Raw genomic sequence first — 56,520 nt, forward strand, 5'->3', positions numbered from 1 at the left:
TGTCGCCCCGACCAGCGCTCAGCACTACGAAGGCCGCTTCCGATCGTCGGAGGCGGCCTTGTCCATCCCTTGGGTGACCGACTGAGTGACCACGCTCCGCCAGTCAGCAGTACGGCAGCGGCCCGGCGCGTTTCTATAACCTGTTCTCGCCGTACCCCCGGAACCCTGAGGAGCATCATGGGCGACCTGGTCCTCGTCGACCGGCCCTCCGAGGCCGTCGCGGTCGTGACGCTGAACCGTCCGCGCAAGTACAACGCGATCTCCAAGGCGCTGCTCGAAGAGTTCCATGACACGCTCGAGCGGCTCGCGGAGGAGCCGGACCTGCGCGCGACGGTCCTCACCGGGGCCGACCCCGCCTTCTGCGCCGGCCTGGACCTCGGCGAGCTGGAAGCGGGGGTGAAGATCGGCCATCCCGACTCCATCCTCCCGCTGCGGAACTTCCCGGTGCCCGTCATCGGGGCGGTCAACGGCGTGGCGGTGACGGGCGGCCTGGAGTTCGCGCTCGCCTGCGACTTCAGGATCGCCAGCGATCGGGCGCGGTTCGCCGACACCCACACCCGTGTCGGCATCGTGCCCTCCTGGGGCATGACGGCACGGCTCAGCCAGGCCGTCGGGCAGGCCTGGGCCCGGCAGATGACGTTCACCGGGGATTTCGTCGACGCTCCCCTGGCGCTGCGCATCGGCCTGGTGAACGAGGTCGTCGCGCACGACCGGCTGCTGCCCCGGGCCGTGGAGCTCGCGCAGAGCATCGCGACGACGACGCCGGAGACGCTGGGCAGGATCCGGGAGATCTACGACCTCCTGCGCGACGGCACCGGCGCAGACGGCCTCCGGGCCGAACTGGAGACCGGCCGGGACGGGCTCGCCATCGCCGGCCCCGAGGACTTCGCCGCCCGCAGGCGCGCCGTGTTCGACCGGGGCCGGGCGCAGGCCCGCTGAAAGTCACTCCTCCTCGACGTACGGATGGGTGAGGAACTCGATGGCGTGGCCGTCGGGGTCGTCCACGTACACCCCGCGGCCGTGGTGACGGTGGTTGATCTGCTGCGGCTCCTGGTGGCCGGGACCGCCCCAGTACGGCAGGCCCCGCTCGGCGATGCGGGCGCAGATGTCGTCGAACTCCTCCTCCGAGACGAGGAACGCCAGGTGCTGCATGACGATCCGGTCCCGGTCGACGATCGAGTCGGCGTAGTCGATCGTCACCCCGTTGCCGACCCGGACCGTGGCGAACGGCCCGAACGCGCCGGGCTCGGGCTCGCCGAGCAGCCCGGTCAGGAAGCGGGCGGACTCGAAGCGGTCGCTGCTGTGCACGATCGTGTGGTCCAGTTGAGCGGTCACGTCGCCCTCCAGGTTTCCTACGGTCCTCATCGAGCCAATACCGTGGACAGGTGATCGACAAGCACATCTCCCGCGTGCTCGGGCTGCTCGGGCAGGACGACACGCTCCGCGTCCTCGCCGGGCTGGTCCTGCGTCCCGGTGAGCCGCTCGACAAGGTCACCGGGCTCGACCAGGAAGCGGTGGCCAAGGCACTGGACCGGCTGGCCAGGGGCGGCCTCGCCGTACGGGACGAGGACAGCTGGCGGGCTCGGCCCGAGACCTTCCGCGAACTGCTGCGTACGATCCCCTCGACGCCGGCGGACCCGATGGACGCGTTCCTGGTCGACGGGCGACTCGTCTCGATACCGGCGAAGAGGGCCAAACGGCTGATGGTGCTCGACTACATCGCGCAGGTGTTCGAGGTGGGCGTGCGCTACCCGGAGAAGGAGGTCGACGTGGCGCTGCGGGCGTTCCACGACGACTACGCCGCCCTACGCCGCTACCTGGTGGACGAGGGGTTCCTCACCCGGGAGGCCAACGTCTACTGGCGCTCGGGGGGAACCGCCTGACGCAGCCGTCTGACCGGGTCCGGCCACATCGGCGGACGCCCTTTCCCGATGGGCCCCCGGCGCGGACACTGGGAGATATGGGCGAGCCGACCAGGGTCCTTCTCGACGAGTCCCGGATCCCCCGGAACTGGTACAACGTCGTCCCTGATCTGCCCACGCCTCCCCCGCCGGTGCTCCACCCGGCGACGCTGCAACCGGTCGGCCCCGACGACCTCGCCCCGCTCTTCCCTGCGGCGCTGATCGAGCAGGAGGTGTCAGGTGAGCGGTTCGTCCCGGTCCCTGACGGCGTCCTCGACGTCTACCGCCTCTGGCGGCCCACGCCGCTCATCCGCGCCCGGCGCCTCGAGCGCGTCCTCGGCACGCCCGCACGGATCTACTACAAGTACGAGGGCGGCAGCCCGTCGGGCTCGCACAAGCCCAACACGGCGGTCCCCCAGGCGTACTACAACGCGCGGGAGGGCGTGCGGAGGCTGACCACCGAGACCGGTGCGGGCCAGTGGGGCTCCGCCCTGGCGTTCGCGTGCGCCCAATACGGCCTGGCCTGCGAGGTCTGGATGGTCAGGGCGTCGTACGAGCAGAAGCCGTACCGCCGCACGCTGATGAAGGTCTACGGCGCGACCCTGCACGCGAGCCCGTCGGCGGTGACCACGGCGGGCAGCAGGATCCTGGCGGAGGACCCCCACTGCACGGGGTCGCTGGGCATCGCGATCAGCGAGGCGGTCGAGGTGGCCGGACAGCACGACGACACGCGGTACGCCCTCGGCTCGGTGCTCAACCACGTCCTGCTGCACCAGACCGTGATCGGCGAGGAGGCGCTGGAGCAGCTGGCCGCCCTCGGCGAGACCCCGGACGTGGTGATCGGCTGCACCGGCGGCGGCTCCAACTTCGCGGGGCTGGCCTTCCCGTTCCTGCGCGAGAAGCTGGCGGGGCGGATGAACCCGGTGTTGCGGAGCGTCGAGCCCGCCGCCTGCCCGTCCCTGACCCGGGGCGCCTACGCGTACGACTTCGGCGACACGGCGGGGTTCACGCCGCTGATGAAGATGCACACGCTGGGGCACACGTTCGTGCCCGACCCGATCCACGCGGGCGGGCTGCGCTACCACGGCATGTCGCCGCTGCTCTCGCACGTGTACGAGCTGGGCCTGGTGGAGGCCGTGGCCGTCACGCAGACCGAGTGCTTCGACGCGGGGATCCGCTTCGCCAGGGCCGAGGGGATCGTGCCGGCTCCCGAGCCCTCCCACGCGGTGGCCGCGACGATCGCGGAGGCGCTGCGGTGCGCCGAGTCGGGCGAGGAGAAGGTCATCGTGATGTCCCTGTGCGGGCACGGCCACTTCGACCTGCCCGCCTACGAGAGCCGCCTCGCCGGCCGCCTGGAGGATTTCACTCTCCCGCAGGAGCGGATCGACGCGGCCCTCGCGCACCTGCCGGCCGTCTGATGCGACGCATGCCCACCGTTACCCGTTTCGTCCCTTGACCGGCGGGTACGGCTGCGCCATCGCACCGTAATACCGACCGGAGCACTCATGTCAAACGGCTGAAATGCGCGGTATCAGCTCCATACGATTCTGGAACACCATCCGCTCTCTCCGGAGAATTCGTTGAACCGGAACTGCGTTATCAAGGACCCCGCCCCGGGCAACCGGGCGCAGTGGCGCCGCAGCAGCGCCGCGTCCGCGCACGAGCGGCTGGCTTTCCTGAACGAGGCGAGCCGGCGGATCGGCAGCACGCTCGACTTATCCGAGACGAGCCGGGAGCTCGTCGATGTGGCGGTCCCCCGCTTCGCCGACGCCGCGGCCGTGATGGTGCAGGACCGCCTCATGGCGGACGGCGAGTTGTCCTCCCGGCCGGTGGACGGGACCACCCTCGTACGCCGGGTCGCCCTGGGCGTGGCCGGCGCCGATCCGGACTCCTGGGTGAAGGCGTTCCCCGTCGGCGAGGCGACGGTCTATCCGGCGATCCTTCCGCAGGCCCAGTGCATGGCCGGGGGCAAGCCGCTGATGTACCCGGCACTCGACAAGGAGAGCGCCCGGCTGATCGGCGCGAGCCTGGACCGGGAGGAGGCGGTCGCCTCGCTCCTGACCGACTCCTCGTTCCTCGCGGTCCCCCTGCGGGCGCGGGGACGGGTCCTCGGCTGCGTGATCTTCACAAGGCGCCCGGACAGCCTGCCGTTCGAGGAGCAGGACGTGGTGGTGGCCGAGGACCTGGCCGCCCGCACCGCCCTGTGCATCGACAACGCGCGGCTCTATACCAGGGAGCGCAGGACCGCGCTCACCCTGCAGAGCAGCCTGCTGCCCGTCGAACTGCCGCAGGCGCTCGGCATGGACATCGCCTCGCGCTACCTGCCGGCCAGCGACCTGATGGGCGTCGGGGGCGACTGGTACGACGTGATCGCCCTGCCCGGATGCCGTACGGCCCTGGTGGTGGGCGACGTCATGGGCCACGGGACCAGGGCCGCGGCGACCATGGGCCAGCTCCGCACGGCCGCGCGTACGCTCGCGAGCCTCGACCTGCCGCCCGACGAGGTGCTGTTCCGGCTCAACCTGATGAGCCAGGACCTCGACCCCAGCCAGATCGCGACGTGCATCTACGCCGTCTACGACCCGGTGACGCGCACGTGCGCGCTCGCCCGCGCCGGGCACGTGCCGCCGATCCTGCTGCACCCCGACCGGTCGACCGAGATCATCGAGCTGCCGTCGGGCCTGCCTCTCGGCATCGGCAGCGACCCGCTGGAGTCGCGCGAGCTGGTCCTGCCGGCCGGGAGCGTGCTCGCCTTCTACACTGACGGCCTCGTGGAGAGCCGGGAGCGCGACCTGGACGCCGGGATCATGGGGCTGCGCCGCCTGCTCGCCGGTCCTGTCGAGGACCTGGAGGACATGTGCGACGTGATCATCAGCAGCCAGCGGTCGGGCCACGAACGTGACGACATCGCCCTGATGGTGGCCAGGGTGCGCGATCTCGACCCGGACGAGGTGGCGACCTGCCCGTTGCCCTCCGACCCGCGGTTCGTCTCGCACGCCCGCCGGTTCGTCCGCGGCACCTTGCAGAGGTGGGGGCTGGGCGGCCTGGTGGACAGCACCCAGCTCATCGTGAGCGAACTGGTCACCAACGCGCTCAAGCACGGCTGGCCGCCGATCGAGTTGCGCCTGCTGCGCGGCCGCACGCTGGTGGTCGAGGTCGTCGACGGCTCCCCCGCCACTCCCGCCCCGCGCACGGCCACCCCCGACGAGGACACCGGCCGCGGTCTCCAGCTGATCAAGCGGTTCGCCTACCGCTGGGGCACCCGGCCCACGCCGTACGGAAAGATCGTCTGGGTCGAGCAGCACGTCCCTTGACCCGGGCGTTCCCTCCCCGGCGAGCGTGTATGACTGATCGTTGAGAAGAGTTACGTTCGAATGGGGAGTTCGTGGCGAGGAGGGGACATGATCGACATCCGTGACGCGTACCGCAGGGCGCTGGACGGTTTCGGGGACCGCCTCCATCTCGTCCGCCGCGGGCAGTGGGAGCTGCCGACCCCCTGCGTCGACTGGGACGTCCGGGGGCTCGTCAACCACGTCGTCGCCGAGAACCTGTGGGCCCCCGAACTGCTGTCCGGCCGTACGGTCGCCGAGGTGGGGGACGCCTTCGAGGGCGACGTGCTCGGCGACGACCCGCTCAAGGCGTTCGAGGCGTCCGCGCAGGGCGCCGTCCAGGCGGTGTACGCCGAGGGCGCCCTGACCAGCGTGACCCACCTGTCCTTCGGCGACGTGCCGGGCGAGGAGTACATCACCGAGCTGTTCGCGGACGCGCTGATCCACACCTGGGATCTGGCACGTGCCATCGGCGGGCCGGAACGGCTCGACCCCGAACTCGTCGCCTCCTGCTCCGAATGGTTCGAGAAGGCGCGGGAGGACTACCGCGAGGCGGGGGTCATCGGGGACGAGCGCGACGTTCCGGCCGGCGCCGACCAGCAGACTCACCTGCTCGCCGCCTGGGGCAGGAACCCCTGAGCCCTACCTTCCTGTGGGCCGCCTGCCGTGGTTGGCCTTCTTCTTCTTGCGTGCCTTCGACTTGCGTGCGCGCCTGCCCATCACGACCGCCTTCCGTCGAGTACGGCTTTCGCTCACTGTCCTCCCCCGGACCGCCGGCGGCAAGTACCCCGACCCCAACTCAACATGTCTCCACGTACGTGAGGCATAATTTGTTTGAATCTGTTGACAGGAGTGGTGGATGCTGGCCCAGCAACGGCAGCAGGCGATCCTGGAGAGGGTACGCAGAACCGGCGGGGTGCGCGTCGCGCAGCTCGTACGCGACCTCGGGGTCTCGGACATGACGATCCGCCGCGACCTGGAGGTCCTCGCGGAGCGCGGCCTGATCGTCAAGGTGCACGGCGGGGCGACCGCCACCGGCACCGGCTCGACGGAGGAGCCGGGCTTCGCCGCCAAGTCGGTGCGGCAGCAGGCCGAGAAGGAGGCCATCGCCCGCCGGGCCGCCATGCTCGTACGGCCGGGCAGCTCCGTCGCCCTGTCGGCCGGGACCACGACCTGGACGCTGGCCCACCACCTGGTGGACGTGCCCGAGCTTACCGTGATCACCAACTCCGTCCAGGTGGCCGACGTCTTCCACCGGGCGGGACGGCCCGACCAGACCGTGGTGCTGGTGGGAGGCGTGCGTACGCCCTCCGACGCGCTGGTCGGCCCGGTGGCCGTGGCGGCCGTCCGCTCCCTGAACGTCGACACGCTCATGCTCGGCGTGCACGGCATGAGCGTCCGTGCCGGTTACACCACGCCCAACCTGCTGGAGGCGGAGACCGACCGCGCCCTCATCGCGGCCGCCCAGCAGCTCGTGGTCCTGGCCGACCACACCAAGTGGGGGACGATCGGCATCAGCACGATCGCCGCCCTGGGCGAGGCCGGTGTGGTCGTGAGCGACGTCGGCCTGCCGGAGGAGGCGCGCGCCGCGCTGTCGGAGCACGCCGGCGAGCTCCTCCTCGCCGATCCGTCCGGGGAGACCGAGCTGGAGACCGCACTGTGACGCCGGACCTCTGGAAGCCCCCCGTGACCCGGGACACCGCACCGTGAAGCTGGAGACCGCTCTGTGAAGCGCACCATCACCCATCTCGCCGACGGCCGTGAGCTGATCTACTTCGACCGGCGTGACGACGCCGACCACAGCGCCACCGACAAAAGGGACCTGCCGCCGCGCCCGCTCGCCTCCGAGCTGCGCTACGACCCCCTGATGGACGAGTGGGTGGCCGTCGCCCGGCACCGCCAGACGCGCACCCACCTGCCGTCCGCCGAGGAGTGCCCGCTCTGCCCGGGCCATCCCGGCTCGGAGATCCCCTCGCCGTACGAGGTGGCGGTGTTCGAGAACCGCTTTCCGTCGTTCAGCTTCAACACCGGAGCGTACGAGCAGGTGGGCGGGCTCAGCGAGGTACGGCCGGGGATCGGGCGCTGTGAGGTCGTCTGCTTCACCTCCGACCACGACGCGTCGTTCAGCTCGCTGAGCGACGAGCAGGCCGAACTGGTCGTCGAGGCCTGGGCCGACCGTACGGCCGAGCTGTCCTCGCTGCCCGGCGTGGAGCAGGTCTTCTACTTCGAGAACCGCGGCGCCGAGATCGGGATCACGCTGCCGCACCCCCACGGGCAGATCTACGCCTATCCGTACGTCACGCCGCGTACCCGGCAGATGCTGGACGCCGCCGCCCGCCATCGGGGCGGCAACCTGTTCGCGGACGTCCTGGCCGCCGAGCGGAGGGGCCCCCGGGTGGTGGCCGCCAACGAGCACTGGACGGCCTTCGTCCCGGCCGCCGCGCGTTATCCGTTCGAGGTGCACGTCTACCCGCACCGTCAGGTGCCCGACATCCCCGCGCTGTCGCCCGAGGAACGGGCCGCGTTCGCGCCGCTCTACATCGAGGTGCTCCGCCGTCTGGACGGGCTGTTCGGCGTCGTCATGCCGTACGTCGCGGCCTGGCACCAGGCCCCGGTCACCTATCGGCGCGACCTCGCCTACCTCCACCTGCAGCTCTTCACGATCCGGCGGGCGCCGAACAAGCTGAAGTATCTCGCCGGATCGGAGTCGGCCATGGGCGCGTTCGTCAACGACGTGCTCCCGGAGGAGGCCGCCCGGATGCTACGCGAGGCGGTAACGGCTTGATCTCCGAATGGTTGCGACTTAGGTGGCAGCCACGGTTTCTTTACCACTAGTATCCCTGACACCGGACGTCACAACCGGTACGCCTAATCCCGGGCGCCCCGCCCGGGAGCCGGGGACCCAACCACGCACCTGGGGTCAAGGCAGTCGCCTGCCCAGGCTTCTCCAGCCCGAACCCGTCAGCTAACCCGGTCGGCAGATGGAGAGGAGTGGGCTCTGCCCCGCGCGTTCCCCCTGGCTCTCGGCGCGCTCGCCTCCGCCGTCCTCGTGTTCGGCGCGGCCACCCCTGGCGCCGCCGACCCCAAACCGACGGAGAAGCAGCTCAAGAAGGAGCTGTCGGACCTGCGCAAGAAGGTCGACCGGCTGATCGGCGACTACAACGCCAAACGCGTCGCCCTCGCCAAGGCCCGCGTCGAGGAGAAGGCGGCCCGCGGCCGGCTGGCCAAGGCCGAGGCCGACTACGAGGCCGCCAGCGACGCCGTACGGCGGATGGCCGGGCTGCGCTACCAGACCGAGAGGGCGATGGCGCTGCCCGACATGAACACCGCCGCGCTGAACTACCAGCTCAAGGAAGAGCAGGCCGCCAGGCTCGCCCGCTTCGACCAGGTCCGCGCCGAACGACAGCAGGCCGCGGACGCCGCCAAGACGCTGACCGAACAGCTCAAGGCGCAGGCCGCCGAGGTCGCCGGACAGCGCGAGGACGCCGAGGATCTCATCGACGAGATCAAGGACAAGCTCGACGCGCTGATCCCGATCGCGCCGGGCAAACGCGCGGGCGGGTCGTGGGCGCCGGAGCTGCCCAGCGGCTCCGACAACATCACCCCCCGGATGCGGCTCATGCGCACGGAGGTCGAAAAGCACTTCGACCTGCGGTTTCCGGTCGGCTGCTACCGGGCCGAGAACAGCGGCGAGCACCCCCTCGGGCGCGCCTGCGACTTCATGATGAGCTCGGGCGGCGCCATGCCCTCCCCGGAGATGAAGGCGTTCGGCGACAGCCTGGCCGCCTGGGCCATCAAGAACGGGCCGAAGCTGGGCGTGATGTACGTGATCTGGCAGCAGCGCATCTACAACCTCGGCCATCCGGGCTGGCGGACCATGTCCGACCGCGGCGGCATCACCGCCAACCACTACGACCACGTGCACATCTCGATGTACTAGGCACACAAGCCGTCTACCTGCATGTTCGATCCCGGCAGGACGCGTCAGGGCACATCGAGGGCACTTGAGCCGTCTGCCGGCTAAGAGCACGCCGGACGACTGGCGCGGACGAGTCGAGGCGGGCCGCCGCGCGACAGTACAGGTCTAATCACGAGCGGTGGGCTGAGCTGGAACAGCCGCAACGTGCCGCGCCACGCATGGGGGCGCCTCTGGCGGGGGGCGCTCCGGCTCCGGGATGGCCTCGAACACACGTGCGGGTTGTGGGGTGGCTGGGGTGGGAGCCAGCACGCGTGTCCGCGATTGTCCCCGAAGGCTCCGATTGGGGAAGTGGTCAGGGCGTCAGACCGGGCCGCCATAGTTGAAGGCGGTAGAGCTGGACTTGGTAAACGTCGCGCGGGAAGTCCGGCTCCTCGGTATTGGTCATGACTTTGGTCAGCACGCGAACCGACCAGGAAAGGCCAGTCTCCCCGAGGTCGAACGGCTCGAGTTCTTTCCACGCACCGTCGGAGGAGTACTCCGAGAGGGCGATCGTCCCCGAATCGATCCGCAGTTCGCCGTTCCATAGCTCCGCCCAGGACTCCAGCGGCTCCGGGGGGCCGTCGCACAGCTCATACCGGACGAAGTGGTCGTTCTTTTCAACCATCCGACTGGTCTGAAAAGGGAGCTGACTGGTCAGAATAAGGCCGCTCGGGCCCGCATGGATGCCGGGACCGACGAGGGGAGCCCCATCCCCGGGACCGGGGTCGCCCGTGATTTCCCCGTCCGTCACCTCGGTGATGACGAAATCGTCGCCAGGTGTGAGGCTGATCATGTCCACCATACTGGCGAGCAGATTCACCATGGTCGATTCTCTCCTAAGGTGCCGGACAACGTCGGCCGCGTTCCGCGTGTCCCGCGCGGCATGACCGTAACCTATTCTCAAGCTGATAACGCGGGTCGAGAACGATACTGCTGGCCGGAACATAGACGAGCCACCCCGGGTTACTGTCGGCTACTTCCCAGCCAACTGGACGTGCCTGAACGCGCAGGATCAGCTGAGCCGGCCCAGGTTCCTCGGTAAGAAGCCTAAGGGCCACATCTCGGGGTCGAACGTTAGGCACGTCACCAGACGTTGTCCATTCCACCTGAAGGCCGTTGAGCTGCGAAAACGCCTACTCCCAGGTCCTGGGGTCAAGTGCGGTTCACGCAGATAGGCGCGGTCGAAGCGGAGGGCACAGCAAGGGCACATGACATCGTGACTAGCCGCGAAATGGTGAGAACCACCGAGACGATCAACGCCAGATCATCCTGGTGGTTCGGGAGTTGTGCCAGGTCACGATCACGGGCTTATCAGATCTCGATGTACTGACGCCGGGGCTCTCGTCGGCAGGCGAACGAGAAGGGCGGATCGGGTTATCGTCCTGCCATGAAGGACGAGCCTCCCCCGCCCCTGCTGGCCAATCGATGGGCCGACGCTGTCGGCGAAGGCGGGCCCGGGGCCGGCAGGGAGATATGCAGGTGTTTCGATCAAGACAGGGTTCGTCCGCCGCACCCTGTGCGCTTCCATCCTGAGCGTCAGGACACTGCATCCCCTGGCTGGCGACATCTGCTCGAGCTCGTAGAAGAAGCGGCGGCAGACGGCCGCGAGGTGTTCCGTCCTCTTGTCGAACTCAGCCCGGCCGAGCAGCGTCAGATCGTCACGTTGCCTCCGACCATCGCCAAACTCACCGAGGTCAAGCACTTGGTGCTCTACGGCAGTAACCTCGTGCGAATCCCCCCGGAGATCGGCTCGATGACCAATCTGCGGGAGTTCAGCCCTTACACGTCGCATCGCCTCCACTGGTTCCCGTACGAGCTGACCAGGTGCCGGCGGCTGAAGGCCAGCACGGTCAGCACCCGCTCGCTTTACGGCAACCTCAAGGTGCGAGCACCGTTTCCTCCGCTCCAGCCCGGCAGAGCATCGACCCGGGACCTCGATCTCCTCGGCCTCGACCCTGGAGTGTGGGGCACCGACGTGATCCGCGCGTGCAGCGTCTGTGACCGGCCTATCGCCGAAGGCGGGCTCCACCAGGTGTGGATCTCTTTACGGGTCGGCACCGACACCGTGCCGCTGCTGGTGAACGCCTGCTCACCGGCCTGCATCGACGCCCTTCCTGCTCCTCCAGATGGCTACCTGCCCACGCCGCACACCGGCGGGCCGGGCATACGGCGAAAGCGGGGTGACCACCGTGCCTGACCTCACGGCGGACCTGTTCGTGTCGCTGGACGGCTTCGCCGCCGGCGTGGACGTGGGCGCCTTCTTCGGCTATCCGGGGCCCGGCCTCGACGCCTGGATACGCGAGGCGACCGAGCAGCCGCAACTGATGCTCATGGGTCGCGTCACCTATGAGGCGCTCGCGGCGATCTCGTCCGCGGCCGCCGACGAGGCGAGCACCCGGATGAACGACCTGCCGAAGGCCGTCTTCTCCAACACCCTGCGGGAGCCGCTCGCCTGGAAGAACACCCGGCTCGTACGCGGCGACCTCGCCGAGCGGGTCAGGGCGCTCAAGCGGGAGTCGGCCGTGCCGCTGCGCTCGATCGGCAGCCTCACGCTGGTCAGAAGCCTGATGGAGCTCGGGCTGGTCGACCGGCTGCGGGTGATGGTCTTTCCCCTCACGCTGGGCGGCGACGGTCGGGAGCCCGCCTACGCCGGCTACCCCCGGACGGGGCTGGAGCTGGCCGGCACCAGGGTCCTCGACTCGCGCATCGTCCTGCTCGAATACCGGCCGGCGGGCCCAAAATGATGTGACTCCGCGTCGCGGCTCGGGGCAGGATGCCGGAATGACCGACACACGTATCGATCCCCCTGTCGCCGCGGACGAGCGCGCGATGCTGCGCGCCTGGCTGGACTGGCACCGTGAGACTCTCGCGGTGAAGTGCCAGGGACTCACGGAGGAGCAGCTGCGGCTGCGCTCCGTGCCTCCCTCCAGCATGTCGCTGCTCGGCCTCGTACGGCACCTGGCCGACGTCGAGCGGGCCTGGTTCCGGCGGCGGCTCAACGGCGAGGACCTCGGCGGCATCTACTACAGCGACGATGACCCGGACGGCGAGTTCGACAACGTGGACACCGCGTCCGGAGAGGAGGCCTTCGCGACCTGGCGCGCGGAGATCGAGCACGCGCGTGCGGCCGAGGAGGCCTGCGCCGACCTGGACGCGCTAGCGAAGGCGGACCGCCAGGGAGTCCGCCACTCGCTGCGCTGGATCATGTGCCACATGATCGAGGAGTACGCCCGCCACAACGGCCACGCCGATCTGCTGCGTGAGCGCATCGACGGGGCGACGGGCGAGTAGGCTCCCGCCCGGCGGGGCTCAGCCGGACAGGCGGACCGGGTTGACGAGGTCGGCGTAGATGAGAAGGCCGCCCATGACGACCAGCAGGGCCGCCATGACGTACGTCAGTGGGAGCGCCTTGGCCACGTCCACGTACCCGGGGACCGGCCGGCGGCGCACCCGCGCCAAGGCCCGCTTGACGCCCTCCCACAGGCCGCCGGCGATGTGACCGCCGTCCAGCGGCAGCAGCGGGATCAGGTTGAACATGCCCACCGCGAGGTTCAACCCGGCCAGCAGGTTGATGAAGATCTCGATCTTGTTTTCGACCGACAGGTCCGAGGCGGCGATCTCACCGCCGATGCGGCCCGCCCCCACGATGCCGATCGGCCCGTTCGGGTCGCGCTTCTCGCCCGAGAAGGCGGCGTTCCACACGCCGACCATCTTCTTAGGGATGTTGACCATCGCGACGGCGGTGCGCTCGGTCAGGTCCCACATCTGCCCGACGACGTAGCCGGGGCCCTTCTTCTCGACGACGGTCGTCGGGCTCACACCCAGGAAGCCGGCGTTCTTCTCCACCTTGCCGGGGTCGGTCAGCGAGGGCAGGTCCTGCGCGATCAGGTCGACCTTCACCTCGGCCCGCTGCCCGCCCCGCTGGATGCCCAGCGTCGTGACCCCCGCGCCGTGCTCACGGATGAGTCGCCGGGCCGTCTCCCAGTCGGTGACCGGCGCGCCGCCGATGGCGACGATGCGGTCGCCGGGGCGCAGGCCCGCCTTGGCGGCGGGCGTCAGGGGGTCGCTGTCCCGGCAGTCGCGGTGGTCCGCCTCCGCGGCGGGGATGGCGCACTTGGACACCGAGGACACGACCGGCGTCTGCTCTGCGACGCCGAAGCCCATCATCACGACCGCGAACAGCACGAACGCGAGCACGAAGTTCATCGCCGGGCCGCCGGTCATGATGATGACCTTCTGCCACCAGGGCTTGCGGTAGAAGACCCGGTTCTCGTCTCCTGGCCGGATCTCCTCGGACGCGACCGCCCGCGCGTTCTCGATGAGGCCCTGCCAGGGACCGGTGGAGACGCTGCGCAGCTTGCCGGGCTCGTCCGAGGGGCGCGGCGGGAGCATGCCGATCATGCGGATGTAGCCGCCGAGCGGGACCCACTTCACGCCGTACTCGGTCTCGCCCCGCCTGCGCGACCACATCGTGGGCCCGAAGCCGACCATGTATTGGGTCACCCGGACGCCGAAGAGCTTGGCGGGCACGAGGTGCCCGATCTCGTGAAGCGCGATCGAGACGAGCAGACCGACGAAGAGGATCACGAATCCGGCCACGAAGAGCCAGCTCATCAGCGCGTACCCCCGAATCGGAGAAGGTGCCCTGGCAGACGAAGCACCCTTCGAGCGTAGCCCACCCGCACGAAGGTGAAGACTTTTCCGGCACGGGTTCGGCTTGCCCGTGTGTGACCGATTGGGGACACTTCGTTGACAGTATGGAGTTGGTCGATCACCCTTTGAGAGACGTCCAGAGGGGAGAACCTTGATCCGGATCCTGGTGGCCGAACACCTTCCGTTGGTACGGCGAGGCCTGGTCGCGTCCCTTGACGGAGAGGACGATCTGCGGGTGGTCGCGGACGTCGGGTCGGGCGAGGACATCCTGCCCGCGGCCCTGGACGTGCGGCCGGACGCCGCCGTCATCGACGCGGACCTGCCCGGAGTGGACGGGCTCAACGCGGCCGCGCGGCTGGGAGAGAAGGCGCCACGCTGCCGCGTGATGCTGCTGTCGGCGCAGCCCAGCCCGGGTCACGTCAAGCGGGCCTTCGCGGCGGGCGTCCTGGGCTACCTGAGCATCGAGGTGGCCCCCGAGCAGCTCGCCGACGGCATCCGCCGGATGGTCGCCGGACGCCGGGTCGTCGACTCCGAGCTGGCGGTCGCCGCACTGGAGGCCGCCGACTGCCCGCTGACGCCGAGGGAGCACGAGGTGCTGCGGCTCGCGGCGGGGGGCGCGCGGTCGAAGGACATCGCCGCCGAGCTGGGCCTGTCCGTCGGCACCGTGCGAAATCACCTGTCGCGCATCCTCGTCAAGACCGGAGCGCGCAACCGCGTCGACGCCGTCAGGATCGCCACCGACTCCGGCTGGCTGTAGGAGCTCAGGGGCGCCAGATCAGGACGAGCGCGCAGTCGTCGTTGTGGCCGGAGGACATCGACTGGACGAGCTGCCGGGCCTTGTCGCGGAATCCCGACGGCAGCAGCCGCTCGGCCTCGCCCAGCAACCGGTCGAGCCCGGCGTCGATGTCCCGGCCGGGCTGCTCGATCAGCCCGTCGGTGAACAGCATGAGCGCGTCGCCCTTGCGCAACACCCCGCTGTCGGTCTCGCAGGCCAGGTCGGGCACCACGCCGAGCACGACGCCCTTCGCCGTGGAGACCCGCCACGTGCCCGAGCCGGAGTCGAACCGGACGACGGGCGGATGCCCGGCCGAGGTGATGGTGTACTCCCCCGTGGACAGGTCGAGCTCCAGGTGGACGGCGGTCACGAACCCCTCGTCGCCGAGCTGGCGGTGCAGGTAGGAGTTGCACGCGACGAGGAAGTCGTCCACCGAGCCGAGCAGGCCGCCGAAGGTGCCCGACAGCATGAGCGCGCGGGTTCCCGCGTCCACGCCCTTGCCGGACACGTCGACGACCGCCACCTGGACCCGGTCGCCCTCCCGCATCGAGACGACGAAGTCGCCGCCGAACGACGATCCTCCCGCCTGCTTCAGCACCACCTTGCCGCCCCAGTCCTTGGGCAGCGGCGGCAGCTCGCTCTGCCGCTTCAGCCGGTCACGCAGCTCCAGCAGCATCGCGTCGCCGCGCAGCCCCTGGACGCCGAGCTTGCCCCGCGTACGCGCCATCATCCAGGCCAGCGCGGCGGTGAAGGCCATAGTGATCAGCAGGCCGGGGCCGACGCTGAGCACTCCCCTGACCGGTCCCATGTACGCCAGGGACGCCACGACCACGCACAGCAGGATCGCGAGGCTGCGCAGCCGGAGCTGGAGCCCGCCGATCAGCGTGAAGAGGATCAGCAGCGAGGGCGAGAACCAGTACGGCGACACCTCCGCGTCGAGCACGCCGATCACGACGGTGAGCACGACGAGAGCGATGAGGAGGTACCGGTCCTTCGACCAAACTTTCCTGACAAAACGGACCAACGGCACCAGGAGCGGCACGCGCGCCAGGAGCGCGCGGAGCCGAGGAGGGATCAGCGGCGCCGGACGGGAAGTCATGATGGCCTCGACTGTATCCGGACATCCCAGGTGGCGGCACCTGCTTGACCAACGTCTAGATCATCCGGCACGGATATTGGGTCGCCTCGCGCGGCGGCCCGCTTCTACGGTGTCTCGATGAGCATCACCGTGCGCCCCATCGAGGAATCCGAGTGGCCGGCCTTCGTCGCCGTCGATTACGAGGCGTTCAGCGCCACCTATCCCGTGGAGATCGCCGACCGGTGGCGCGAGGTCCTGGAGATCGACCGGCTGCTGTCCGCCTTCGACGGCGACCTGATGGTCGGCTGCGCCGCCGCGTTGTCCTTCGAGATGACGGTCCCCGGCGGGCCGATCCCCGTGGCCGGCGTCACGTCGGTGGGTGTGCTCCCCTCGCATCGCCGCCGCGGCGTGCTGACCGCGCTCATGACCCGGCAGCTGCACGGCCTGCACGAGGAGGGACGTGAGGCCGTCGCCGCGCTCTACGCCAGCCAGGCGGCCATCTACGGGCGTTTCGGGTATGGCAGGGCCGCCGACACCCTGAACTTCCGCATCCCCACCCACGGCTCGGTCTTCACGCGCTCGGCCCCCGCCGACCCGGCGCTGCGCCTGCGCGTGGCCGGCCCCGCCGACGCGCTTGCCGATCTCCGGCGGATCTACGACGCCGTACGACCCGGCCGTCCCGGCATGTACGCGAGGTCCGACGGATACTGGCGGACCGAGATCCTCCCGGACACCGAGCACGACCGGGGCGGGATGGGCCCGCTGCGCTGCCTGATCGCGGAGGACGCGACGGGAGCGCGCGGCTACGCGCTGTTCCGAGCGAAGGCCGGCTGGGACGAGCACGGCGTGCCGGACGGGGAGGTCCGGCTCCTGGAGTTGTTCGCCTCCGACCCCGCGGCGTACGCGCTGGTCTGGCGCGGCGTCCTCGACCGGGACCTGTGCACGGTCGTCCACGCCGAGCGGCGGCCGGTGGACGACCCGATCACACACCTGCTGGCCGAACCCCGCCAGCTGCACGCGGGCTGGTTCGACGACCTGTGGATCCGCCTGGTGGACGTGGACCGGGCCCTGGCCTCCCGCGCGTACGCGGCCCCGGCCGACCTGGTGCTGGACGTCCAGGACGAGTTCTGCCCGTGGAACGCCGGCCGCCGGCGCCTCGTCACCGACAAGGCGTCCTGCGAACCGACCGGCGCGCCCGCCGACCTCACGCTGCCGGTCGACGTGCTGGGCGCGGCGTACCTCGGCGGGCGGTCCCTGCGGGCGGCGGCGGACGCCGGGCTGGTGCGGGAGCACCGGCCGGGGGCCCTGCGCGAGCTGTCGGCCGCGATGGCGTGGGACCCGGCCCCCTGGGGCTGCCGGGTGTTCTGAGGCGCGCCGCCGACAGCCGGGACGTAGGCTTCAGAGCATGGCGCTGCAGAGTTTGCAGATCACCGCGATCACGGCCATGCGGGCCCGCGACGTCTCCCGGCCTACGCAGGAGCAGCAGGAGGCCGCCGACGAGCGGCCACTGCGCGACGAGACGCCCCGGCGGGAGCCCCGCCGGGGACGCGACAGGGACACCCGCCAGGCGCAGGGCTAGACGGGATTCAGGCGGAGTCAGGCGGGCAGCGGCGGCAGTTCGCCGGTGGCCTCGTAGCCGGCGAGCTGGCGGATCCGCCGGGCGTGCCGCTCGGCCCCCGAGAACGGCGTGGCCAGGAAGAGCCCGACGAACCTGACGGCCTCCTCCGGCGTGTGCTGCCGGGCGCCCAGGCTGATCACGTTGGCGTCGTTGTGCTCGCGGGCCAGCTTCGCCGTGTCCTCGTTCCAGGCGAGGGCCGCGCGCACCCCCCGCACCTTGTTGGCGGCGATCTGCTCGCCGTTCCCCGAGCCGCCGATCACCACCCCGAGGCTGCCCGCGTCGCCGGCCACGCCCTGCGCGGCGCGCAGCACGAACGGCGGGTAGTCGTCCTCCGCGTCGTAGACGTGGGGACCGCAGTCCTCCACCTCGTGGCCCTGCTCCTTCAGCCAGGAGACAAGGTGATTCTTCAGCTCGTAGCCGGCATGGTCGGCACCGATGTAGACACGCACGACAGAAGTTTCCCAGAAGGCCTCTGGCGGAGACGACCCCGGGCTCCACTAAAGTAATAGCCGAGATGGGCCTCCGTCCCTTACACCCTCCGGCCTGACAGGAGTGTCATGCGCGAGCTTCGCTATGTCGGCGACCCGGTCCTGCGTACCCCCGCAGAACCGGTGACGGACTTCGACCGCGAGCTGCGCCGGCTGATCGACGAGATGTTCTCGATCATGTACCAGGCCGACGGCGTCGGGCTCGCCGGGCCGCAGATCGGCGTGGGCCGGCGGCTGTTCGTCTACGACATCAGCAACCGCAAGGGCCACGTGATCAACCCGGAGCTGACGATCGACGACCCCGAGCAGGTCGTCGAGGAGGAGGGCTGCCTGTCGGTGCCCGGCAAGGAGACCGGCAAGCCGCTGTACGCCCCGACCCCCCGCGCCGCCGGGGTCACGCTGCGCGGGGTCGACAAGCTCGGCCGGCCCGTCGCCGTCAAGGCCCGCGGCATGCTCGCCCGGTGCTTCCAGCACGAGTTCGACCACCTCGAGGGCACGCTGTACGTCGACCGGCTGGGCAAGGACGAGCGCCGCAAGATCCTCCTGCAGGCGCCCTGACCTCCTACAGCTGGATGGCCTTGACCTCCAGGAACTCCTCCAGGCCGAACTCGCCGAGCTCACGGCCGACCCCGGAGTGCTTGTAGCCGCCGAACGGCGCCATCATGTTGAACCGGCCGCCGTTGACCGCCACCTGCCCGGTGCGCAGGCGGCGCGCGACCGCGAGCGCCTTGTCCTCGGTGCCCGCCCACACCGCCCCCGACAGCCCGTACGGCGTGCCGTTGGCGATCTCGACGGCCTCGTTCTCCGACGCGAACGGGATGATCGACAGCACCGGGCCGAAGATCTCCTCCTGCTCGATCGACATGCCGGGCGACACGCCCGCGAAGATCGCGGGCTCGACGTAGTAACCCCGTTCCATCGGGTTGTCGGTCCCGCCGAGCACGAGCCGGGCGCCCTCCTCCTGGCCGCGGTTGATGTACCTGACGACCCGGTCGCGCTGCGCGGCGGACACCAGCGGCCCGAGGCGCGTGCCCTCGGCGAACGGATCGCCGGGGACGTAGGCGCCGGCCGCCTCCACGGCGAGCCGCACGGCCTCGTCGTACTGGTCCCAGTGGACGAGCATCCGGGTCAGCGCCGAGCAGGTCTGGCCCGAGTTGAGGTAGGCGCCCGCGACCCCGTTCTTCACCGCCTTCTCCAGGTCGGCGTCGGGGAGGATGATGTTCGCCGACTTGCCGCCCAGCTCCAGGGCCACCCGCTTGACCGTCTCGGCCGCGAGGGCCGCGACCCGGCGGCCGGCCCTGGTGGACCCGGTGAACGACACCATGTCCACGTCCGGGTGGGCGGCGATGGCCTCGCCGACCACCGGACCGTAACCGCTGACCATGTTGAACACGCCGGGCGGCAGGCCGACCTCGTGGAAGATGTCGGCCAGCGCGTACGCCGCGAGCGGCGCGACCTCGCTCGGCTTGAGCACGACGGTGCAGCCGGCCGCGAGGGCCGGGGCCACCTTGCACACGACCTGGTGGAGCGGGTAGTTCCACGGCGTGATCGCGCCGACCACGCCGACGGGCTCCCGTACGACGAGCGAGTTGCCCACGCGGCCGCCGTCGAACTCGTACCGCTTGGCGAGGTCGGCGTAGGAGGCCAGCACCTCGGCGGGCATCAGCGTCTGCACCTTCAGCGCGAGCGTGAGCGGGGCGCCCATGTCGGTGGCGATCGTCGCCGCGATCTCCTTGGCGCGCTCCTGTAGCAGCCCGGCCGCCGCCCCCAGGAACGCGGCGCGTTCGGCCGGTTCCAGGGCCGACCAGGACGGGAAGGCGGCGCGGGCGGCGGCGACGGCGGACTCGACGTCGGCGGGCGCCCCGGCGGGCACCCGGTCCACGACCTCCTCGGTCGCGGGGTTGACGACGTCGACGGCCTCGCGGGAGGAGGACGGGACCCAGGCTCCGTTCACGTAGAGGTGACGCATGTCACTCATCCTTGCGCCTCCGCTGTCAGATGGCGAGCCTTCCAGCGGAAACCTTTCCGGTCGGTTCGCGCGAGGGTGAAGGAGCCTGTGAAGTCTCAGGTGAAGATCGGGTCGCGGGTCCTCGACCTCTTCAGCTCGAAGAAGCCGTCGGTGCCGGCGACGAGCAGGACGCCGTCCCACAGGCGCGCGGCGGCCTCGCCCCTGGGGATGGGCGAGACGACGGGGCCGAAGAACGCCGCGCCCTCGACGGCGATGACCGGCGTGCCGACCTCCTGGCCGACCAGGTCGATGCCCTCGTTGTGCGAGCGCCGGATCGCCTCGTCGTACTCGTCCGAGTCATGCGCGGCCACCAGCGCGGGGTCGAGCCCGGCGGCCGTGAGGGCCTCGGCGATCGTGTCCCGGTCGCGCTCGCGCCCCTCGTCGTGGAAGCGCCGGCCGATCTCGGTGTAGAGGCCGCCGAGGACCTCCTCGCCGTACTTGTCCGCGGCGGCGGCCACCACCCGTACGGCGCCGAGCGTCTGCTTGACCCGCTCGCGGTAGTCGTCGGGGATGTCCTTGTCCTCGTTGAGCACCGCCAGGCTCATGATGTGCCAGCGCACGTCGATGGGACGGAGCGCGGCCACCTCGTGGATCCAGCGTGACGTGATCCACGCCCAGGGGCAGGCGGGGTCGAACCAGAAATCGACAAGCTTTCGGTCGGACACTGTGACACCCTCTCGAACGGACTATGGTTCCCTCGGTCGTCAACCCGGGCAGGAAATCTCCTATTCCAGGTAGGAGCGATCTCGAATCCGCCTTGTCGCCGCGACGTGGCAGGATTCATGCAATCCCTGACGCGACGGGGCGGCGGGGATCGGGGGCGTTGATCATGTGATGAGGAGCGGGTGTGGCAGGGAATCTGACACGGGACGAGGCCCGGGAGCGTGCTCGGCTGCTCTCCGTCCAGTCCTACCAGGTCGAACTCGACCTGACGGAGGGCGAGGAGCGGTTCGAGAGCATCACGACGGTCCACTTCACGTCGGACCGCGAGGGGGCGGACACGTTCATCGACCTGCACGGCGCGCACGTGCGGAAGGTCGTACTCAACGGCAGGGAGCTGGACGTCAGCACCTACGACGCCGAGAAGGGCCGCATCCCGCTGCCGGGGCTGGCCGGGCACAACGAGCTGCGCGTGGACGCCGACTGCTCCTACATGCGCACCGGTGAGGGCCTGCACCGCTTCGTCGACCCCGTGGACCAGCAGGTCTACCTGCACAGCCAGTTCGAGACGGCCGACGCGCACCGGATGTACGCCTGCTTCGACCAGCCGGACCTCAAGGCGACCTTCGAGCTGACCGTCCTCGCCCCCGGCGACTGGGAGGTGGTGTCCAACGCCGCTCCCGACGCGGTCGAGCCGCTGGAGGAGCACCGCGGGCGGCACGGCACGCTGCAGGCGGCCAAGCGCTGGCACTTCCCGCCGACCCCCGTCATGTCGACGTACATCACGGCCCTCATCGCCGGGCCGTACGCGGTGGTGCGGGACGAGCACGACGGGATCCCGCTCGGGATCTACGTGCGGCGCTCGCTCGCGCAGTACCTCGACCCCGAGAACATCTTCGAGGTCACCAAGCAGGGCTTCGACTTCTTCCACCGCGTCTTCGGCCTGCGCTACCCCTTCGGCAAGTACGACCAGCTGTTCGTGCCGGAGTTCAACGCCGGCGCCATGGAGAACGCGGGCGCGGTGACGTTCCTTGAGGACTACGTCTTCCGCTCGCGCGTGACCGACGCGATCATCGAGCGCCGCGCGGAGACGATCCTGCACGAGATGGCGCACATGTGGTTCGGCGACCTCGTCACCATGCGCTGGTGGGACGACCTGTGGCTGAACGAGTCGTTCGCCACCTACATGTCCGTGCTGTGCCAGGCCGAGGCCACCCGGTGGGGCCAGGGCGCGTGGACGACGTTCGCCAACGTCGAGAAGGCCTGGGCCTACCGGCAGGACCAGCTGCCCTCCACCCACCCCATCGCCGCCGACATCCCGGACATGCAGGCCGTCGAGGTCAACTTCGACGGCATCACGTACGCCAAGGGCGCCTCGGTGCTCAAGCAGCTCGTCGCGTACGTGGGGCTCGACAACTTCCTCGCCGGGGTGCGCGACTACTTCAACGAGCACGCCTGGAAGAACACCACCCTGCAGGACCTGCTGTCGGCGCTGGAGCGCACCTCCGGGCGCGACCTGTCGTCCTGGTCCAAGGAGTGGCTGGAGACCTCGGGCGTCAACACGCTGCGGCCGTCGTTCACGACCGACGACGAGGGCCGGTTCCTGAGCTTCGACGTGCTGCAGGAGGCCACGCAGGAGCACCCGACGCTGCGCTCGCACCGGGTGGCCATCGGCCTCTACTCGCTGCGCGAGGGCGTCCTGACCAGGACCAAGCGGGTCGAGCTCGACATCGTCGGCGCGCGTACGGCCGTGCCCGAGCTGGTCGGCGAGGTCCAGCCCGACCTGGTGCTGGTGAACGACGACGACCTCACCTACGCCAAGATCCGGCTCGACGAGAGGTCGTTGCGCACCCTCGTCGGCGGCGGGATCACCGCGTTCACCGAGTCGCTGCCCCGCGCGTTGTGCTGGTCGGCCGCCTGGGACATGACGCGGGACGCCGAGATGGCCACCCGCGACTACGTCAAGCTGGTCGTCTCCGGCATCGACTCGGTGCGCGACATGACCGTCCTGCAGACCGTGCTGCGCCAGGCCCGCCAGGCCGTGCAGCAGTACGCCGACCCGGCGTGGCGGGCCACCGGCCTGGCCGAGCTGGCCGGCGCGCTGCGCCGCCTCGTCGCGGCGGCCGAGCCGGGCTCGGACCACCAGCTCGCCTACGTCAACGCCCTCGCCGCGACCGCCACCTCGTCCGAGGACCTGGCGTTCCTCAAGGGCGTGCTCGACGGCACCGAGGTGCCCGAGGGCCTGACCGTCGACGCCGACCTGCGCTGGACGCTCATCCAGTCGCTCGTGTCGGGCGGCGTCCTCGGCGCCGGGGACATCGACGCGGAGCTGGCCAGGGACGCCACGGCGACCGGCGAGCGCTCGGCCGCCACCAGCCGGGCCTCGATCCCGACCCCGGAGGCCAAGGCCGAGACCTGGGCGACGATCGTGGGCGGCAAGCTGAGCGGCGCGCTGCTGCGCGCCACGATCCTCGGCTTCGTCGACCCGCAGCACCCCGAGCTGCTGGAGCCGTACGCCGACCGGTACTTCGAGGAGGTCGGGCGGATCTGGAGCGAGTGGACCTCCGACATGGCGCAGAACTTCGCCATCGGCTGCTACCCCGCGCTGCTGATCCGTCCGGAGACCGTGGCCCGCACGCAGGACCACATCAGCGCCAAGCAGCCGCCGCACGCGCTGCGGCGCCTGCTGCTGGAGGGCGCGGACGGCGTCAGCCGGGCGCTGCGCGCCCGGGCGCGGGACGCCTCCGCCTGATCCGCAGCCTGATCCGCGTCCTGATCCGCGGCCGGCCGCACGATCACGACCCCGAGGGCCCCGGCACACCGCCGGGGCCCTCGGGCGTGTCAGGGGACCACGTGGCATGGAAGACGGCGGGAGCATGAAAGCGCGGCGCAAGCCCGGTGCAAGGCACCGGCGGTGCCATGGGCGCGCCGGGCCGTTTACAAGGCGAACGGGCCGGGACTACCGTCCGTGCAGGAGGCCTCCGTGATCACCATGATCGTCGTCCTCGCCGTCGTGGCCGTCCTCGTCGCGACGCTCGTCTCCGTCTACAACCGCCTCGTACGCGCCCGCAACACCGCCGACAACGCCTGGGCGCAGATCGACGTGCAGCTCAAGCGCCGCTACGACCTGATCCCCAACCTCGTGGAGACCGTCAAGGGCTACGCCGCGCACGAGCGGGCCACGCTGGAGGCCGTCGTCGCGGCCCGCGCCCAGGCCATCGGCGCCCGGGGCCCCGAGGAGCAGGCGGCGGCCGAGAACATGCTGTCCGGCGCGCTGAAGAGCCTGTTCGCGGTGGCCGAGGCCTACCCCGACCTCAAGGCGAGCGCCAACTTCGCCGAGCTCCAGGAGGAGCTGGCCGCCACGGAGAACCGGATCGCCTACTCCCGGCAGTACTACAACGACGCCGTCCTGACCTACAACAACGCCATCCAGACGGTGCCCGCCAACATCGTGGCCGGCATGACCGGATTCACGCCCCGCGAGTACTTCCGGGCGCCCGGCGAGGAGCGCGGGCCCGTGCAGGTCGGGTTCTGACCATGGGCGCCTGGATTGCCGCCGCGGCGGCGACCGGTCTGTGGCTGCTGCTCCTGCTCGCGCTCGCCGTGGCGACGAGGAACCCGGACGTCGAGCCGGGGCCGGCCACCGGGGAGCTCGCCGGGCAGTCCCCCGCGGTGGTCGACCTGATCACGGGCGACTGGCGGCTGTGCGACGAGGCGCCCTCGGCCACCCTGCTCGACCTGGCCGCCAGGGGCGTCGTGGCCGTCGAGGAGATCGGCCCGGAACTGTCCCTCGTACGGCTGCGTGGAGAGCCCGGCGACCTGCGGCCGTACGAGCGGCTGGTCTACGACCACGTACGCTCGCTGTCCGTCGACGGCGTGGTGGCGACGGGGGCGCTGGCCGAGGGCTCGCGCGACCTCGGCCGGTGGTGGAAGAGCTTCCGCAAGAAGGTGATCGTCGAGGCGCGGGCGCAGGGCCTGTCGCGACCGCGCTGGAGCAGGGCCCACGCGCTGCTCCTCGGCGTGGCGGCGGTCGTCCCCGCCGCGGCGATCGGCATCGCGGTCGCGGCCGACGACGCCCGCCACGACGGCGGGCCCGGCGCGGCGATCGTCTCCTTCGCCCTGCTCGTGACCCTCATGGGCAGGCTGAACGGGGAGCGCGGCACGGCCGAGGGGGCCAGGGCCGCCGCCCACTGGCTCGGCGTCCGCGAGCATCTGCGGGCGACCGGGCGGTTCGCCGAGCAGCCCGCCGCCTCGGTCACGATCTGGGGCCGCCACCTCGCGTACGCCGCCGCGCTCGGGCTCGCGCCGCGGGCCGTCAGGAGCCTTCCGGTCAGCACCCCGGCCGACGACAACCGGGCGTGGTCCGACTACGGCGGGATGTGGCACGTCGTGAACGTCCGCTACCCCTCACGCCTGCTGTGGGGGCGGCCGCCTGGGGCGACGATCCTGCGGGGCCTGGCGGCCGGCTGGTTCACCGGGTTCCCCACCTGGATCCTCCTGGTGGTCGCCGCCGCCTTCGGCGTGTGGCCGGACGGGCTGGTCCTGCCCGCCGCCCTCGCCGTGGGCCTGGCGGTCGCCGGCCTGCCGGTCGTCCGCGCGATCTCCGACCTCGGCGGCGCGGCGACCGTTGAGGGCCAGGTCGTCCGGCTGCGCCGTTTCCCGGACGGCGGCAAGGCGAACGACACCTCCAAGTGGACGTACTGGTGCGCGATCGACGAAGGGGCCTCCCGCGAGGTCAGGGCCATGTGCCTGAGCGAGGAGATGTGGCTCCCCCTGCGGGAGGGCGACAGGGTACGGGCCGTGGCGGGGCGCAGGCTCGGCTGGATCAGGCGGGTCGACGTGATCGAGGGCTCGCGCCTGCGGGACGCCGCCACCTACGACGACACCGGCGAATACGCGGTGGACGCGCCGGAGAACCTCGGCGAGGTGCGCGTCCTGCCCGACCGCCCGCCGGGCGCGTGGGATGGCCCGGCGGACGGCCGTCGCCGCCCTGAGTAGGGTCGTCGGGTGCACTCAGCCCACGACCTGTTGATCGCCCTGGCCGGGAGGTACTCGTTCGGCGACGTCGGCGCGCTCGCGCCGGCCGTGCTCGGGGAGGGAGAGCGGGCGGCCCTGGTGGCGTCGGTCTGCGAGTTCGGCCAGCGGCTGCTCACCCTCGACGCCGAGGACTTCCACACCGAGATCGACGCCCAGACGGTGCCGGCCGACCTGCGCAGGCGCGCCCGCGCGTGCCACATGCCGCAGACGCCGAGGGAGCAGCCGCGCGGCGCGCTCGACTCGCTGCGGCCGGCGTACGCGCTGCTCCTCGAGGTCGTCGAGGCCCGCTGGCGGCGGCGCGAACTCAGCTCGATGATCGCGGCGGTGCACATCTGCAGCGAGTACCTCCCGCTGCTCGCCTTCGAGCCCGCGCTCGGCCACGCGGGCGACCCGGCTCGCTGGCCGGAGGGCCTGCGCGCCCCCGGCAGCCGGTTCGGGGTCATGCCCGACCGGGACTGCGACCACACGAGGGCGGAGCGGTCGGCGGCCGAGCGGACGCTGCGGGTGGCCGCGGAGCCGCCCGCGGGGTGGCGGGCCTACTTCGACCGGCAGCACAGCCAGGTGGCGGGGGCCCTCGCCACCTGCGCGGGCCGGTGCCGCACCCCCTGCCCCGCGCTCGACTGGGTGCCGGACCTCGACGGCCTGTCCGCCCGCTGCCGGATCGCGCTCGCGTTCGCCGAGACCCCGCTCGTACGGCTGCGCCACGCCGCCCCGGTCGGGCACGGCTTCGGCGTGCCGTCGCCGGAGGAGGTGCTGGAGGCGTGGGAGCGCAGCCGCGCCGCGCTGGCCAAGCACGAGGCGGCCGCCGCGGTCACCGCCGACGACGGCTTCCCGTTGCCGGGACTGCCCGCCCTGTTCTCCGCCGTGGCGGCGGCGCCGGTGCGGCCGGCCACGCTGCTCGCCGACGTCTCGGCGCACATCGTGGAGTTGCTGGGCTGACGGTCACCACATGGGTGGCCTGCGGTCCCCCCAGAAGCCGCCGACCGACGCCTCCACCTGGGACGACAGCGAGATGAGCGTCCCCTCGTCGCCGTACCTGCCCGCCAGCATGACGCCGATGGGCAGGCCGTCCGGCGTCCAGTAGAGCGGGAGGTTCACGGCGGGCTGGCCGCTCACGTTGTAGATGGCCGCGAAGGGCGCGAAGCGCATCATCCGCTCGAACGTCTCCTCGGGCGACTCGACGTCCTCGAACCAGCCCACCGGCACGGGCGGCTGGGTGACGGTCGGCGAGAGCACCGCGTCGTAGGCGTCGGTCACGAGCAGCGCGAACCGGGTGGCGAGCTGGAGCGTCGACTGCGCCTGGAGGAACTCGGGGGCCGAGACGGCGTGGCCGCGCTCGCGCAGCCACGCGGTGAGCGGGCGCAGCTTCGGCTCCAGTTCCTCCGCCACCGGGTGCATGCAGGAGAAGCTGAACCACATCTTGACGAACTCGGGCACGACGTCGGGGCCGAACGGCGGCGCGATCTCCTCGACCTCGTGGCCGAGCGACTCCAGCACCGCCGAGGCGCTCTCGTACGCCGCGAGCACGTCGGGGTGGACCTCCGCGCCGGGCACGGCGGGCGTGGCGAACCTGGCGATCCGCAGGCGGCCCGGGTCCCGCCCGGCGTAGGCCGAGAACGACCCGAGCGTCGGCGCCGGGGCGTGGTAGAGGTCGCCGGGGTTGTTGTGGGCCATCACGTCCAGCAGCGCCGCGGCGTCGGCGACGTTCCTGGCCAGCGGCCCGTTGGTCGACAGCCCCGCGAGGTCGGGCATGATGGGCGCCGCGGAGATGCGGCCGCGGCTGGGCTTGATGCCGTACAGACCGCAGACGGAGGCGGGGATGCGGATCGAACCCGCGCCGTCGCTGCCCTGCGCCGCGGGCGCGAGACCGGCCGCGACGGCGGCCCCCGCTCCCCCGCTCGACCCCCCGGCCGAGCGCGTGGTGTCCCACGGCGTGCGGGTGGGCTCGTGCAGGTAGGTCTCCGTGTAGCACGGCATGCCGAACTCGGGGGTGCTGGTCTTGCCCAGCATGATCGTGCCGGCGTCCCGCAGGCGCTCGACCACGCTGTCGTCCGCGGGCGCGACGAATCCCTCGTACGTGGCCGAGCCGAAGTGCACCGGCACGTCCTTGACGAAGTTGAGGTCCTTGATCGGGATCGGCACGCCCAGCAGCGGGGGCAGGTCCTCCGTATCGCCGGCGGCGAGCCGGGCCTCCTGCTCGCGCGCCTGGGCCAGGGCCCGCTCGGCGGTCACCGTGACGAACGCCCCCAGGCCGGGGTCGAGCCGCTCGATGCGCTCCAGGTAGTGCTCGGTGATCTGGACAGGAGAAAGTTCACCCGTACGTACGGCTGCCGCCTGCTCAAGGGCGGTAAGATCGTGAATGTGCGCCACGCTACCGAACGGTAGGCCTCCGGGCCGCGGATATCTAGAGAAGATACCCGCACTTCCGCGCAACGAATCGGCTCAAGCAGGCCACAAAAGTATGAACCATCCAACACTAGGCAAGCCGCTGACGGCTCAACTACCGTGAGTGATGTGGATACCGGTCTAGCGCCAGAAGACGGTCACGATACGTCACCTATATGGGTGGGTGACCAATCGTCAGAGCAGGCGGAACGCCCTTCGGCGCCACCTGAGGCGCCGGCGTCTCCCACGTACGCTCCGGTCGAGCGCACGTCGCTGAGCAGCCTGTGGCAGGACACGCGATACCGCCACCTGCGCCGCCGGGCCGTGATCGCGGTCGCGGCGGGTGTGGTGTTCGGCGTGCTCTTCGCCAGCTGGCGGCTCGGGCTCACCGCGGCCATCCTCGCGTGCGTCGCCGACGCCGTCTACCGGGCGAGGACGGTCTCCTCCATCCCCGCGTGGCGGCGTGCCTCGGCGGCCGAGCGCCAGACGGAGGCCCAGCTCAAGAAGCTGGAGCGCAACGGCTACAAGACGCTGCACGCCAGGGCCATCCCCGGCAGCGAGGCGCAGATCGACCATCTGGTGGTCGGGCCCACCGGCGTCTACGCGGTGGACTCGGAGAAGTGGGACAAGCGGCTGCCCGTACGGGTCCAGTCGCACCGCAAGCTCTTCCACGGCCCGTTCAACCAGAAGCCGCGCCTCGACGAGGCCCGGTGGGAGGCGGCGCAGGCCAGCGACCTGATCAGCAAGGCGCTCGGCCGGGAGATCACCGTGGTGCCGTCCCTGGCCATCTACGGGCCGCCGATCCCGTGGCGCATCCTCAACATCCGTGAGGTGGACGTCTTCTCCGGCGGGCTGGTGCGCAAGTGGATCACCAAGCGGGAGAGGTCGCTCACCACCGCGGAGATCGACGCGATCTACCGGGCCGCCGAACGCGTGCTGCCCTCGCGGTATCCCGAGTAGACACGTTCCGAGTCGTGGACAGCGGGTCTCGGCAGCCGGGCAGTGGTCGTACCATTTGAAGACTCAGTAGTCTCCGGATGGGGGTCCCTCGATGCCCGCTCTCAGGTCCCGCACTGTCACCCACGGCAGGAACATGGCCGGCGCCCGTGCGCTGCTCAGGGCCACGGGCGTAGCGGGCAGCGACCTCGGCAAGCCGATCGTCGCGGTGGCCAACAGCTTCACCCAGTTCGTGCCCGGCCACGTGCACCTGCGCGAGGTCGCCGAGGTGGTGGCCGGCGCGGTCCGCGAGGCGGGGGCCATCCCGCGCGAGTTCAACACGATCGCCGTGGACGACGGCATCGCGATGGGCCACGGCGGCATGCTCTACTCGCTGCCGTCCCGTGAGCTGATCGCCGACGCGGTCGAGTACATGGTCAACGCCCACTGCGCCGACGCGCTGGTCTGCGTGTCCAACTGCGACAAGATCACGCCGGGCATGCTGCTCGCCGCGATGCGGCTGAACATTCCCACGATCTTCGTGTCGGGCGGCCCGATGGAGGCCGGCAAGGTCCCCGGCCGCAAGCTCGACCTGATCGACCCGATGATCGCCTCCGCCGACGAGAGCGTGTCGGACGCCGACCTCCTGGAGATGGAGGAGAACGCCTGCCCGACGTGCGGGTCCTGCAGCGGCATGTTCACGGCCAACTCCATGAACTGTCTCACCGAGGCGATCGGCCTGGCCCTGCCGGGCAACGGCACCACGCTCGCCACCCACACCGCCCGCAAGGCCCTGTTCGAGGACGCGGGACGGCGGATCGTCGACCTCGCCCGGCGCTACTACGAGGAGGACGACGAGTCGGTCCTGCCGAGGAGCATCGCCACCCGCGAGGCGTTCGAGAACGCGATGGCGCTCGACGTCGCCATGGGCGGTTCGACCAACACGATCCTCCACATCCTGGCCGCCGCCCGCGAGGCGGGCGTGGACTTCGGGCTCAAGGAGATCAACGAGCTGTCGCTGCGGGTGCCGTGCCTGTGCAAGGTCGCCCCCGCGACGATGAAGTACCACGTCGAGGACGTGCACCGGGCGGGCGGCATCCCCGGCATCCTCGGCGAGCTGGACCGGGCCGGCCTGCTCCACCGCGACCTGCCGACCGTCCACTCCGCCTCCATCGCGGAGTACATCGCCAAGTGGGACCCCAAGTCGCCCGAGGTCACCGACGAGGCCGTGGAACTGTGGCACGCTGCGCCGGGCAACGTGCGGACCGTCAAGGCGTACTCGCAGGACGCCCGCTGGGAGTCGCTCGACCTCGACCGCGCCGAGGGCTGCATCCGCGACCTCGACCACGCGTACACCAGAGACGGCGGCCTCGCCGTGCTGTACGGCAACCTCGCCCAGGACGGCTGCGTGGTCAAGACGGCCGGCGTGGACGAGTCGATCTGGCGCTTCTCCGGCCCCGCCGTGGTGTTCGAGTCGCAGGAGGACGCCGTCGCGGGCATCCTCGGCGACCGGGTCAAGCCCGGTGACGTGGTCGTCATCCGCTACGAGGGCCCCAAGGGCGGCCCGGGCATGCAGGAGATGCTCTACCCGACGAGCTTCCTCAAGGGCCGGGGCCTGGGCAAGGTGTGCGCGCTGGTCACCGACGGCCGCTTCTCCGGCGGCACGTCCGGCCTGTCCATCGGCCACGCCTCCCCCGAGGCGGCCGAGGGCGGCACGATGGCCCTGGTGGAAGACGGCGACATCATCGACATCGACATCCCGGCCCGCTCGATCGAGCTCAAGGTGGCCGAGGACGTGCTGGCCGCCCGCCGCGAGCGGCTGCTGGCCGACCTCGGCGGCTACCGGCCGCGCGACCGGAACCGCCCGGTGTCGGCCGCCCTGCAGGCGTACGCCGCGCTGACCACCTCGGCCTCGACCGGCGCGTCCCGCGACCTGTCCCAGCTCTCCCGCTAGGTCGTGTGGGGCCGCCTCCCCGGAGGCGGCCCCACGTGTTCCTACCGGTCAGCTGTAGGAGACCGACTGCACGCTGCAGTTCGTCATCCACGGACCGGGATAGACCGGAGCCGTCGTGCAGCCCCAGGTGGCGGTCACGGTTGTGGTTCCCGCGGGGATGCTGACGCCGGCCGTGGAGCCGGTGAGGTCGTACGAATGGCCCTCGCTGCACCTGGCGGAGACGCTGACGGACGTCGTCCCGCTGGGGAGCGTCTGCGCGAACTGCCAGGCGTGCGTGGCCGGGACCGCGACCATGCTGGAGTAGGGCACCGCCCCCCCTCCGCCGTACGGTGAGGCGCCGACGGACGGGGAGATGGGGTACCAGTCCCTGGTGTCCCCGAAACTGTTGTAGTTGAGGCAGTCCACCGTGGCCTGCAGCGTGACGGTGCCGGCCATGGCAGGGCTGGGCGCGAGCGCCAGGCTCAGCACGCCGGTCGTGACGAGCGCCGCACCAAGGGCCAGCAGCCGCCGGGCTGATTTCACAGCAAACATGAGTAACGTTCTCCCCTCTGACATCGAGCACAGCGAATTCACCACCTCCCCGGGGCACCGTCAATCACCGGCGATTTCGGCAGGGCCGGAACATCGGGCCCGCAGGCATGCGAAAGCGTGCCCAGCCGAGCGCCCGAAACCCGGCGCCGGCCGATCCCGCGGCCGAAATCCGATATGCAGCGGCGACCAGAGAATTCGTACGGATGATTCGGCGAAATGTTTCGAATACCGGGACCGCCGTGATTTCCGGGCCGAGCCCGGCCGGTGAAAGTTTCAGCGCGTCATCCGTCCGCGGTGCCCGCGAGGCCGTCCGGTGCCACCCCGATCTCCACATGGCCTCGCCGCCGGTGTGGTCAGGAAAAGATGGCCGGAAGGGTAGGCCATACTGCCTCTTCTTGCGAGCACGCGTTCGGAAAAATGTCAGTCCTCGTCGTTATTGTCGAGGTATGGCCAACGTCATTCGGCACTCGCTGACCGCCGAGGAACTCGCCGCCCTCGCCCTGTCGCTCGCTCACCTCGGTGCCGGCCCGCAGTCGGTCACCGCCCGGCGCGGACTGCGCCACGCCTTCGAGCACCTCGATCTGGACGACGACGTCATCGCCACGACCCTGACCACCCTGACCACTCCGCTGCCCACCGACGTCGCCCGGCGGGCGCGGGCGGTGGCCAACGCGATCACCGCGCGCCTGGTGATCCGCATCCAGTATCACGACGCCGCGGGCCGGATGACGGTCCGCGACGTCGAGCCGGTGACCTGCCTGGTCCACGGCGAGTTCTGGTATCTGGTGGGCTGGTGCCGGATGCGCCGGTCGATCAGGGCCTTCCGCTTCGACCGCATCCTGGCGGTCGAGCCGACCGACCTGCCGGCCCGCGCCCACCTGCCGCAGCGCTACCTGCCGTTCCAACGGCGTTCGCGCACCAGGCGGCCGTCCGCGGCCTGACTCCGCCGGCCCGCGGGCGTGGGCGCCACGCCCACACCCGCGGGCCGCACGGCCTTACAGGCTTACACGTGCCGCACGGCCGGACACAGCACCGTTCAGCCGCCGCAGCAGCCACCGCCGCAGCAGCCGCCACCCCCGCCACCCGCAGGACGGGGAGCGGAGGCCCCGGACGCCCTGCCCGTGACGGCCACGGTGGACAGCAGCTTCACGGTGTCGTCATGGCCGGAGGGGCAGACCGCCCGGTCGGCGGCCTCCGCCATGGGACGGTTGAGCTCGAACGTCGATCCGCACGCGCGGCAACGGTAGTCATAGCGAGGCATGCGTCCAGATTACGGCCCGGCGCGGCGACCGCGAGCGCCATGGGGGAAGCACGGAGAAGCAGCAACTCAGGCGAAGTGGATGGTGGCGTAGTCGGCGATGGGCCGGTAGCCGAGCCGCTGGTAGATGGAGTTCGAGGTGGGGTTGCTCAGATCGGTGAACAGCAGCACCTCGGTGGCACCGTCGTCGAGCGCCTTCCTGCTGGCCGCGTGGGTGACGGCGCTGCCGTACCCACGTCCGCGCAGGCCGGGCGGGGTGTAGACGGGGCCGATCCGCGACATGCCGGCGATCGGCGCGGAGACACCGGCGACGGACACGGGCCGGTCGTCGTCCTCCCACAGGACGAGTTCCTCGCGGTTGACCCGCGCGGCGACGACCGGGGTGGGATCGGCCGTGCGCTCGACGTGCGCCTCCTCCTGGAACTCCCGGAAGAAGCGCACGGCGGTCGGCAGGTCGTCGGGGCCGGCGACCCGGGGCTTCCCGGGCGCGGAGGGAGCCCGCAGCGCGCCGAGACGGTAGAGGCGCTCGGCCCGGCGGCGCGTCTCCGGCCGCCACCAGGCGCGGGCGAACGCCTCGGCGACGGCCACCGGACCGCCGACCGCGGGCACGTCGTGGTCCATCTCGATGAGGTCGCGCGCCAGCAGGGGAAGCGCCGCGAGCGGGACGTCGCCCAGCGCGAGCGGGTAGGGCGGTGTCTGGCAGGCCGCCCCCGCCACGGCGTCGCCGTCCTCCAGCCAGGCCAGCAAAGGCTCGGCCGTGAACTGGCCGCCGCGGATCCCGCGCAGCACGGTCAGCATGACCGTGTTGCGGACGGGATCGCGCAGCAGCCAGGGCTCGGCCGCCGCGGCGTACTCCTCCACGTCGGCGGTGAACGTCCAGTTCATGACGTCACCGGTCAGGCCGCCGTCTCCGACAGGTAGGGCGCCCACTGCGGATCGCCGTCGAGTTGCGCGCCGATGAGCCGCCAGTGCGCGCCGTGCGGCACCACGGGGGCCACGCGCAGCGCCCACCCGAGTTCCTCCAGCAGCCTGTCGGCCTTCCGGTGGTTGCACGGCATGCACGAGGCGACGCAGTTCTCCCAGGTGTGGGGGCCTCCCCGGGATCGCGGGATGACGTGGTCGATGGTCTCGGCCCGCTGGCCGCAGTAGGCGCAGCGGAAGTTGTCCCGGCGCATCAGCGCCGCCCGGGTGAGCGGGATGCGCGTCCGGTAGGGGATGCGGACGTAACGCCGGAGCCGGATCACCGATGGAACGTCGAGCGTACGGGTGGCCGAGCGCAGAACCGCGCCCCTGCCGTCGCGGTGGACGACGTCCGCCTTCTCTCTCAGCACCAGGATGACGGCCCGGTGCAGGGAGAGCGTGGTCAGCGGTTCGTATGTGGCGTTGAGTAGCAGGACTTGGCGCATCAGCCGGCCTCCACAGCGGTCTCGGCTGTGCGCCTGGGTTGTGGCCCCGTCGGTTGGGACCCGGGTGCTTCCGTCACAGGGACCTCCGCCGGACGGCCCAGCGGATCGTCACCACGGCACCGCCCTTCACCAAAGTGTGGCCTTTTCGGCGGCCCCTTCGCCACCCCATAAAAAGGGTCCGTGAGGTGAACGACTGGGACGCCTGCTGCTTCTATGCCCAGCAGTTCACCCCTTTATTCCCGTCTTGGCCGGGTACGGACGATGTACCGTCGCAGTCGTCCGGCTGATTTAAAGTGCCAGCATGAGCCGAGTGCCGTACCCACCAGCCCGCCGTGACGACATCGTCGACGATCTCCACGGAACGCCCGTCCCCGACCCGTACCGGTGGCTGGAGGATCCGGACGATCCGGCGACGAAGGAGTGGCTGGACGCGCAGGAGACCCTGTTCCGGTCCGCCGAACTCGAGGGGCGCGACCACTTCCGCGAGCGCATCGCCGAACTGCTGCGATCCGGGTCGGTGGGGACGCCGTCCTGGCGCGGCGAGCGCCGCTTCTTCACCCGCCGGGCCCCCGACCAGGAGCACCCGGTGCTGTACGTCGCGGACGGGAACGGCGAGCGCGTGCTGCTCGACCCCACCGCCCTCGACCCCTCGGGCCTGACCACGCTCGACTCCTACCAGCCGGACAAGGAGGGCAACCGGCTGGCGTACCAGATCTCGGTCGGCGGCGACGAGGAGTCGCGCCTGTACGTCGTCGACGTGACGACCGGAGAGGTCGTCGAGGGGCCGATCGACCGCTGCCGCTACTCCCCCGTGGCCTGGCTGCCCGGCGGGGAGGCGTTCTACTACGTGCGCAGGCTGGCGCCCTCGCTGGTCCCGGCCGGCGAGGAGCAGTACCACCGCCGCGTCTACCTGCACCGCGTCGGCACCTCCCCCGACGACGACGTGCTGATCTTCGGCGAGGGCCTGGAGAAGACCAACTACTACGGAGTCTCGGTCTCCCTCGACGGCAGATGGCTGTCGATCTCCGCCTCACGGGGGACGGCCCCGCGCAACGACCTGTGGGTGGCCGACCTGGTCGCCTCGTCGCCCCAGGCGCCGGAACTGGTCGTGGTGCAGCAGGACGTCGACGCCCAGACCGGGCTCCACTTCGGCCGCGACGGGCGGCTCTACGTCTTCACCGACCTCGACGCCTCGCGCGGGCGGGTCTGCGTCACCTCCCCGGAGACACCGGGCCCCGAGCACTGGCGCGACCTGATCCCCGAGGACGCCGAGGCGGTGCTGTCCGACTTCGCGATCCTCGACGGCATGGCCGAGCCGGTCCTGCTCGTGGGCTGGACCCGGCACGCGATCGGCGAGATCTCCGTCCACGCCCTGGAGAGCGGCGAGCGGATCGGCGAGGTCCCGCTGCCGGGGCTCGGCTCGATCGGCGGGATCTCCGAGCGTCCGGAAGGCGGGCACGAGGCCTGGTTCAGCTACACCGACGGCATCACCCCGACCGCGGTCTACCACTACGACGCGCTCACCGGCGAGACCTCCCTCTGGGAGGCGCCTCCCGGCGCGGTGGAGGTGCCCGAGGCGACGACCGAGCAGGTCGTCTACCGGTCCAAGGACGGCACCGAGGTGCGCATGCTGATCACCTCACGCCCCGGCTCCGGGCCCCGTCCCACCATCCTGTACGGCTACGGCGGCTTCGGGGTCCCGATGAACCCGGGGTTCTCCGCCACGACGCTGGCCTGGGTCGAGGCGGGCGGCGTCTACGTGGTCGCCCAGCTTCGCGGCGGCGGCGAGGAGGGCGAGCAGTGGCACCGGGACGGCATGCTCGGCAAGAAGCAGAACGTCTTCGACGACCTGCACGCGGCGGCCGAGCATCTCATCGCCACCGGCGTCACCAGCCCGGACCGGCTCGCCATCTCCGGCGGCTCCAACGGCGGCCTGCTCGTCGGCGCGGCCCTCACCCAGCGCCCCGACCTGTACGCGGCCGTCGTCTGCCTGGCCCCGCTGCTCGACATGGTCCGCTATGAGAAGTTCGGTCTCGGGGCGACCTGGAACGTCGAGTACGGCTCGGCCGACGTGCCGGAGGAGTTCGCCTGGCTGTGGAGCTACTCGCCCTACCATCATGTGCGCGAGGGGGTGTCGTACCCGGCCACGCTGTTCGCCGTGTTCGCCTCCGACACCCGCGTCCATCCCCTGCACGCGTGGAAGATGGCGGCGGCCCTGCAGCACGCCCAGGCGGGCGACCGCCCGATCCTGCTGCGCAACGAGACCGAGGTGGGGCACGGCGCCCGGGCGGTGAGCCGATCGGTCGAGCTCTCGGCCGACCAGCTCGCGTTCATGGCCCGGCACACCGGCCTGAAGGTCGGCTGAGGCGCAGAGGTCAGCGCGGGAAGATGACGGTCTTGTGGCCGTCCAGCAGCACGCGGTGCTCTGCGTGCCAGCGGACGGCCCGGGCCAGCGCCTGGCATTCGAGGTCACGGCCGATCGCGGCGAGGTCCTCGGGCGAGTGGGTGTGGTTCACCCGCGCGACCTCCTGCTCGATGATCGGCCCCTCGTCGAGGTCGGGCGTCACGTAGTGGGCCGTGGCGCCGATCAGCTTCACGCCCCGGGAGTACGCCTGGTGGTACGGCTTGGCGCCCTTGAACGACGGCAGGAACGAGTGGTGGATGTTGATCATCCGCCCGGCGAGCTTGGCGCACATCTCCTGTGAGAGCACCTGCATGTAGCGGGCGAGCACGACCAGGTCGGCCTGGTAGTGGTCGACCAGCGTGAGGATCTCCGCCTCCTGCCGCGGCTTGGTCTCCGCGGTGACCGGCAGGTGGTGGTAGTCCACGCCGTACGACTGGGTGAGGGGGCGCAGGTCCGGGTGGTTGGACGCGACGCCCACGATCTCGATGGGCAGCAGGCCCGAGCGCACCCGGTAGAGCAGGTCGTTGAGGCAGTGGTCGAACCGGCTGACGAGCACCAGCGCCCGCGTCCGCACCGCGAGGTCGAAGAGCTGGAACTCCATGGCGAACTCCGGCGCGAGCGAGGCGAACGCGGCCCGCAGTTCGTCGGCGGCGCACCCGCTGGAGAACTGCACGCGCATGAAGAACCGCTCCTCGACCGGGTCGCCGAACTGCTGGCTCTCGATGATGTTGCAGCCCTTCCCGGCCAGCAGCCCGGAGACGGCCGCGACCACTCCGGGCCGGTCCGGACAGGACAGGGTCAGCACATATTCAGCGCTCATGCTCAGATCCTCGACGGGTGACGGTGTCGGCTTCAAGGGTAGGGCCAGCCGATCGGAGGGTGCGGGCAGGTGGAGGCGATCATGGCGGGCGGCCGGCCGCCCGCCGTCATCGTCCCCGCCTCAGCCCTCCTTCTCGTGCCGCTCCAGCGCCGCGCGCACGTCGGGGTCGCCGGGAGCAAGGGCCAGCGCCCGGCGCAGGTCGAGCAGCGCCTCCCGGCCCCGGCCGAGCGCGTCGAGCGCGGTGGCCCGGTTGAAGTACAGGGCCGCGTCCTCGCCCAGCTTGATCGCCCGGGTCAGGTCGTCGACGGCGCCTTGTGCGTCACCGGTCTCGAACCGCAGGGTCGCGCGGTTCGCCCAGGCCGACGCCAGGCGGGCGTCGGCGGCCAGCGCCGCGTCGAAGGCCAGGGCGGCCTCCGCGTAGCGGCCGGCCTCGGTCTCCAGTTGCCCGAGCACGCCGTGCAGGTGCGCGTTGCCGGGGTCCAGCGCGAGCCCCGCCTCGACGTCGCGCCTTGCGGCCTCGTGCTCGCCGAGCATCTCCAGCACGCCGGCCCGGTTGACGTACGCGTCGAGGTAGCCGGGGTCGAGGTCGAGCACGTGGTCGAGGTCGGCCCGGGCGCCGTCCAGGTCCCCGGCGGCCAGGCGCAGCTCCGCCCGGTTGTAGTACGCCTCCGGCAACGGCGGGCTCACCCGCATCGCCGTCTCGTAGTCGGCCAGCGCCTCGTCCGTACGTCCCAGCTCGAACAGCAGGTTGCCCCGGTCCAGATAGTGGTCGGGGAAGCCCGGGTCGATCGCGACGGCCCGGTCGAAGTCGGCCAGCGCCTCCTCCTTGCGGCCCAGTCGCGCGAGGAGCTGCGCCCGGTTGGCGAACAGCACCATCCGGTGCACGGGGTGGGCGTCCGGCGGAAGGTCGCGCTCGGCCAGGTCGATGGCCGACCGCACCAGGCCGAGCGCCTCGTCGACCCGCCCCTCGCGCAGCTCGATCAGCGCGCGGCCGTTCTGGTCGAACCCGAGCTTGAAGGCTCGGGTCCGCCGGTCGGGCAGCAGCGTGGAGATCGCTATCGCCTCGTTGATCCAGCCCCTGGCCCTGGCCAGGTCGCGCCGCGCCGGATCGCGGTCACGCGCGTCGAGCATCGCCGTGCCGTACGCGGCGGCGGCGTGCACGGCCGGATCGACGCTGACCCGCCGGGCCTGGTCGTACAGCTCCTGCGCATGCTCCCGCCGGCCCAGCCCCGCCAGGGCGGTCGCCGTGCGGTGGGTGAAGCGCCACCACAGGTCGGAACCCGGCTCCACCAGCCGCAGGCCGCGCGAGCCCAGCTCCACGACCGCGTGCAGGAAGCCTTCGGTGACGCAGTGGTCCACTGCCGCCCACAGGGCCTGCGCCGCCGCGTCCAGGTCGCCGCCGTGCTCCAGGTGGTAGGGCACCGCGCCCAGGGCGTGCTCCGCCGCCGCAGCGTGGCGCCTCAGCTCGGCGGCGCGCCGGTCGTGCCGGCGCGCCCGCTCCTCCGGCGGCAGCGACAGGTACGCCCGGTAGGCCCGGGGGTCGTCGGAGGTGCAGTCGGAAGCGACGTAGTCGTCGGGCGGCCCGCCCTGAGCCCGCGCCTCCACCAGCCGCGCGCCCTCCCACGAGCCCTCCCATCGGGGCTCCGCCGAGCCCACGGCCAGCGTCAGATCCGGCACCCGGCGCGCCAGGACGCGCAGCAGTTCGCGGTCGGCCGGATCCGCCTCGTGCAGGTTGTCCACCAGCAGCGTCCGCGGCCCTTCGAGGCAGTCGCGGACGAACTCGGCGATCCCGTTGGCGATCCGCAGCGTGCGTCGCGGCGCGGGCACGAGAATCCGCTCGTCCTCCGTCAGGCGGGCCTCGATGGTCTCCCGTCGCGCCGGCACCCGAGGGCGCAGGCTGGGAGCGACGGCGCGGATCTCGATGTCGTGTTCCGCCACCAGGCCCGGGGAACGCTCCAAGGCGACCGGGACGAGGGCGCGCAGGATCGCGCCACCGACCGTGTACGGACCGCGTAGCCTGCGGTGCCCGTTGACGATGGGCGCCATGGGAGGCGGAACCTCCGGAGCAAGTGCTCGGAGGGCCGCTACGCGGTCCCGGGAGAGGTCTCCCCGGACCCAGATGTGGCTCGGGTGGTCCCTCACCCCTTGTGGATGACGCTCGAGGTGCCGCTCAGCTTGGTCGTCCCCGGCTTACGGATAATGATCTTCTTCATCATGCCTCTTTCCCCACTCTTGCGGACAAGGCACAAGTATTCGCAGGGATCAGCTATCCGCCAAGGGATGGAAGCATTATCTATCGGGAGAAAAGTGGAGAGACTACGGCATTTAGCTGCTTCTCGATATAAATCACCACGTTGTCGCCACGTACCTCGCGCCGCAGCTCCCGCCACCCGGATTTGCGGTAGAGCTCCAGCGCGGCGACCTGACGCAGGGTGGTGTCTCCGCGCAACGTCCTGTAGCCGAGCCGGCGCGCCCGATCCTCGAGCTCCTGCGTGATCTGCGCGCCGTAGCCGCGCCGCTGGTGATCGGGGTGGACCCGGAGCCGGCACATCTCGGCCGTGTCGGCGTCGATGCGCCGCAGGCCACCCATCGCGACGAGCCCCGCCCCCGGCACCTCCCCCACCAGGAAGTCACCCCCGGCAGCCAGGTAGACCTCGGTGATCCGGGGGAAGTCGTCGTCGTAATAGACGCCGTCGCCCGGCACGACGCCCACCTGGGCCAGGCCGATCTGGTGGAGGGACCACACCGCGTCGAGGTCGGACCAGCGGTACCGCCGGATCCTCAGTGGCGCGGTCCCGCTCTCCCCGCCTCTCACGGGATCTCCCGGCTCGAGATCTCCCGCCAGCGCGTCTCCTGCCACACGTCCTCCTCGCTACCCACGTCACCCGGCGTCCCGGAGCAGTTCCGGCGGGATCGTGACCCGGCTCTGCTTGATCACCTCACAGAAGGCCTGCAGCGGGGCCGAGTCGCCGTACTTGGCCCTGATCGCCTTCGCCAGGTCGTACGCCGGTTTGAGCAGCAGGTCGGTCCGGTAGTCCTTGTCGACCAGCTCGATGGCCTCCTGGCCGAGCTTGAGCGCGGCCTCGACGTCGCCGTCGATGAGCCGGCACATCGCCCGGTCGAACCGGATCAGGGTCTGGTCGAGCAGGTCCTCGTCCGTGTACTTGTCGAGCGCCTGCTGCAGGATCACGTCGGCCTCCACGGTCTGCCCCAGCTTCACCAGGACGTCGCCCTGGTAGAAGTAGAGCTGCCGCTCGGTGTAGCCGAACGCCGGGTCTTCCCTGTCGCTGTCGTTCATCTGCTGGAAGGCCGCCCTGGCGCGGTGCAGGGCCCGCTTGGCCTGTTCGACCACCTCGTGCCGCGAGCCGTTGACACCGGCGATCTTCGCCAGCGCCCTCGCCTCGACGACGGGGGCCATGGTCCGCGCGGCGCAGGGGGTGTGGCCAGCCAGGTCGCGGCTCTTCTTCGCCAGCATGAGGGCCTCACGCGGGTCGCCGTAGTAGAGCGGGACCAGCGCCTCACGGGCGGTGACCCAGGCACGCAGGGCCCGGTCGCCGGTCTCGTCCGCCGCCATCCGTCCGGTGCGGAAGAACGAGCGGGCCATCCGCTGGTCCCCGAGGTCGATCATGATCATCCCCGAGAGCCCGGCGAGCTGGGCGGCCATCCGGCACAGCCGCTCCTGCACGTCGACGGGCTGCCGGCGGTCCAGTGCCTTGCGTACGGCGGTGAACTCCAGCATGACGTCGCAGAGCAGCCGTACGGGCGGGGTGTTCATGTACTGCCGCCCGAAACCGGACGTGGCCTGCTCCCACTGGTCGAGCATCGCCGGCGAGACGGTGGCCGTGACCATGGTCTCGTCCATCCGCCGGCGAAGGTTCTCCACCGCGCCGAGCACCTCTTCGTTGAGCTCCTTGAGCCCAGCCACCCCGACGGTGCCGCCGGCGAGGAGCCTCAACAGCGTCCTCCGTAGCACGTTCTCGTCCTCCTCGCCCCCGTCCACAGGAGGGGTGCCGGCGCCCGACGGGGCCGGCGCACCCCACGGAGCGGGTGAAGTGATAGGTCTGTCCTGTTCCTGATCGCCACCACCTGATTCGGCCAGGTGTCCGTGGCCGCAGATGCACGGGCTTTCGAACCCGAGGGCCAGCGGTTCCACCCGGTAGACCGAGCACAGGTAGTGGAGATACTCCGGGCCGGGCCGCTTCATGCCCGACTCGTACGCGGACAGTAGCGTCTCGCCGATGCCGGGGACGGCTTTTCCGTCTCTCTCGAAGAGAGCGCGCACCTGCTCGATCACATCGGCGAGCGCCACGCCGTGCGAAAGGCGATGTGCCTTGATCCGAGTCGTGCCGAACTGCGGTCCGCAGTCGTTGTGGATCTCCTCGGCGATCTCGGCCAGGCTCCGCCCGGCGGCCAGGCCCCGCGCCCGGATGCGGCGCGCGATCTCTGTCTCCCTGTGTTGCCGACCGGACATTCCGGCCCCTCTCTCGTGGCCGGCCGCACTCGCAGCCCGTGGTCTCGAGCGGTCCTCGCTTCGTGACGGAGAGTGACTTACTCGTCGCGCTCCGACCACACCATAATGATGGACCATAGTTGGCGCGGCCAAGCCCCCAACTTGGACGTGCCGACTAAGGATCGTCTCCCGATAGGGGTTTTCTTTCAACCAACATGGGTTTTCCTTCACCGCGGCCGCTTCTCGCCCTCGTTGACCCGAGCAGTTCCGTGAGCCATCTTTGGCGCACCAGAGTGAACAGACGGGAACGCAAAGTACACATTCCGCCCGCGAACGGAAATTAAGGAGGACCTACGGTGGGGGAGGACGATTTCCGGCGCCTGGAACATCTGGTGGCCGAACTCGACGCGCGGGGCTTACTCGCGCGAGTCGTGCGCACCCCGTCGGGCCGCGCCTACGTACGCGTGATCAATCCCGACGCGACGAGCCTCACGGAGAACGTCGTCTGCCAGGCGGCCGACTACTGGTGGTCCTGGGGTGAACGGATGCACCGGGCGGACGACCCCGCCGGAGCGGCCACGAAGGTGGCCCGCGTGCTTGCCGCGGTGAGCGAGTAGGGGAAGGCGGCGGCTCCGCGGTGAAAGCGACAGTGATGAAAGCGCAGTCGCCGTGGGCCGCCGCATCCACCGCGGCCTCAGGGGGCGGGCGGGACGCCCGGTGCGGAGCATGGCCGTCGTGCCGCCCCGGCGTGACGGCCACGCTGCGGCGTCCCGCCCGCCCCGACCCCGTCCGCATCTCGCGGCCGACCGGTTCGCCGGTCGTCATGGACCGCCGTCCGGCCCTGTCGAGCAGGTGGGGCCGGACGGTGATCGAGGGGGATCCCGCTTGGAGAACGGCGCCGGGCGCGCTTCCGGGTGCGCGCCCGCGTCCTGCCACACCGTCACTGGAGCGTGTCCGGTCCGCCCTCCGCGGCCCCGGACGGGACGCGCTTCCGTCTTCCCCGGCGATGTGACGGAGGCCGGATCAGTCGGCAGTATTGGCTACGTTCAAGAACTGCCGTTGATCCGATCCGGGGGGGATCCACCTCGTGTTACCGCTGTCGCCCGCGACGCCCAGTCCTGCGCCGACCGTGCCCGACCTGACCGAGGCGGCCGCGGCTGTGACGAAGGCGTGCGAGAAGAGCGAGGGCGTCTTCTGCACGGTTCTCAACAGCGCCTTCCCGGACCGGGACTTCCCGGCCTGGGTGCAGCTCGTCGCCGGCGTCGTCGACGTGCTCGTGATGCTCGTCCTGATCCTGGCCGGAGCGCTGATCATCCGGAACGTCGTGCACAGGCTGATCACCCGGCTCACCATGCGGGCCAGCGTCGGGGTGCTGCCGGAGCGGCTGCGCGGCAAGAACGTGCTGACCAGCACGGAGGCCGCGGCGGCGATCATGACGGAGCGCCGCAGGGCGCGCGCCGAGACGATGGGCTCGGTGCTGCGGAGCCTCGCATCGGTCGTGATCCTGGGCACCGCGGCGTTGATGGTCTTCGCGAAGCTCGGGGTCGAGCTGGCGCCGCTGCTCACGAGTGTCGGCATCATCGGTGTGGCGGTCGGCTTCGGCGCCCAGGAGCTGGTCAAGGACTTCATCGCCGGCATGTTCATGCTGCTGGAGGACCAGTACGGCGTGGGCGACGTGATCGACACCGGAGTGGCCGTCGGCACGGTGGAGGCGGTCACGCTGCGCATCACCCGCCTGCGCGACGCCGACGGCAAGGTCTGGTACGTGCGCAACGGCACGATCACCCGGGTCGGCAACGAGTCGCAGGGCTGGTCGAGGGCCCTGGTGGACGTGCCGGTGCCGTACGACAGCGACGTGGCGACGGTCCGCGAACTGCTCAACGGCATCGCGCACGACCTGTGGGAGGACCCGGAGTACCGGGACACGGTCATCGTCGAGGAGCCGCAGGTCTTCGGCCTGGAGTCGGTCTCGGGCTCGTCCGTCATCTTCCGGATCAGCGCGAAGACCGTGCCCGCGCGGCACCTGGAGGTCGCCCGTGAGCTGCGCCTGCGGGTGAAGCGGGCCTTCGACGAGAAGAGCCTCACCTTCGCCGCCTGACCTTACCGATCGGTAGCTGACCAGTGCCCCTCCCGCCGATCTTTGCCCCGTCGCGTCGCCCAGAGCGGCACCTCGCTGCGTTGTCGTCGTCGCCGATAACGCTGTTATCGGCTCCTCCTCCGCCTTGCGATGCACCACTCTGGACACCGCTCCGACCGGGCAAATCTCGTCGATCGCGGCACTAGGCTGAAATCGTGACCAGCGAGCAGACCCTGTCCTTCTACGAGGCGATCGGCGGCGAGGAGGCCTTCGAGCGGCTCGTCCGCCGGTTCTACGAGGGCGTCGCGGAAGACCCGCTGCTGCGCCCGATGTACCCCGAAGAGGATCTCACCGGGGCGGAGGAGCGGCTGCGCCTGTTCCTCATCCAATACTGGGGCGGCCCGAGGACCTACAGCGAGCAGCGCGGCCACCCCCGGCTGCGGATGCGGCACGTGCCGTTCGTCATCGACGAGGCGGCACGGGATGCCTGGCTCAGGCACATGGGCGACGCCGTGCGTTCCCTCGGCCTGCCGGCCGAGCGCGAGAAGGAACTGTGGGACTACCTCGTCTACGCCGCCCACAGCATGGTCAACGCATAAGTAACGGAAACAGCGGGCAGCCCAAGACTCATGGAAACAACCCCCTGGTGGCGTGATGCCGTTGTCTATGAGATCTACGTCCGCAGTTTCGCCGACGCCTCCGGCGACGGTACGGGCGACCTGGCGGGAATCCGCGACCGCCTGCCGTACCTCGCCGAGCTCGGCGTCGACGCGATCTGGCTGACCCCCTTCTACCCCTCCCCCATGGCGGACGGCGGCTACGACGTGGCGGACTACCGCGACGTCGATCCGTTGTTCGGGTCGCTGGCCGACTTCGACGACCTGGTCGCCGACGCGCACGCGCACGGCCTGCGGCTGATGGTGGACATCGTGCCGAACCACAGCTCGTCGGCCCACCCCTGGTTCCAGAAGGCCCTGGCGTCCCCCAGGGGCTCCCAGGAGCGCGAGCGGTACATGTTCAGGGACGGCGGTCCCGAGGGCGGCGGAAGCGGCCACGGAGAGCCGAACAACTGGCTGTCGACCTTCGGGGGCCCGGCGTGGACCCAGGTGCCCGACGGGCAGTGGTACCTCCACCTGTTCGCGCCCGAGCAGCCCGACTTCAACTGGCGCAACCCGGAGGTGCGGGAGGAGTTCCTCGACATCCTGCGGTTCTGGCTCGACCGGGGGGTGGACGGCTTCCGGATCGACGTCGCGATGGGGCTGATCAAAGCGGAGGGGCTGCCCGACACCGATCCGGGCTTCACCTCGAAGTCGCCGATCTGGAGCCAGCCGGAGGTGCACGACGTCTACCGCGACTGGCGGCGGGTGCTCGACTCCTATCCCGGCACCCGGGTCGCCGTCGGCGAGGTCTGGACCGACTCGGCCGAGGACCTCGCACTGTACGTGCGGCCCGACGAGCTCCACCAGAGCTTCAACTTCGCCTGGCTTGAGGCCCCCTGGTCGGCCACGGCCTTCCGAAAAGTCATCGACGACACCCTCAAGGCCGTCACCTCGCCGACCTGGGTGCTGTCCAACCACGACGTCGTACGGCACGTCACCCGCTACGGCCAGGGGTCGCTCGACCCGGGGGCCGGTCTGGCCCGGGCCCGCGCGGCGTTGCTCGCCATGCTCGCCCTGCCGGGGTCGGCCTACCTGTACCAGGGCGAGGAGCTCGGGCTGCCCGAGGTCACCGACCTGCCTCCGGAGGCGCGGCAGGACCCGATCTTCGCGCGGTCGAACGGCGAGGTGCCGGGCCGCGACGGCTGCCGGGTGCCGCTGCCCTGGTCGGGCACCGAGCCGCCGTACGGCTTCGGGCCCGGCGGGTCGTGGCTGCCGCAGCCGACGGACTGGGCGGACCTCACGGCCGAACGGCAGGCGGCCGACCCGTCCTCGACGCTGTGGTTCTACCGCCGGGTGCTGCAGGCGCGCCGGGAGCTGCGTGGCACGCTGCCCGACGCGATCACCTGGCTGGAGTCGCCGGAGGAGACGCTGTTCTTCCAGCGGGGCCGGCTGATCTGCGTGATCAACTGCGGTGAGGGCGCGGTCGCGCTCCCGCCCCACGACCAGGTGCTGGTCACCAGCGGCCCGCTCGACGGCACCGACCTTCCCGCCGACACCGCGGCCTGGCTGCTCACCGGCTGACCTCGCCCGTCTCCGGACCGGCCGCAGGATCGCGCCGTCGCGGCCGGTCAGGGAGCGGCGGAGAAGCGCTTGAGGTACGCGAGCTCGTCCTCGTCGAGCCTGCGGGGGCGGGCGGCCGCCGCGTCGTAGGCGACCATGACCGTGCGCGCCTCGACGTAGAGCGTCTCGTCGTCGCGGATCTCGTACGCGAGGGTGAACCGGACCCTGGAGATCTCGGTGACCCACACCTCGACGCGGACGGGATCGGCGCGGAAGGTCAGGGGCCGCCGGTAGTCGATCTCGTGCCGGGCGACCACCAGGTCCTGCCGGCGGCCGGCGGTCTCACGCGGCCGCTCCCACAGCATGGACACCCGCGCGTCCTCGAGGTAGTCGAGGAACCGGACGTTGTTGACGTGGCCGAAGCTGTCGATGTCGGCGAAGCGCACCTTGCGCTCGAAGACGAAGCGGGTCAGCTGCTCTGGAGGATGGCGTAGCTCGGTCACCGGTCAAACCTAACGGGCCCCGTCCCCCGCTCGGCGGCGGGGGCACGGGGCCCGCGGAAGTGAACTCGGCTCAGTCTCGGGTGAGCTTGCGGTAGGTGACCCGGTGCGGGCGGGCGGCGTCCGCGCCCAGCCGCTCGATCTTGTTCTTCTCGTAGTCGGCGAAGTTGCCCTCGAACCAGAACCAGTTCGAGCCCTCTTCCCACGCCAGGATGTGGGTGGCGATGCGGTCGAGGAACCACCGGTCGTGCGAGGTGATCACGGCGCAGCCCGGGAAGTCGAGCAGCGCGTTCTCCAGGCTGGACAACGTCTCGGTGTCGAGGTCGTTGGTGGGCTCGTCCAGGAGCAGCACGTTGCCGCCCTGCTTGAGGGTGAGCGCGAGGTTGAGCCGGTTGCGCTCGCCGCCGGACAGGACGCCCGCGAGCTTCTGCTGGTCGGGGCCCTTGAAGCCGAACGCCGCGACGTACGCCCGCGAGGGCATCTCGACGTTGCCGACCTTGATGTGGTCGAGCCCGTCGGAGACGACCTGCCAGACGTTCTTGCTCGGGTCGATGCCGGCCCTGCCCTGGTCCACGTACGAGATCTTGACGGTCTCGCCGACCGTGATGGATCCGGTGTCCGGAGTCTCGGACCCCGTGATCATCCGGAACAGCGTGGTCTTGCCGACGCCGTTCGGGCCGATGATGCCGACGATGCCGTTGCGCGGCAGGTCGAAGGACAGCTCGTCCATGAGCAGCCGGTCGCCGAAGCCCTTGCTCAGCTTCTCGGCCCGGATGACCGTCGTGCCCAGACGCGGGCCCGGCGGAATCTGGATCTCCTCGAAGTCGAGCTTGCGGTACTTGTCGGCTTCGGCGGCCATCTCCTCGTAGCGCTGGAGACGGGCGCGGCTCTTGGTCTGGCGGGCGCGCGCGTTGGAGCGCACCCACTCCAGCTCCTCCTCCAGGCGCTTCTTGCGCTTGACGTCCTTCTGGCCCTCGACCTTCAGACGCGCGGCCTTGGCCTCCAGGTAGGTGGAGTAGTTGCCCTCGTAGGCATAGCAGCGGCCGCGGTCGAGCTCCAGGATCCAGCCGGCCACGTTGTCGAGGAAGTAACGGTCGTGGGTGACGGCCAGGACGGTGCCGGGGTACTTCTCCAGGTGCTGCTCCAGCCACTGGACGCTCTCGGCGTCGAGGTGGTTGGTGGGCTCGTCGAGCAGCAGCAGGTCGGGCTGCTCCAGCAGCAGCTTGCACAGCGCGACCCGGCGCCGCTCGCCACCGCTGAGCGTGGTCACGTCCGCGTCGGGCGGCGGGCAGCGCAGCGCGTCCATGGCCTGTTCGAGCTGGCTGTCGAGGTCCCACGCGTTGCGGTGGTCGAGCGCGTCCTGCAGGCGGCCCATCTCCTCCAGCAGCTCGTCGCTGTAGTCGGTGGCCATCTGCTCGGCGATCTCGTTGAACCGGTCGAGCATCGCCTTGGTCTCGGCGACGCCCTCCTCGACGTTCCCGAGCACGGTCTTCGACTCGTTGAGCGACGGCTCCTGCAGCAGGATGCCGACGGTGAAGCCGGGCATCAGCCGGGCCTCGCCGTTGGACGGCTGCTCCAGCCCCGCCATCATCTTGAGCAGCGTCGACTTGCCCGTGCCGTTCGGGCCCAGGACACCGATCTTGGCCCCCGGCAGGAACGACAGCGTGACGTCGTCGAGAACCACCTTGTCACCGTGCGCTTTGCGCACGCGCTGCAACGTGTAGATGTACTCCGGCATACCTTCAAGCCTAGGGGATCGCACCGGCAGCGCCGTCCGCGCTGCGGGGAGGTGGGGCCACTGGGGCGGCTGGGAGGCAAACCCTGTCCCTGCCGAGCTCTTTCGCACGGTAGAGGGCGAGGTCGGCGGCGGCCAGCAACTCGATCAGGTCCTCGCCGTGAACGTTCATGATGGCCACGCCGGCCGACACCGTGACCGTGATCGTCGCCTGCTCCGCGGGGACCACCATCCGGCCCACCCGGGTGCGCAGCCGCTCGGCCACCCGCCTCGCCTCGTGCACGTCGGCGCCGGGCAGCAGCACGACGAACTCCTCGCCGCCGAAGCGTCCCACCACGTCGTACTCGCGCAGTTGCGTACGGAGGGTGGCCGCCACCTGGGCGAGGACCTGGTCGCCCACCAGGTGGCCGTAGGTGTCGTTGACCTTCTTGAAGTGGTCGATGTCCACCAGGACCAGCGCGAGGGCGTCCCCGGTCCGCTGGGCCCTGACGATTTCGGTGTCCGCTTCCCGCTGCCAGGCGGCCGCGTTCAGCAGGCCCGTCTTCGGGTCCGTACGGGCCGCGGCCTGGAGCTGGGCGTGCAGCAGGCTCCGCTGGAGCAGCACGACGGGCGGCAGCACGAGCAGCAGCAGCGCCAGGTTGAGGCCGCAGACGACCGCGACGAGCACGCCGAGGCAGAGCTCGACCGCGTCGAGCAGGACGCGTTCGCGGTCCCACAGGACCTCGCCCCAGCGGCCCTCCGGGTCGGACGCGTGCGCCGCGACCGCGATCAACGCGGTGTTGAGCACCGTGAACAGCACCGCGCAGGCCGCCGCGATCGCGATCGGCCCGCCCTCTCCCGCCGACAGGTGCGCGGGGACGGAAACCGAGCGATGGAAGACGGCCGAGGCGGAGGCCGCCGCGAGCCCGATCGCCGCCGCGCTGAACACGCGGCGATACAGCACAGTCGCCCGCACCCTGAGCTGCAGCAGGATCTGCATCGGTATGGGCGCGAGCAGGGCGTAGACCGGCGGAAGCAGGAACGCCACCGGCAGCCACCAGGCGGACAGCAGGTCACGGGACACACCGGCGGGCATGCCGAGGCGGCGGGTCGCCTCGATGCACACCGCACCGCACGCGGTGAGCGCCCCGAACATGGCGACGTGGTGAGCGTGGAACGCGGTCGACTTCGCCAGAACCGCGATCAGGACCGCGTCGAACACCACGATCGCGCACACGTAGGACACGAGGGCGGGCGGCTGGGCCAGCAGCGGCCAGCGACTTCGCGAGCAGATCGCGCTTCGCGGCCTGGCCGAGGTCTGACCGGTTGCCGTCATCCCGCCCCCCAGTAGCCGAGCCCAGTAGCCGAAGCCCATCTCACGATGAGTAACACAATAATTGCGGAGGGTGCGATGCGCGACGGGAACCACTACCTTGGCACGATGGCCATCTGCATCTGATGGGCTAAGGGGGCTTCTGCGGCGGTTTGCCCGACCCGGGATTCGCGCTGCTCCGGCCGGGGCCGTGGTGCCTTCCAGGGCGGCGAGCAGGCCGGCTCCACCCGCCGGTGCTATGGGGTGCGGGGAAGCGGCGGCAGCGGCAGGGGCAGACCAGGCAGGCCGTCGATGCTGGTCGCGACGTGCTCCTTCTTGTGGAAATACGCGTCGAGCGACTCATCGGTCTCGCGTTCGAAACGCGACCCGTGCAGCGGGCGGTCCCCTTCATAGGTCATGAACGGGACGGCGTACCCGCACGTGTCACGGATCTTCTCGGCGGTCACGACGATGATCGCGCGCAGCCCGTGCCGGCTCGGGTCGATGTCCGGGAAGTGGCGCATCAGGCCGGCCCACCGTGGATCGTCGCGGAAGACCGGCTCTCCGCGACCGTGCACCCGCACGATGTTGGGAGGGCCGTCGAAGGCGCACCACATCAGGGTGATGCGGCCGTTCTCGCGCAGATGGGCGATCGTCTCGGCGTTGCTGCCGGCGAAGTCGAGGTAGGCCACGGTGAGCTCGTCGAGCACGGCGAACGATCCGCTCAGGCCCTTGGGCGAGAGGTTGACTGTGCCCTCGCCGTCCAGCGGCGCCGTCGCGGTGAAGAAGATGTGCTGCGCCTCGATGAAGGCGCGCAGTCTCCCGTCTATCCGCTCATAGCTCTTCCCCATGAGCCGATTATGACCGGGGTGATCCGGTTGGCCAGGAGCGGGGATGGCGCAGCCGGAGCGGCCCGCGGTGACCTGCGGATGGCGTCCGCAGGCAGCGGGCCCGACGACGGCTCTGCCCTTTGGCCCGCTGGGTCGCGGCGGGCCAAAGAAGCGAACATCTCAGCGGCGACCACCTCCAGCCGCCGCCGGACACGCGCGAGTTCCCCGGGGATCACGCCTATCGCGCTACTCCCTGCCTGTCGCTGCCTGAACCGACCGGACGCACACGGCCGACCTGCGAGACACTGCTACGCCGCCAGTGCGGGTGGGAGCCAGGCGGCCTCGGCGCTTTCCCGCGCGCCGCGCTCCGGGCCCGTCGCCCCGTCCAGCGCGCCGTCCGTCGCGCTTTCCTCCGTGCCGGTCTCCCCTGTGCCGGTGTCCCCCGTGCCGGCGGCCGGCGATGTCGCGTCGCCCTGCCAGGCTCCGTCGGCGTGGTGGGCGCCGGCGGTTCCCCGCGTTCCGGCCGCCGCCAAGGCCGTGCCATTCGTGCTCCGTTCGCCGACGAGGGCGTCGAACGCCTCGTCGCCGCCTCCGTCGACGACGGGCGCCGCGCCGAGGGCGGCGGGACCGGTCAGCTCCCACTCCCGCGTCGCGTCCTCCATCGCATGGCGCTCGTCGTCGCTCGGCGCGCCCGCCGAGTAGGCCCGGATCGGCTTCTCGAACGTGGCGATGCCCCACTTCAGGTCATGGCCCACCGAACTGGCCTCGATCTCCGCCCAGAACCGCTGCTCGCCGTCGCGCTCGAACTGCTTGATCCGCAGCTTGCCGTACACCACGACCGGGTGGCCCTTGCGGATCGACTGCTGCACGTTGTCCGCCAGGCCCCGGTAGCAGCGCACGGTGTAGTAGGTGGTGTCCCTGGTCTGCCAGGTGTTGGTCTGCTGATCGAGGACGCGCCTGTTGACGGCCATCCGCATCGAGGTGACACGCGAGCCGTCGCGGAACTGGTACTGCCGGGGGTCGTCGGTGACGTTCCCGCTCAGCGTGACGTAGATGTCGTTCATCGAAGTGCCTCCCCGGCCCGGTCACTCGCCGGGCTCGGGGGACACACTGGCCGCGCCCCCCACCGCCGCACGGGCCAGAAACCCGTTCTGTGGACGAAGCCGCGCCTGTGGACAACGCTTCCGGCTCGTGCACGCAGCCGCCGGGCGAGGGCAGGCGGTCAGCGCCGGGCGGCCGCCATCGCGCCGAAGAACTCGTTGTAGCGGTTCAGCTCGCGCTCGACCGGCTGGACGACCATGTCCTGCGCCAGGACGCCCACGCGACGTCTCATGTCGTGCTCCAGCCGGTCGCGTTCCTTGCCCGCGGCGAGCACCACGAAGTTCCTGCTCGCCATGGCTGAGAACAGGCCGAGCCCGAGGACGCTGATCATCATCAGCCCCACCCAGGGCAGCACGGCCACGTCACCGAGGACCTCGGCCGGCGGACGGCCCGCCTTGAACACGCCGTACGCGAGGATCGCGCCCGCCCAGGCGAGGCTCGCGACGAACATGACCACCAGGAGGTACTGCCAGATCTTCAGCAGCCACCACCAGGCGGGCACCCGGTCGAGCGGCGGAGCCACCTCCGACAGCTCCTCCGACAGCGCCTCGGGAAGCTCGTCCGCCCGCGAGCGGGCCGCCTCGCGCACGCCGTCGCGCCACACTTCGGGCATGCCTCCCGTCAGCCCGTCGGCGAGCGCCTGCACCGCGTTGTCCACCTCGGCTGGCTGGGCGGTGACGGCACTCGCGACCAGGCCGCGGACGTCGTCCTTCACGGCCCCCAGGCGCAGGCTCTTGAGCGGGTCGGGCCGCAGCCGCGCCGCCCAGCGCGCGTACGGCCAGCCGACCCAGTCGCCGGACCGGACGGCGTACACGTTCTCGAGGGCCTCGCCCAGCGCGGAGACGCCGATCGCGTCGCACAGCGCGTCGACCAGCCCGGCACGCCGCGCGCCGTCCACTGTGGGCTCGACCCGCAGCAGCTCCGGCACGTCCTTCACCAGGCGCAGCACCAGCCGGTCGAGGTCGGCCTCCAGGCGCTGGTAGGCCGCACGCCGGGCGGCCACGGACTCGGCCAGCACGGCCTTCAGGCTGTCCACGCCCTTGCCGGTGGTGGCGGACGTCGCGACCACCCGGGGGTGGGTGACGCCCTCACGCCGGAGAAGATCCTCCAGGTCGGCCACGCACTCCGCCTGCTCCTCCGGAGTGAGCCGGTCGGACTGGTTCAGCACGAAGACCGTCACCGCGTCGTGCCCGGTGAGCTCGGTCACGTAACGCCGGTGCACCGAGGCGTCGGCGTACTTCTGCGGGTCGAGCACCCACACGATGAGGTCGGCCACCTGGATCAGCCGGTGGGCCTCGTGGTCGGTGAGCGCGCGGATCGAGTCGTGGTCGGGCAGGTCGAGCAGGATCAGCCCGTGCAACTGGCTCTCGCCCTTGTCGAGGGCGCTGGCGCGGGCGAACCGGTGCCGCCACTGGATCTGCAGCCAGTCGAGCAGCGGGCCCGCGCCGTCGATGCCCCACACGCAGGCGTGGGTGCGCGCCGTGGTCGGCCTGCGTACGCCGATGGGCGAGAGCTCCAGCCCGGAGACGGCGTTGAACAGGGACGACTTCCCGCTGCCCGTGCCACCGGCGAGCGCGACGACCGTGTGGTCGGACGACAGCTTGAGCCGGTCGCCCGCGCGTAGCAGGAGCTGGGCGGCCTCCGTGAGCAGAGCCGGGTCGAGCCGCCCCTGTCCCAGCTCGACGATCTTGGCCAGGGCGGCGAGCCTGGAGCCGAGCCCGTGCTGGGTTTCGGCGGTGCTGACAGCCGTCATGGATTCCTCACCGTTGTGCCGGAGGCGTACCCGGGCGTGATCTGCCGGATCGACTCCGTCATCGTGCGACCTCGAGGTTGTACGTTGCCTGGTAGAGCCGCGTTGCCGCGGCCTCGTCCGGGATGCCAGCGCTGTCGAGCGCGTCGACGTACCGGAGGGTCTCCTCGTCGAAGAGCAGTCCGACGCGAGCGCGCAGGTCGCTGCGGGCCTTGGCGCTGATGTTGCGCAGCGACTCGGCGCCGAGCAGGCCGCGCAGCAGCCGCTGGGGCAGCGCGCCGGCGCCCGCGCCCGCCGGCGCGTCCGTGGCGCCGTAGCCGAGCAGGCCGATCATGAAGATCAGCGAGAGCGACTCCACGTCGAAGGAGATCAGCTTGGCCACCGAGCGCTTGGTCACGCCCTCGGTGCGGATCAGTTCGGTGACGTGGTCCTGCCAGGCGGTGATGGTCCTGGTGGTCCTGCGGACGATCTCCTCCGAGGGGCGGCCGAGCCCGGGTGTCGCGGCCAGGCGGTCGCCCGCGCCCGCCCGCTGCCGCCAGCGCGCCACGGCCTCCTCGGCGGCCTGCTGGACGGCCGAGTTGACCAGCGCTTCGAGGCCCGCCCGCAGGGCGGCCTTCAGCCCGCGCACCCGCTCGGGGCCCTGCTGGTGGCCCTTGGCGCCGCGGCGCAACTGGAGCGTGCGCATGAGGTCGCCGGAGCCGGCGAAGTCCTGCCATCGCGCGAGCACCTCTCCGCGCAGCAGCGAGCCGTCCCTGGTCGCCTCGTCGATCCGCGCCAGGGCGCCCATGTACGCCGCGTCGACGTCGGAGCGCAGATCGGCGCGCAGGGCGACCTGGGTTTCGAGGTGCCGGGCGAGCGCGGGCAGGCGGGTGCGGAAGCTGTTCAGCACGCCGTTCAGCGTGGCCTTGACCGCCGCCTCCCGCCGCTCGTCGTCGACAGACAACGCGGACAGCCACATGCGGAGATCCGCGATCTCGATCTCGGGCAGCCGCCCGTCCTGTACGGACGTCTCGTTGATGACGAAGCGCTCGACCTCGCCCAGGCCGTACTCGTTCAGCATCCGGCCGAAGTGCTTGACGACGACCTCGCGGGACTTCGGCGGCACGCGGGACAGCACGATGACCAGGCGCGCCCCGCGCTCCTTGGCCCGGCGCAGCAGGCCCCAGGACGGCGCGTCGGCGTACCGGGACGCCGTGGTGACGAACACCCACAGGTCGGCGGCGTCCAGCATTCGGTGCGCGATCTCGTGGTGCTCCTCCACGACCGAGTCGATGTCGGGCGTGTCGAGCAGCGCGAGCCCCCTGGGCAGGGACGGGCTCGACGTCAGCACCACACTGCCGGGCGGGGCGTCCCGCCTGGGTTCTTCGAGCCTTTCCAGGCCGCCCAGGAGATCGCCCCGCGCGTACCACTCGTGGTCGCCGGGGTGGCACACGATCACGGGCGTCGCCGTGGTCGGGCGGCGCACCCCCGTGGCCGAGACCTTCCCCCCGGCGAGGGAGTTGACGATGGTGGACTTGCCCGCCCCCGTCGAACCGGCCACGGCGATCAGCGCGGGCGCGGTGCTCATGTGGACGCGCGGGATGACGTAGTCGTCGAGCTGCGCCAGGACCGCCGCCTGCGCCTTGCGCGCCTCCTCGGCACCCGGCACGTCGAGGCCGAAGTGCAGGCCCTTCACCGCCGTACGGAGCTGGTTGAGCGCCTCGGTCAGCGCCGCCGAGACCGGCTCCGGCATCGGGAACGAACGGACCCCGTCGTCGTCGGCGTCCTCCGCGTTCCCGGCGTCCTCGACGTTCTCGGCCTCGTCGGCGTTCTCGTCGTCCTCCGCGTGCTCCGCATGCTCCGCGTCTTCGGCGCCCTCCGAGTCGTCCTCACGGTGCTCCGAGACCTCAAGGTCCTCGGCATTATCCGCGTCTGCCGCGTCTTCGGCGTCCTGTTCGCCGTCCTCGATCGCATCCTCCGCCGCGTCGGCGACGGACCCGTCGGACGGGGCGGACGGCCGCCCGCGCGAGCCCGAGGGATCCGAAGCGGGCTCCGGTGGGGGCTCGTCGTCGCGGATCGGGCGGAACGCGATGGTCTGCTCACCCGGCGACTCCGGGTGCTCCCCGATGTCCGGCTCCTCGGTCACGGCGTCGCCGGAACCCGCACCGGTCCCGTGGTCGGGCGTGTTCCTGGCTGCCGATCTCACGGGACCCGCTCCGCTCGCACCATTTCGATCTCCTGGCCGACCTTGACGACCTCGCCGACGATCACGATCGCCGGAGGCCGCACTCCGGCCGCGGTCACCCGTTCCGCCACGGTCGACAACGTGGCGGCAACGGCTCGCTGGGTCGGAAGAGTACCGTCCTGTACCACCATCACGGGAGTTTCCGGTGAACGTCCGTCTCGCACCAGCGTTTCGGCGATCTCCTTGATCCGTTCGACCGCCATGAGAAGTATCAGGGTTCCGGCCGATCTCGCCAATCCGGGCCAGTCGACGGTGGACCTGGGGTCACCGGGCGCGACGTGCACGGAGATGACGTGGAACTCCTGGCTCACCCCGCGATGGGTGACCGGGACCCCGGCGGCCCCGGGGACCGCGACCGCGCTGGTGATGCCGGGCACCACGGTCACCGGGATGCCCGCCCGGGCACAGGCGAGCATCTCCTCGCCGCCGCGGCCGAAGACGAACGGGTCGCCGCCCTTCAGCCGTACGACGAACCTGCCCTTGCGGGCGTGCTCGATGAGCAGTTCGTTGATCTTCTCCTGGGGCAGCGACCGGCCGTACGGCACCTTCGCCGCGTCGATCAGCTCGACGTCGGGCGACAGCTCGTCCAGGAGCGCGCGCGGGGCGAGCCGGTCGGCCACGACCACGTCGGCCTGGGCCAGGAGCTGGCGTCCCCGCACGGTGATCAGGCCGGGGTCGCCGGGACCGCCGCCCACCAGCGCGACGCCGACCGGCTTGGTGCGGTGCCGCCGGGCGTCCACGGTTCCGTCGCGCAGCGCGCCCACGATCGCGTCGCGGATGCCGGCCGCGCGGCGGGGGTCTCCACCGGCGGTGACCGCCACGCCGATCTCCTCCACCCGCCCGCTGGCGGGGGTCCAGGCCGCGGAGGCGTCCTTGTCGTCGGCCCGCACGCACCAGATGCGCTTGGCCTCGGCCTCGGCGGCGACCGCGGTGTTGACGTCGCGGTGGTCGGTGCAGGCGTGCACCAGCCAGGCGCCGTCGCAGTCGCCGACCTGGTAGGGCCGCCGCTCCCAGGTCACCCGGCCCGTGGCGATGAGGTCGTCCAGCGCCGGGGTGACACTGGGCGAGACCAGGGTGACGGAGGCTCCGGCGTCGAGCAGTGCGGGGACCCGTCGCTGAGCGACGCGTCCGCCGCCGACCACGAGCACACGCCGCCCGTCGAGGCGGAGGCCGAGCAGGTAGGGCGCCATGACCCCTGTCTCCC

General features: G+C 71.0%; 51 protein-coding genes, 1 pseudogene and 1 riboswitch. Of the genes and pseudogenes, 27 read left to right on the forward strand and 25 right to left on the reverse strand.

What is annotated here, in order from left to right; genetic code table 11:
* Nucleotides 1-177: 177 nt before the first annotated feature.
* On the forward strand, nucleotides 178-939 hold the full coding sequence (locus Msi02_RS36030) for an enoyl-CoA hydratase (protein ID WP_204052290.1): 762 nt from the start codon (nucleotides 178-180) through the stop codon (nucleotides 937-939).
* Between the two features lie 3 nt (nucleotides 940-942).
* Here the strand turns inward: Msi02_RS36030 and Msi02_RS36035 are convergent, their stop codons facing one another.
* Entirely contained in the window at nucleotides 943-1,335 is a 393-nt protein-coding gene (locus Msi02_RS36035) for a VOC family protein (RefSeq protein WP_204052291.1), read from the reverse strand.
* A gap of 50 nt (nucleotides 1,336-1,385) precedes the next feature.
* Between Msi02_RS36035 and Msi02_RS36040 the strand changes: the two genes are divergently transcribed.
* The 4 genes from Msi02_RS36040 (at nucleotide 1,386) to Msi02_RS36055 (ending at nucleotide 5,869) form a co-directional block, all read left to right on the forward strand.
* Nucleotides 1,386-1,883: a DUF2087 domain-containing protein gene (locus Msi02_RS36040; protein ID WP_204052292.1), complete on the forward strand. Its 498-nt coding sequence runs from the start codon at nucleotides 1,386-1,388 to the stop codon at nucleotides 1,881-1,883.
* Nucleotides 1,884-1,960: 77 nt separating this feature from the next.
* On the forward strand, nucleotides 1,961-3,319 hold the full coding sequence (locus Msi02_RS36045; RefSeq protein WP_204052293.1) for a TrpB-like pyridoxal phosphate-dependent enzyme: 1,359 nt from the start codon (nucleotides 1,961-1,963) through the stop codon (nucleotides 3,317-3,319).
* 162 nt (nucleotides 3,320-3,481) lie between these two features.
* Nucleotides 3,482-5,215 carry an ATP-binding SpoIIE family protein phosphatase gene (locus Msi02_RS36050; protein ID WP_204052294.1) on the forward strand — a complete coding sequence of 578 codons (1,734 nt, stop codon included), beginning with the start codon at nucleotides 3,482-3,484 and terminating at the stop codon, nucleotides 5,213-5,215.
* A gap of 87 nt (nucleotides 5,216-5,302) precedes the next feature.
* On the forward strand, nucleotides 5,303-5,869 hold the full coding sequence (locus Msi02_RS36055; RefSeq protein WP_079317795.1) for a TIGR03086 family metal-binding protein: 567 nt from the start codon (nucleotides 5,303-5,305) through the stop codon (nucleotides 5,867-5,869).
* A gap of 3 nt (nucleotides 5,870-5,872) precedes the next feature.
* Here the strand turns inward: Msi02_RS36055 and Msi02_RS44875 are convergent, their stop codons facing one another.
* Entirely contained in the window at nucleotides 5,873-6,190 is a 318-nt protein-coding gene (locus Msi02_RS44875; protein WP_476703418.1) for a 50S ribosomal protein bL37, read from the reverse strand.
* Here Msi02_RS44875 and Msi02_RS36060 point away from each other — a divergent pair.
* From Msi02_RS36060 to Msi02_RS36070, 3 genes are all read left to right on the forward strand, one after another.
* Nucleotides 6,090-6,893, forward strand: a complete 804-nt coding sequence (locus Msi02_RS36060; RefSeq protein WP_139576468.1) for a DeoR/GlpR family DNA-binding transcription regulator — start codon at nucleotides 6,090-6,092, stop codon at nucleotides 6,891-6,893. The genes Msi02_RS44875 and Msi02_RS36060 overlap by 101 nt on opposite strands.
* A 63-nt stretch (nucleotides 6,894-6,956) precedes the next feature.
* Nucleotides 6,957-8,015: a galactose-1-phosphate uridylyltransferase gene (gene galT / locus Msi02_RS36065; protein WP_204052295.1), complete on the forward strand. Its 1,059-nt coding sequence runs from the start codon at nucleotides 6,957-6,959 to the stop codon at nucleotides 8,013-8,015.
* A 70-nt stretch (nucleotides 8,016-8,085) separates the two neighbouring features.
* Nucleotides 8,086-8,224: riboswitch (cyclic di-AMP (ydaO/yuaA leader) on the forward strand.
* Between the two features lie 55 nt (nucleotides 8,225-8,279).
* On the forward strand, nucleotides 8,280-9,170 hold the full coding sequence (locus tag Msi02_RS36070; RefSeq protein ID WP_204052296.1) for a coiled-coil domain-containing protein: 891 nt from the start codon (nucleotides 8,280-8,282) through the stop codon (nucleotides 9,168-9,170).
* 331 nt (nucleotides 9,171-9,501) lie between these two features.
* Here the strand turns inward: Msi02_RS36070 and Msi02_RS36075 are convergent, their stop codons facing one another.
* On the reverse strand, nucleotides 9,502-10,011 hold the full coding sequence (locus Msi02_RS36075) for a hypothetical protein (protein WP_204052297.1): 510 nt from the start codon (nucleotides 10,009-10,011) through the stop codon (nucleotides 9,502-9,504).
* Between the two features lie 564 nt (nucleotides 10,012-10,575).
* On the opposite strand from Msi02_RS36075, the gene Msi02_RS36080 reads away from it, so the two are divergent.
* From Msi02_RS36080 to Msi02_RS36090, 3 genes are read left to right on the forward strand one after another with little or no spacing between them, the layout of a single operon-like run.
* Nucleotides 10,576-11,385, forward strand: coding sequence for a hypothetical protein (locus Msi02_RS36080; protein ID WP_204052298.1), 810 nt, complete (start codon nucleotides 10,576-10,578; stop codon nucleotides 11,383-11,385).
* Nucleotides 11,378-11,932, forward strand: a complete 555-nt coding sequence (locus Msi02_RS36085) for a dihydrofolate reductase family protein (RefSeq protein ID WP_204052299.1) — start codon at nucleotides 11,378-11,380, stop codon at nucleotides 11,930-11,932. The genes Msi02_RS36080 and Msi02_RS36085 overlap by 8 nt, the downstream gene beginning before the upstream one ends.
* Before the next feature lie 37 nt (nucleotides 11,933-11,969).
* The gene (locus tag Msi02_RS36090) at nucleotides 11,970-12,479 is read left to right on the forward strand and encodes a DinB family protein (protein WP_204052300.1); all 510 of its coding nucleotides are present in this window, start codon (nucleotides 11,970-11,972) and stop codon (nucleotides 12,477-12,479) included.
* 18 nt (nucleotides 12,480-12,497) lie between these two features.
* On the opposite strand, the gene Msi02_RS36095 is transcribed toward Msi02_RS36090, so the two are convergent.
* On the reverse strand, nucleotides 12,498-13,802 hold the full coding sequence (locus Msi02_RS36095; protein ID WP_204052301.1) for a M50 family metallopeptidase: 1,305 nt from the start codon (nucleotides 13,800-13,802) through the stop codon (nucleotides 12,498-12,500).
* Between the two features lie 190 nt (nucleotides 13,803-13,992).
* On the opposite strand from Msi02_RS36095, the gene Msi02_RS36100 reads away from it, so the two are divergent.
* On the forward strand, nucleotides 13,993-14,598 hold the full coding sequence (locus Msi02_RS36100; protein ID WP_079317820.1) for a response regulator transcription factor: 606 nt from the start codon (nucleotides 13,993-13,995) through the stop codon (nucleotides 14,596-14,598).
* 4 nt (nucleotides 14,599-14,602) lie between these two features.
* On the opposite strand, the gene Msi02_RS36105 is transcribed toward Msi02_RS36100, so the two are convergent.
* Nucleotides 14,603-15,715 carry a PP2C family protein-serine/threonine phosphatase gene (locus Msi02_RS36105; RefSeq protein ID WP_204052302.1) on the reverse strand — a complete coding sequence of 371 codons (1,113 nt, stop codon included), beginning with the start codon at nucleotides 15,713-15,715 and terminating at the stop codon, nucleotides 14,603-14,605.
* A 117-nt stretch (nucleotides 15,716-15,832) separates the two neighbouring features.
* On the opposite strand from Msi02_RS36105, the gene Msi02_RS36110 reads away from it, so the two are divergent.
* Nucleotides 15,833-17,062, forward strand: coding sequence for a GNAT family N-acetyltransferase (locus Msi02_RS36110; RefSeq protein WP_204052303.1), 1,230 nt, complete (start codon nucleotides 15,833-15,835; stop codon nucleotides 17,060-17,062).
* Between the two features lie 37 nt (nucleotides 17,063-17,099).
* Nucleotides 17,100-17,273: a hypothetical protein gene (locus tag Msi02_RS36115; RefSeq protein WP_204052304.1), complete on the forward strand. Its 174-nt coding sequence runs from the start codon at nucleotides 17,100-17,102 to the stop codon at nucleotides 17,271-17,273.
* A 17-nt stretch (nucleotides 17,274-17,290) separates the two neighbouring features.
* On the opposite strand, the gene Msi02_RS36120 is transcribed toward Msi02_RS36115, so the two are convergent.
* Nucleotides 17,291-17,761 (reverse strand): ribose-5-phosphate isomerase, encoded by a 471-nt coding sequence (locus Msi02_RS36120; RefSeq protein WP_204052305.1) that lies wholly within the window; start codon nucleotides 17,759-17,761, stop codon nucleotides 17,291-17,293.
* A 108-nt stretch (nucleotides 17,762-17,869) separates the two neighbouring features.
* Between Msi02_RS36120 and def the strand changes: the two genes are divergently transcribed.
* The gene (def, locus tag Msi02_RS36125) at nucleotides 17,870-18,358 is read left to right on the forward strand and encodes a peptide deformylase (protein ID WP_204052306.1); all 489 of its coding nucleotides are present in this window, start codon (nucleotides 17,870-17,872) and stop codon (nucleotides 18,356-18,358) included.
* A gap of 4 nt (nucleotides 18,359-18,362) precedes the next feature.
* Here the strand turns inward: def and Msi02_RS36130 are convergent, their stop codons facing one another.
* Together Msi02_RS36130 and Msi02_RS36135 are read right to left on the reverse strand one after the other, a co-directional pair.
* A complete protein-coding gene (locus tag Msi02_RS36130; protein WP_204052337.1) occupies nucleotides 18,363-19,769 on the reverse strand; it encodes an aldehyde dehydrogenase family protein in 1,407 nt (468 codons plus the stop codon).
* A 95-nt stretch (nucleotides 19,770-19,864) separates the two neighbouring features.
* On the reverse strand, nucleotides 19,865-20,473 hold the full coding sequence (locus tag Msi02_RS36135; RefSeq protein WP_079317838.1) for a mycothiol-dependent nitroreductase Rv2466c family protein: 609 nt from the start codon (nucleotides 20,471-20,473) through the stop codon (nucleotides 19,865-19,867).
* A 182-nt stretch (nucleotides 20,474-20,655) separates the two neighbouring features.
* Between Msi02_RS36135 and pepN the strand changes: the two genes are divergently transcribed.
* The 4 genes from pepN to Msi02_RS36155 all read left to right on the forward strand — a co-directional run bounded on the left by pepN (nucleotide 20,656) and on the right by Msi02_RS36155 (nucleotide 26,444).
* A complete protein-coding gene (pepN, locus tag Msi02_RS36140) occupies nucleotides 20,656-23,220 on the forward strand; it encodes an aminopeptidase N (protein WP_204052307.1) in 2,565 nt (854 codons plus the stop codon).
* A 240-nt stretch (nucleotides 23,221-23,460) separates the two neighbouring features.
* Nucleotides 23,461-24,003 (forward strand): LemA family protein, encoded by a 543-nt coding sequence (locus Msi02_RS36145; RefSeq protein ID WP_239109070.1) that lies wholly within the window; start codon nucleotides 23,461-23,463, stop codon nucleotides 24,001-24,003.
* 2 nt (nucleotides 24,004-24,005) lie between these two features.
* Entirely contained in the window at nucleotides 24,006-25,466 is a 1,461-nt protein-coding gene (locus Msi02_RS36150; RefSeq protein WP_204052309.1) for a DUF2207 family protein, read from the forward strand.
* A 9-nt stretch (nucleotides 25,467-25,475) separates the two neighbouring features.
* Nucleotides 25,476-26,444 (forward strand): hypothetical protein, encoded by a 969-nt coding sequence (locus Msi02_RS36155; RefSeq protein ID WP_204052310.1) that lies wholly within the window; start codon nucleotides 25,476-25,478, stop codon nucleotides 26,442-26,444.
* 3 nt (nucleotides 26,445-26,447) lie between these two features.
* Here Msi02_RS36155 and Msi02_RS36160 read toward each other — a convergent pair whose 3' ends face one another.
* Entirely contained in the window at nucleotides 26,448-27,875 is a 1,428-nt protein-coding gene (locus Msi02_RS36160) for an amidase (RefSeq protein WP_204052311.1), read from the reverse strand.
* A 195-nt stretch (nucleotides 27,876-28,070) separates the two neighbouring features.
* Here Msi02_RS36160 and Msi02_RS36165 point away from each other — a divergent pair, with 195 nt between their 5' ends.
* Both Msi02_RS36165 and ilvD read left to right on the forward strand, forming a co-directional pair.
* Nucleotides 28,071-28,850 (forward strand): nuclease-related domain-containing protein, encoded by a 780-nt coding sequence (locus Msi02_RS36165; protein WP_239109064.1) that lies wholly within the window; start codon nucleotides 28,071-28,073, stop codon nucleotides 28,848-28,850.
* 91 nt (nucleotides 28,851-28,941) lie between these two features.
* Complete coding sequence (gene ilvD, locus Msi02_RS36170; protein ID WP_079317862.1) at nucleotides 28,942-30,780, forward strand: dihydroxy-acid dehydratase; 1,839 nt, start codon at nucleotides 28,942-28,944, stop codon at nucleotides 30,778-30,780.
* Between the two features lie 48 nt (nucleotides 30,781-30,828).
* Here ilvD and Msi02_RS36175 read toward each other — a convergent pair whose 3' ends face one another.
* The gene (locus Msi02_RS36175; protein WP_204052313.1) at nucleotides 30,829-31,302 is read right to left on the reverse strand and encodes a hypothetical protein; all 474 of its coding nucleotides are present in this window, start codon (nucleotides 31,300-31,302) and stop codon (nucleotides 30,829-30,831) included.
* Nucleotides 31,303-31,757: 455 nt separating this feature from the next.
* Here Msi02_RS36175 and Msi02_RS36180 point away from each other — a divergent pair, with 455 nt between their 5' ends.
* Nucleotides 31,758-32,252, forward strand: a complete 495-nt coding sequence (locus Msi02_RS36180) for a helix-turn-helix transcriptional regulator (RefSeq protein WP_079317866.1) — start codon at nucleotides 31,758-31,760, stop codon at nucleotides 32,250-32,252.
* A gap of 95 nt (nucleotides 32,253-32,347) precedes the next feature.
* Here the strand turns inward: Msi02_RS36180 and Msi02_RS36185 are convergent, their stop codons facing one another.
* From Msi02_RS36185 to Msi02_RS36195, 3 genes are all read right to left on the reverse strand, one after another.
* The gene (locus Msi02_RS36185) at nucleotides 32,348-32,572 is read right to left on the reverse strand and encodes an FmdB family zinc ribbon protein (RefSeq protein ID WP_204052314.1); all 225 of its coding nucleotides are present in this window, start codon (nucleotides 32,570-32,572) and stop codon (nucleotides 32,348-32,350) included.
* Between the two features lie 66 nt (nucleotides 32,573-32,638).
* Nucleotides 32,639-33,454, reverse strand: a complete 816-nt coding sequence (locus Msi02_RS36190) for a GNAT family N-acetyltransferase (protein ID WP_204052315.1) — start codon at nucleotides 33,452-33,454, stop codon at nucleotides 32,639-32,641.
* An 11-nt stretch (nucleotides 33,455-33,465) separates the two neighbouring features.
* Nucleotides 33,466-33,975, reverse strand: coding sequence for an HNH endonuclease (locus Msi02_RS36195; protein ID WP_204052316.1), 510 nt, complete (start codon nucleotides 33,973-33,975; stop codon nucleotides 33,466-33,468).
* 301 nt (nucleotides 33,976-34,276) lie between these two features.
* On the opposite strand from Msi02_RS36195, the gene Msi02_RS36200 reads away from it, so the two are divergent.
* A complete protein-coding gene (locus Msi02_RS36200; RefSeq protein ID WP_204052317.1) occupies nucleotides 34,277-36,340 on the forward strand; it encodes a prolyl oligopeptidase family serine peptidase in 2,064 nt (687 codons plus the stop codon).
* A 10-nt stretch (nucleotides 36,341-36,350) separates the two neighbouring features.
* Here the strand turns inward: Msi02_RS36200 and purU are convergent, their stop codons facing one another.
* From purU to Msi02_RS36220, 4 genes are all read right to left on the reverse strand, one after another.
* The gene (purU, locus tag Msi02_RS36205; RefSeq protein WP_193208169.1) at nucleotides 36,351-37,199 is read right to left on the reverse strand and encodes a formyltetrahydrofolate deformylase; all 849 of its coding nucleotides are present in this window, start codon (nucleotides 37,197-37,199) and stop codon (nucleotides 36,351-36,353) included.
* A gap of 120 nt (nucleotides 37,200-37,319) precedes the next feature.
* A complete protein-coding gene (locus tag Msi02_RS44130) occupies nucleotides 37,320-39,245 on the reverse strand; it encodes a tetratricopeptide repeat protein (RefSeq protein ID WP_204052318.1) in 1,926 nt (641 codons plus the stop codon).
* A gap of 247 nt (nucleotides 39,246-39,492) precedes the next feature.
* Complete coding sequence (locus tag Msi02_RS36215; protein ID WP_239109065.1) at nucleotides 39,493-40,059, reverse strand: GNAT family N-acetyltransferase; 567 nt, start codon at nucleotides 40,057-40,059, stop codon at nucleotides 39,493-39,495.
* Between the two features lie 21 nt (nucleotides 40,060-40,080).
* A complete protein-coding gene (locus Msi02_RS36220; protein ID WP_204052319.1) occupies nucleotides 40,081-41,670 on the reverse strand; it encodes an NsdA family TPR-like regulatory protein in 1,590 nt (529 codons plus the stop codon).
* A gap of 335 nt (nucleotides 41,671-42,005) precedes the next feature.
* On the opposite strand from Msi02_RS36220, the gene Msi02_RS36225 reads away from it, so the two are divergent.
* The 4 genes and pseudogenes from Msi02_RS36225 (at nucleotide 42,006) to Msi02_RS36240 (ending at nucleotide 45,906) form a co-directional block, all read left to right on the forward strand.
* Nucleotides 42,006-42,266 (forward strand): hypothetical protein, encoded by a 261-nt coding sequence (locus Msi02_RS36225; RefSeq protein ID WP_030509616.1) that lies wholly within the window; start codon nucleotides 42,006-42,008, stop codon nucleotides 42,264-42,266.
* Between the two features lie 470 nt (nucleotides 42,267-42,736).
* Complete coding sequence (locus Msi02_RS36230; RefSeq protein ID WP_239109066.1) at nucleotides 42,737-43,747, forward strand: mechanosensitive ion channel family protein; 1,011 nt, start codon at nucleotides 42,737-42,739, stop codon at nucleotides 43,745-43,747.
* A gap of 212 nt (nucleotides 43,748-43,959) precedes the next feature.
* A pseudogene (locus Msi02_RS36235) lies at nucleotides 43,960-44,319 on the forward strand (globin); the annotation flags it as partial.
* Between the two features lie 36 nt (nucleotides 44,320-44,355).
* On the forward strand, nucleotides 44,356-45,906 hold the full coding sequence (locus tag Msi02_RS36240; protein ID WP_204052320.1) for a glycoside hydrolase family 13 protein: 1,551 nt from the start codon (nucleotides 44,356-44,358) through the stop codon (nucleotides 45,904-45,906).
* Nucleotides 45,907-45,953: 47 nt separating this feature from the next.
* Here Msi02_RS36240 and Msi02_RS36245 read toward each other — a convergent pair whose 3' ends face one another.
* The 8 genes from Msi02_RS36245 to cobA all read right to left on the reverse strand — a co-directional run bounded on the left by Msi02_RS36245 (nucleotide 45,954) and on the right by cobA (nucleotide 56,506).
* The gene (locus Msi02_RS36245; protein ID WP_239109067.1) at nucleotides 45,954-46,388 is read right to left on the reverse strand and encodes an acyl-CoA thioesterase; all 435 of its coding nucleotides are present in this window, start codon (nucleotides 46,386-46,388) and stop codon (nucleotides 45,954-45,956) included.
* A 70-nt stretch (nucleotides 46,389-46,458) separates the two neighbouring features.
* Nucleotides 46,459-48,123, reverse strand: coding sequence for an energy-dependent translational throttle protein EttA (gene ettA, locus Msi02_RS36250; RefSeq protein ID WP_204052321.1), 1,665 nt, complete (start codon nucleotides 48,121-48,123; stop codon nucleotides 46,459-46,461).
* A gap of 10 nt (nucleotides 48,124-48,133) precedes the next feature.
* Nucleotides 48,134-49,435 carry a GGDEF domain-containing protein gene (locus tag Msi02_RS36255; RefSeq protein ID WP_204052322.1) on the reverse strand — a complete coding sequence of 434 codons (1,302 nt, stop codon included), beginning with the start codon at nucleotides 49,433-49,435 and terminating at the stop codon, nucleotides 48,134-48,136.
* 233 nt (nucleotides 49,436-49,668) lie between these two features.
* Entirely contained in the window at nucleotides 49,669-50,262 is a 594-nt protein-coding gene (locus Msi02_RS36260) for a pyridoxamine 5'-phosphate oxidase family protein (protein WP_204052323.1), read from the reverse strand.
* A gap of 287 nt (nucleotides 50,263-50,549) precedes the next feature.
* A complete protein-coding gene (locus Msi02_RS36265) occupies nucleotides 50,550-51,305 on the reverse strand; it encodes a single-stranded DNA-binding protein (protein ID WP_204052324.1) in 756 nt (251 codons plus the stop codon).
* 158 nt (nucleotides 51,306-51,463) lie between these two features.
* Complete coding sequence (locus Msi02_RS36270; RefSeq protein WP_204052325.1) at nucleotides 51,464-53,095, reverse strand: GTPase; 1,632 nt, start codon at nucleotides 53,093-53,095, stop codon at nucleotides 51,464-51,466.
* A gap of 58 nt (nucleotides 53,096-53,153) precedes the next feature.
* Complete coding sequence (locus Msi02_RS36275) at nucleotides 53,154-55,277, reverse strand: dynamin family protein (RefSeq protein ID WP_239109068.1); 2,124 nt, start codon at nucleotides 55,275-55,277, stop codon at nucleotides 53,154-53,156.
* Nucleotides 55,274-56,506 (reverse strand): uroporphyrinogen-III C-methyltransferase, encoded by a 1,233-nt coding sequence (gene cobA / locus Msi02_RS36280; protein WP_204052326.1) that lies wholly within the window; start codon nucleotides 56,504-56,506, stop codon nucleotides 55,274-55,276. The genes Msi02_RS36275 and cobA overlap by 4 nt, the downstream gene beginning before the upstream one ends.
* Nucleotides 56,507-56,520 lie beyond the last annotated feature (14 nt).

It is taken from the genome of Microbispora siamensis, assembly GCF_016863095.1.
GTDB classification, from domain to species: domain Bacteria; phylum Actinomycetota; class Actinomycetes; order Streptosporangiales; family Streptosporangiaceae; genus Microbispora; species Microbispora siamensis.

Excerpts from the sequence above, each read along its gene's own strand:
- Msi02_RS36260 (WP_204052323.1), bottom strand. The coding sequence starts at position 50,262 with ATGGGGAAGAGCTATGAGCGGATAGACGGGAGACTGCGCGCCTTCATC.
- Msi02_RS36255 (WP_204052322.1), bottom strand. The coding sequence starts at position 49,435 with ATGACGGCAACCGGTCAGACCTCGGCCAGGCCGCGAAGCGCGATCTGC.
- Msi02_RS36270 (WP_204052325.1), bottom strand. The coding sequence starts at position 53,095 with ATGACGGCTGTCAGCACCGCCGAAACCCAGCACGGGCTCGGCTCCAGG.
- ettA (WP_204052321.1), bottom strand. The coding sequence starts at position 48,123 with ATGCCGGAGTACATCTACACGTTGCAGCGCGTGCGCAAAGCGCACGGT.
- Msi02_RS36055 (WP_079317795.1), top strand. The coding sequence starts at position 5,303 with ATGATCGACATCCGTGACGCGTACCGCAGGGCGCTGGACGGTTTCGGG.
- def (WP_204052306.1), top strand. The coding sequence starts at position 17,870 with ATGCGCGAGCTTCGCTATGTCGGCGACCCGGTCCTGCGTACCCCCGCA.
- Msi02_RS36150 (WP_204052309.1), top strand. The coding sequence starts at position 24,006 with ATGGGCGCCTGGATTGCCGCCGCGGCGGCGACCGGTCTGTGGCTGCTG.
- Msi02_RS36115 (WP_204052304.1), top strand. The coding sequence starts at position 17,100 with ATGGCGCTGCAGAGTTTGCAGATCACCGCGATCACGGCCATGCGGGCC.
- Msi02_RS36090 (WP_204052300.1), top strand. The coding sequence starts at position 11,970 with ATGACCGACACACGTATCGATCCCCCTGTCGCCGCGGACGAGCGCGCG.
- Msi02_RS36195 (WP_204052316.1), bottom strand. The coding sequence starts at position 33,975 with ATGCGCCAAGTCCTGCTACTCAACGCCACATACGAACCGCTGACCACG.
- Msi02_RS36060 (WP_139576468.1), top strand. The coding sequence starts at position 6,090 with ATGCTGGCCCAGCAACGGCAGCAGGCGATCCTGGAGAGGGTACGCAGA.
- Msi02_RS36240 (WP_204052320.1), top strand. The coding sequence starts at position 44,356 with ATGGAAACAACCCCCTGGTGGCGTGATGCCGTTGTCTATGAGATCTAC.
- Msi02_RS36080 (WP_204052298.1), top strand. The coding sequence starts at position 10,576 with ATGAAGGACGAGCCTCCCCCGCCCCTGCTGGCCAATCGATGGGCCGAC.
- ilvD (WP_079317862.1), top strand. The coding sequence starts at position 28,942 with ATGCCCGCTCTCAGGTCCCGCACTGTCACCCACGGCAGGAACATGGCC.
- purU (WP_193208169.1), bottom strand. The coding sequence starts at position 37,199 with ATGAGCGCTGAATATGTGCTGACCCTGTCCTGTCCGGACCGGCCCGGA.
- Msi02_RS36145 (WP_239109070.1), top strand. The coding sequence starts at position 23,461 with ATGATCGTCGTCCTCGCCGTCGTGGCCGTCCTCGTCGCGACGCTCGTC.
- Msi02_RS36220 (WP_204052319.1), bottom strand. The coding sequence starts at position 41,670 with ATGTCCGGTCGGCAACACAGGGAGACAGAGATCGCGCGCCGCATCCGG.
- Msi02_RS36095 (WP_204052301.1), bottom strand. The coding sequence starts at position 13,802 with ATGAGCTGGCTCTTCGTGGCCGGATTCGTGATCCTCTTCGTCGGTCTG.
- Msi02_RS36030 (WP_204052290.1), top strand. The coding sequence starts at position 178 with ATGGGCGACCTGGTCCTCGTCGACCGGCCCTCCGAGGCCGTCGCGGTC.
- Msi02_RS36075 (WP_204052297.1), bottom strand. The coding sequence starts at position 10,011 with ATGGTGAATCTGCTCGCCAGTATGGTGGACATGATCAGCCTCACACCT.
- Msi02_RS36185 (WP_204052314.1), bottom strand. The coding sequence starts at position 32,572 with ATGCCTCGCTATGACTACCGTTGCCGCGCGTGCGGATCGACGTTCGAG.
- Msi02_RS36045 (WP_204052293.1), top strand. The coding sequence starts at position 1,961 with ATGGGCGAGCCGACCAGGGTCCTTCTCGACGAGTCCCGGATCCCCCGG.
- cobA (WP_204052326.1), bottom strand. The coding sequence starts at position 56,506 with ATGGCGCCCTACCTGCTCGGCCTCCGCCTCGACGGGCGGCGTGTGCTC.
- Msi02_RS36190 (WP_204052315.1), bottom strand. The coding sequence starts at position 33,454 with ATGAACTGGACGTTCACCGCCGACGTGGAGGAGTACGCCGCGGCGGCC.
- Msi02_RS36265 (WP_204052324.1), bottom strand. The coding sequence starts at position 51,305 with ATGAACGACATCTACGTCACGCTGAGCGGGAACGTCACCGACGACCCC.
- Msi02_RS44130 (WP_204052318.1), bottom strand. The coding sequence starts at position 39,245 with ATGGCGCCCATCGTCAACGGGCACCGCAGGCTACGCGGTCCGTACACG.
- Msi02_RS44875 (WP_476703418.1), bottom strand. The coding sequence starts at position 6,190 with ATGTCCGAGACCCCGAGGTCGCGTACGAGCTGCGCGACGCGCACCCCG.
- Msi02_RS36180 (WP_079317866.1), top strand. The coding sequence starts at position 31,758 with ATGGCCAACGTCATTCGGCACTCGCTGACCGCCGAGGAACTCGCCGCC.
- Msi02_RS36105 (WP_204052302.1), bottom strand. The coding sequence starts at position 15,715 with ATGACTTCCCGTCCGGCGCCGCTGATCCCTCCTCGGCTCCGCGCGCTC.
- Msi02_RS36110 (WP_204052303.1), top strand. The coding sequence starts at position 15,833 with ATGAGCATCACCGTGCGCCCCATCGAGGAATCCGAGTGGCCGGCCTTC.
- Msi02_RS36130 (WP_204052337.1), bottom strand. The coding sequence starts at position 19,769 with ATGCGTCACCTCTACGTGAACGGAGCCTGGGTCCCGTCCTCCTCCCGC.
- Msi02_RS36200 (WP_204052317.1), top strand. The coding sequence starts at position 34,277 with ATGAGCCGAGTGCCGTACCCACCAGCCCGCCGTGACGACATCGTCGAC.